The organism is Acinetobacter sp. ANC_7513, assembly GCF_056779915.1.
Window position 1 is genome coordinate 115,344 of the sequence record NZ_JBWYIW010000003.1, and the last position, 57,671, is coordinate 173,014.

General features: G+C 38.6%; 50 protein-coding genes (2 of these 50 cut by a window edge). 24 read left to right on the plus strand and 26 right to left on the minus strand.

Translation table 11 applies throughout. The annotated features are described in order from the left end of the window. The 5 genes from AC1M9B_RS05720 to AC1M9B_RS05740 all read left to right on the plus strand — a co-directional run. Positions 1-238 carry the end of a hypothetical protein gene (locus tag AC1M9B_RS05720; protein WP_035267888.1) on the plus strand. 296 nt of this gene lie to the left of the window's left edge, so 238 of the gene's 534 nt are visible here — the last part of the coding sequence; its start codon lies off the left edge, out of view; its stop codon occupies positions 236-238. A gap of 2 nt (positions 239-240) precedes the next feature. Then, positions 241-1,425, plus strand: coding sequence for an iron-containing alcohol dehydrogenase (locus tag AC1M9B_RS05725; RefSeq protein WP_481591777.1), 1,185 nt, complete (start codon positions 241-243; stop codon positions 1,423-1,425). Between the two features lie 68 nt (positions 1,426-1,493). After that, entirely contained in the window at positions 1,494-1,667 is a 174-nt protein-coding gene (locus tag AC1M9B_RS05730) for a hypothetical protein (RefSeq protein ID WP_481594389.1), read from the plus strand. A gap of 24 nt (positions 1,668-1,691) precedes the next feature. After that, the gene (locus tag AC1M9B_RS05735) at positions 1,692-3,086 is read left to right on the plus strand and encodes an APC family permease (RefSeq protein WP_481608739.1); all 1,395 of its coding nucleotides are present in this window, start codon (positions 1,692-1,694) and stop codon (positions 3,084-3,086) included. Between the two features lie 307 nt (positions 3,087-3,393). Continuing rightward, complete coding sequence (locus AC1M9B_RS05740) at positions 3,394-4,911, plus strand: outer membrane protein transport protein (protein ID WP_092766849.1); 1,518 nt, start codon at positions 3,394-3,396, stop codon at positions 4,909-4,911. A 35-nt stretch (positions 4,912-4,946) separates the two neighbouring features. On the opposite strand, the gene AC1M9B_RS05745 is transcribed toward AC1M9B_RS05740, so the two are convergent. Next, entirely contained in the window at positions 4,947-5,399 is a 453-nt protein-coding gene (locus AC1M9B_RS05745; protein WP_481608740.1) for a hypothetical protein, read from the minus strand. A gap of 167 nt (positions 5,400-5,566) precedes the next feature. Here AC1M9B_RS05745 and AC1M9B_RS05750 point away from each other — a divergent pair, with 167 nt between their 5' ends. Continuing rightward, positions 5,567-6,646 carry a hypothetical protein gene (locus tag AC1M9B_RS05750; RefSeq protein WP_481608741.1) on the plus strand — a complete coding sequence of 360 codons (1,080 nt, stop codon included), beginning with the start codon at positions 5,567-5,569 and terminating at the stop codon, positions 6,644-6,646. A gap of 60 nt (positions 6,647-6,706) precedes the next feature. Here AC1M9B_RS05750 and AC1M9B_RS05755 read toward each other — a convergent pair whose 3' ends face one another. The 4 genes from AC1M9B_RS05755 to cysG form a co-directional block, all read right to left on the minus strand. Further along, a complete protein-coding gene (locus AC1M9B_RS05755) occupies positions 6,707-7,681 on the minus strand; it encodes an isopenicillin N synthase family dioxygenase (RefSeq protein ID WP_035267882.1) in 975 nt (324 codons plus the stop codon). Between the two features lie 108 nt (positions 7,682-7,789). Continuing rightward, positions 7,790-9,124 (minus strand): solute carrier family 23 protein, encoded by a 1,335-nt coding sequence (locus tag AC1M9B_RS05760; protein ID WP_481597327.1) that lies wholly within the window; start codon positions 9,122-9,124, stop codon positions 7,790-7,792. A gap of 449 nt (positions 9,125-9,573) precedes the next feature. Continuing rightward, positions 9,574-10,053, minus strand: a complete 480-nt coding sequence (locus AC1M9B_RS05765) for a tRNA (cytidine(34)-2'-O)-methyltransferase (protein WP_035267879.1) — start codon at positions 10,051-10,053, stop codon at positions 9,574-9,576. Positions 10,054-10,081: 28 nt separating this feature from the next. Then, positions 10,082-11,467 (minus strand): siroheme synthase CysG, encoded by a 1,386-nt coding sequence (gene cysG, locus AC1M9B_RS05770; RefSeq protein WP_481608742.1) that lies wholly within the window; start codon positions 11,465-11,467, stop codon positions 10,082-10,084. A 199-nt stretch (positions 11,468-11,666) separates the two neighbouring features. Between cysG and AC1M9B_RS05775 the strand changes: the two genes are divergently transcribed. The 5 genes from AC1M9B_RS05775 (at position 11,667) to AC1M9B_RS05795 (ending at position 16,679) form a co-directional block, all read left to right on the plus strand. Next, the gene (locus AC1M9B_RS05775) at positions 11,667-12,917 is read left to right on the plus strand and encodes a dienelactone hydrolase family protein (RefSeq protein ID WP_481595838.1); all 1,251 of its coding nucleotides are present in this window, start codon (positions 11,667-11,669) and stop codon (positions 12,915-12,917) included. Between the two features lie 45 nt (positions 12,918-12,962). Next, a complete protein-coding gene (locus tag AC1M9B_RS05780; RefSeq protein ID WP_179997732.1) occupies positions 12,963-13,484 on the plus strand; it encodes a flavin reductase family protein in 522 nt (173 codons plus the stop codon). A gap of 30 nt (positions 13,485-13,514) precedes the next feature. After that, the gene (locus AC1M9B_RS05785; RefSeq protein ID WP_179997731.1) at positions 13,515-14,600 is read left to right on the plus strand and encodes an LLM class flavin-dependent oxidoreductase; all 1,086 of its coding nucleotides are present in this window, start codon (positions 13,515-13,517) and stop codon (positions 14,598-14,600) included. Positions 14,601-14,660: 60 nt separating this feature from the next. Next, a complete protein-coding gene (locus tag AC1M9B_RS05790) occupies positions 14,661-15,503 on the plus strand; it encodes a hypothetical protein (protein ID WP_481608743.1) in 843 nt (280 codons plus the stop codon). 156 nt (positions 15,504-15,659) lie between these two features. Further along, positions 15,660-16,679: an AraC family transcriptional regulator gene (locus tag AC1M9B_RS05795; RefSeq protein ID WP_481590631.1), complete on the plus strand. Its 1,020-nt coding sequence runs from the start codon at positions 15,660-15,662 to the stop codon at positions 16,677-16,679. Between the two features lie 55 nt (positions 16,680-16,734). Here the strand turns inward: AC1M9B_RS05795 and serS are convergent, their stop codons facing one another. The 5 genes from serS to rplU form a co-directional block, all read right to left on the minus strand. Continuing rightward, entirely contained in the window at positions 16,735-18,006 is a 1,272-nt protein-coding gene (gene serS / locus AC1M9B_RS05800; RefSeq protein ID WP_179997729.1) for a serine--tRNA ligase, read from the minus strand. A gap of 112 nt (positions 18,007-18,118) precedes the next feature. Continuing rightward, on the minus strand, positions 18,119-18,904 hold the full coding sequence (locus AC1M9B_RS05805) for an RsiV family protein (RefSeq protein ID WP_481608744.1): 786 nt from the start codon (positions 18,902-18,904) through the stop codon (positions 18,119-18,121). A 110-nt stretch (positions 18,905-19,014) separates the two neighbouring features. Next, positions 19,015-19,713, minus strand: a complete 699-nt coding sequence (gene lolA / locus AC1M9B_RS05810; protein ID WP_035267863.1) for an outer membrane lipoprotein periplasmic chaperone LolA — start codon at positions 19,711-19,713, stop codon at positions 19,015-19,017. A gap of 217 nt (positions 19,714-19,930) precedes the next feature. Beyond that, complete coding sequence (gene rpmA, locus AC1M9B_RS05815) at positions 19,931-20,188, minus strand: 50S ribosomal protein L27 (RefSeq protein ID WP_035267862.1); 258 nt, start codon at positions 20,186-20,188, stop codon at positions 19,931-19,933. 19 nt (positions 20,189-20,207) lie between these two features. Next, a complete protein-coding gene (gene rplU / locus AC1M9B_RS05820) occupies positions 20,208-20,519 on the minus strand; it encodes a 50S ribosomal protein L21 (protein ID WP_035267860.1) in 312 nt (103 codons plus the stop codon). Positions 20,520-20,926: 407 nt separating this feature from the next. On the opposite strand from rplU, the gene sdsA reads away from it, so the two are divergent. The 8 genes from sdsA (at position 20,927) to AC1M9B_RS05860 (ending at position 31,558) form a co-directional block, all read left to right on the plus strand. After that, a complete protein-coding gene (gene sdsA / locus AC1M9B_RS05825; protein ID WP_481608745.1) occupies positions 20,927-21,904 on the plus strand; it encodes an All-trans-nonaprenyl-diphosphate synthase in 978 nt (325 codons plus the stop codon). A 23-nt stretch (positions 21,905-21,927) separates the two neighbouring features. Beyond that, positions 21,928-23,979 (plus strand): site-specific recombinase, encoded by a 2,052-nt coding sequence (locus AC1M9B_RS05830; protein WP_481608746.1) that lies wholly within the window; start codon positions 21,928-21,930, stop codon positions 23,977-23,979. A gap of 163 nt (positions 23,980-24,142) precedes the next feature. Beyond that, positions 24,143-24,778, plus strand: a complete 636-nt coding sequence (locus tag AC1M9B_RS05835; protein WP_035267854.1) for a phosphatase PAP2 family protein — start codon at positions 24,143-24,145, stop codon at positions 24,776-24,778. Continuing rightward, positions 24,778-26,019 (plus strand): efflux RND transporter periplasmic adaptor subunit, encoded by a 1,242-nt coding sequence (locus AC1M9B_RS05840; protein WP_035267853.1) that lies wholly within the window; start codon positions 24,778-24,780, stop codon positions 26,017-26,019. The genes AC1M9B_RS05835 and AC1M9B_RS05840 overlap by 1 nt, the downstream gene beginning before the upstream one ends. A gap of 12 nt (positions 26,020-26,031) precedes the next feature. Then, positions 26,032-29,208 carry an efflux RND transporter permease subunit gene (locus AC1M9B_RS05845; protein WP_481608747.1) on the plus strand — a complete coding sequence of 1,059 codons (3,177 nt, stop codon included), beginning with the start codon at positions 26,032-26,034 and terminating at the stop codon, positions 29,206-29,208. Continuing rightward, positions 29,208-30,659, plus strand: coding sequence for a multidrug efflux RND transporter AdeIJK outer membrane channel subunit AdeK (gene adeK, locus AC1M9B_RS05850; RefSeq protein ID WP_035267849.1), 1,452 nt, complete (start codon positions 29,208-29,210; stop codon positions 30,657-30,659). Before AC1M9B_RS05845 ends, adeK begins: the two co-directional genes overlap by 1 nt. 98 nt (positions 30,660-30,757) lie before the next feature. Then, the gene (locus AC1M9B_RS05855; RefSeq protein WP_092766864.1) at positions 30,758-31,108 is read left to right on the plus strand and encodes a YbjQ family protein; all 351 of its coding nucleotides are present in this window, start codon (positions 30,758-30,760) and stop codon (positions 31,106-31,108) included. A gap of 9 nt (positions 31,109-31,117) precedes the next feature. Next, positions 31,118-31,558: a YbjQ family protein gene (locus AC1M9B_RS05860; protein ID WP_092766865.1), complete on the plus strand. Its 441-nt coding sequence runs from the start codon at positions 31,118-31,120 to the stop codon at positions 31,556-31,558. A gap of 161 nt (positions 31,559-31,719) precedes the next feature. Here AC1M9B_RS05860 and AC1M9B_RS05865 read toward each other — a convergent pair whose 3' ends face one another. Then, positions 31,720-32,526: an SDR family NAD(P)-dependent oxidoreductase gene (locus AC1M9B_RS05865; protein ID WP_481595833.1), complete on the minus strand. Its 807-nt coding sequence runs from the start codon at positions 32,524-32,526 to the stop codon at positions 31,720-31,722. 18 nt (positions 32,527-32,544) lie between these two features. Then, the gene (locus AC1M9B_RS05870; RefSeq protein WP_035266700.1) at positions 32,545-33,225 is read right to left on the minus strand and encodes a hypothetical protein; all 681 of its coding nucleotides are present in this window, start codon (positions 33,223-33,225) and stop codon (positions 32,545-32,547) included. 187 nt (positions 33,226-33,412) lie between these two features. Between AC1M9B_RS05870 and AC1M9B_RS05875 the strand changes: the two genes are divergently transcribed. After that, entirely contained in the window at positions 33,413-36,307 is a 2,895-nt protein-coding gene (locus AC1M9B_RS05875) for a valine--tRNA ligase (protein WP_481608748.1), read from the plus strand. Between the two features lie 58 nt (positions 36,308-36,365). Here the strand turns inward: AC1M9B_RS05875 and AC1M9B_RS05880 are convergent, their stop codons facing one another. The 8 genes from AC1M9B_RS05880 to AC1M9B_RS05915 all read right to left on the minus strand — a co-directional run bounded on the left by AC1M9B_RS05880 (position 36,366) and on the right by AC1M9B_RS05915 (position 45,976). Beyond that, positions 36,366-37,829, minus strand: a complete 1,464-nt coding sequence (locus AC1M9B_RS05880; protein ID WP_481608749.1) for an ATP-dependent nuclease — start codon at positions 37,827-37,829, stop codon at positions 36,366-36,368. Next, a complete protein-coding gene (locus AC1M9B_RS05885) occupies positions 37,826-38,014 on the minus strand; it encodes a hypothetical protein (RefSeq protein ID WP_481608750.1) in 189 nt (62 codons plus the stop codon). Before AC1M9B_RS05885 ends, AC1M9B_RS05880 begins: the two co-directional genes overlap by 4 nt. Positions 38,015-38,187: 173 nt before the next feature. Beyond that, entirely contained in the window at positions 38,188-38,973 is a 786-nt protein-coding gene (locus AC1M9B_RS05890; protein WP_481608751.1) for a DUF262 domain-containing protein, read from the minus strand. Positions 38,974-39,094: 121 nt separating this feature from the next. Further along, positions 39,095-40,120, minus strand: coding sequence for a molecular chaperone DnaJ (locus tag AC1M9B_RS05895; protein ID WP_481608752.1), 1,026 nt, complete (start codon positions 40,118-40,120; stop codon positions 39,095-39,097). A 111-nt stretch (positions 40,121-40,231) separates the two neighbouring features. Continuing rightward, on the minus strand, positions 40,232-40,951 hold the full coding sequence (locus AC1M9B_RS05900) for a carbonic anhydrase (protein ID WP_481608753.1): 720 nt from the start codon (positions 40,949-40,951) through the stop codon (positions 40,232-40,234). 357 nt (positions 40,952-41,308) lie between these two features. Further along, a complete protein-coding gene (locus AC1M9B_RS05905; RefSeq protein WP_481608754.1) occupies positions 41,309-43,030 on the minus strand; it encodes a thiamine pyrophosphate-dependent enzyme in 1,722 nt (573 codons plus the stop codon). Positions 43,031-43,218: 188 nt separating this feature from the next. Then, a complete protein-coding gene (locus AC1M9B_RS05910) occupies positions 43,219-44,256 on the minus strand; it encodes a molecular chaperone DnaJ (protein ID WP_481608755.1) in 1,038 nt (345 codons plus the stop codon). A 58-nt stretch (positions 44,257-44,314) separates the two neighbouring features. Beyond that, positions 44,315-45,976, minus strand: coding sequence for a sensor domain-containing diguanylate cyclase (locus tag AC1M9B_RS05915; protein ID WP_481608756.1), 1,662 nt, complete (start codon positions 45,974-45,976; stop codon positions 44,315-44,317). Positions 45,977-46,284: 308 nt separating this feature from the next. Here AC1M9B_RS05915 and AC1M9B_RS05920 point away from each other — a divergent pair, with 308 nt between their 5' ends. After that, complete coding sequence (locus AC1M9B_RS05920) at positions 46,285-46,962, plus strand: YetF domain-containing protein (protein ID WP_035266694.1); 678 nt, start codon at positions 46,285-46,287, stop codon at positions 46,960-46,962. A gap of 82 nt (positions 46,963-47,044) precedes the next feature. On the opposite strand, the gene AC1M9B_RS05925 is transcribed toward AC1M9B_RS05920, so the two are convergent. Then, on the minus strand, positions 47,045-48,037 hold the full coding sequence (locus tag AC1M9B_RS05925) for an NAD(P)H-quinone oxidoreductase (protein ID WP_481608757.1): 993 nt from the start codon (positions 48,035-48,037) through the stop codon (positions 47,045-47,047). Positions 48,038-48,169: 132 nt separating this feature from the next. On the opposite strand from AC1M9B_RS05925, the gene AC1M9B_RS05930 reads away from it, so the two are divergent. The 3 genes from AC1M9B_RS05930 to AC1M9B_RS05940 all read left to right on the plus strand — a co-directional run bounded on the left by AC1M9B_RS05930 (position 48,170) and on the right by AC1M9B_RS05940 (position 53,744). After that, positions 48,170-48,460, plus strand: coding sequence for a hypothetical protein (locus AC1M9B_RS05930; RefSeq protein WP_481591944.1), 291 nt, complete (start codon positions 48,170-48,172; stop codon positions 48,458-48,460). A 138-nt stretch (positions 48,461-48,598) separates the two neighbouring features. After that, positions 48,599-51,058, plus strand: coding sequence for a glycerophosphodiester phosphodiesterase family protein (locus AC1M9B_RS05935; protein ID WP_481608758.1), 2,460 nt, complete (start codon positions 48,599-48,601; stop codon positions 51,056-51,058). Between the two features lie 265 nt (positions 51,059-51,323). Further along, a complete protein-coding gene (locus AC1M9B_RS05940) occupies positions 51,324-53,744 on the plus strand; it encodes a glycerophosphodiester phosphodiesterase family protein (RefSeq protein WP_481608759.1) in 2,421 nt (806 codons plus the stop codon). Between the two features lie 56 nt (positions 53,745-53,800). On the opposite strand, the gene AC1M9B_RS05945 is transcribed toward AC1M9B_RS05940, so the two are convergent. The 5 genes from AC1M9B_RS05945 to cysD all read right to left on the minus strand — a co-directional run. Further along, positions 53,801-54,676: an SDR family oxidoreductase gene (locus AC1M9B_RS05945; protein ID WP_092766872.1), complete on the minus strand. Its 876-nt coding sequence runs from the start codon at positions 54,674-54,676 to the stop codon at positions 53,801-53,803. Positions 54,677-54,797: 121 nt separating this feature from the next. Further along, positions 54,798-55,046 carry a DUF2798 domain-containing protein gene (locus AC1M9B_RS05950; RefSeq protein ID WP_035266689.1) on the minus strand — a complete coding sequence of 83 codons (249 nt, stop codon included), beginning with the start codon at positions 55,044-55,046 and terminating at the stop codon, positions 54,798-54,800. Between the two features lie 272 nt (positions 55,047-55,318). After that, on the minus strand, positions 55,319-55,519 hold the full coding sequence (locus AC1M9B_RS05955; RefSeq protein WP_481608760.1) for a hypothetical protein: 201 nt from the start codon (positions 55,517-55,519) through the stop codon (positions 55,319-55,321). A 117-nt stretch (positions 55,520-55,636) separates the two neighbouring features. Further along, complete coding sequence (gene cysN, locus AC1M9B_RS05960; RefSeq protein WP_481591941.1) at positions 55,637-57,253, minus strand: sulfate adenylyltransferase subunit CysN; 1,617 nt, start codon at positions 57,251-57,253, stop codon at positions 55,637-55,639. Between the two features lie 125 nt (positions 57,254-57,378). Next, on the minus strand, positions 57,379-57,671 hold the final stretch of the coding sequence (gene cysD, locus AC1M9B_RS05965) for a sulfate adenylyltransferase subunit CysD (protein WP_035266686.1). The gene runs 622 nt beyond the window's last position; the window shows 293 of its 915 coding nt (coding positions 623-915); its start codon lies beyond the right edge, outside the window; it ends in the stop codon at positions 57,379-57,381.

The following is a 57,671-nucleotide window of genomic DNA, read 5'->3' on the forward strand; positions in this document are numbered from 1 at the left end:
CCAAGAAAGTACTGCACAAGCATTTGCAAATGACCGTATGATTGCTGATGGCGATTTAGGTCATGCAATACGTTTAGTGCGTTGTCTGAATAAAATGGAAGCCCTTATTCTTCCAAAATTAGTCGCTGAACTTGCAGTCAAAGAATATCCAGTCAATCTGTCATTAAAAGAAAAATTGACAGGTGCAGCAAATATTTATCTCAAAGTTGCTCAGTCATATATTAAAGGGAGTGCTTAAGCATGGCTAAACCATATTATGAATTTTTCTGTCCAGTTAAAGTGATTGCTGGTAATGCTGCGCTTGAACACATTCCATTTGAGCTAGATTCAATGGGTTCAAAAAAACCACTCATCATCACAGACAAAGGCGTACGTGCCAATGGTCTACTTGAACCAGTGGAAGCTGCTTTTGCAGCGACAGAAGTAAAAATTGGCTCAATTTTTGATGAAGTTCCACCGGACTCAAGTTTAGAAACAGTAAAAGCCGTGACTGAGATGTATCGTAACAATCAATGCGATGCCATCATTGCAATTGGGGGTGGTTCAGTCATCGACACAGCAAAAGCTGCCAATATTCTCGTCTCCGAAGGAGGCGATGATCTGCTGAAATATTCAGGAGCTCACAACCTACCTCGCCCATTAAAGCCTTTTTTTGTTATCCCAACAACATCAGGTACAGGCTCTGAAGTCACGATGGTTGCTGTGGTTTCAGATACAGCGAATAATCAAAAAATGGCATTTGCTTCAAAATATTTAATGCCTAGTGCTGCAATTTTAGATCCACGTATGACTTTAACATTACCTCCACACCTGACAGCAATGACAGGAATGGATGCAATGACACATGCAGTTGAGGCCTATACGTGTTTGGCAGCGAATCCTATCAGTGATGCTTACGCTACTGCTGCAATTAAAAAAATTAGTGAAAACTTGTTTAAAGTTTTGGAAAATCCAAAAGATGCTGATGCCCGTTTAGAACTTGCTCAAGCATCAACCATGGCTGGTATTGCATTCTCAAACGCAATGGTCGGTATTGTTCACTCCCTTGGACACGCTCTAGGTGCAGTTGCTCACTTACCACATGGTTTGTGCATGAACTTATTCCTCCCTTATGTGCTTGATTACAACAAGGATGTGAATGGCGATAAGATTGCTGATCTGTTATTACCGCTTGCAGGTACTGATATCTATGCACAGACACCAGCAAATCAACGTGCAGATAAAGCTATTGCGATTATCAACACAATGCGTGATCGAATTTATGATTTAACTAAACTGCCACGTACATTACGTGAGACAGGCAAAGTTACGCAATCTCAATTAGATGAAGTTGCCGAAAAAGCGTTAAATGACGGATCAATCATTTTCAACCCTAAAGAAGCAACATTAAAAGATTTAAAATCTATCTTAGAAAAAGCTTGGTAAATTTCTCAAAATAAGTAAAGATACGCTTAAAACTAGCCTGATGTTTTTTTAGACATCAGGCTTTTCATTTGTTAGTTGTTTTAACTCATGAGTTCAATACTTTTGGCATAAATCCTGCTAAAAAACTCACACAAACTACTGACAAACTGCACCAATATGGTTTAGATTGGCGCACTTTTGAAAAAACATTAGGGGGGATCGTTCGTCTCAAACGATCCTTAATTGATTTGACTGATCCTTGATCAACGATTAAGAGGATAAAGCCGTTGACTAATATAACTGGGACTCAATCGGCAGCTAAACTGCAAAAAACGCTAGGACTCTGGCACATCATTATTATCGGTTTAGCTTATATTCAGCCAATGACGTTGTTTGATACTTTCGGTTTGGTATCAGAAGAAAGTAATTTCCACGTTCCTACATCATATATTTTCGCACTTGTTGCAATCCTGCTGACTTCATTGAGTTATGGTCATATGATCCGTAGATATCCATCTTCAGGTTCAGCGTATACCTATGCTCAAAAATCTATCCACCCTAACGTTGGTTTTATGGTTGGCTGGTCATCATGGTTAGATTACCTGCTCTCACCTATGGTCAACATCATCCTTGCGGTGATTTATCTTGAGGCTTTATTCCCTGATGTCAATCATTGGGTCTGGGTCATTGTGTTAACAGCATTTATGACAGGTATTAACCTTCGTGGTGCGCGATTTGTTGCAAATTTCAACAGCATAATTGTATTCGTACAATTAATTGTGATCGCTGTATTTACATGGATGGTCTATACCAAGCTCCAAATGGGATATAACGCGGATGGTCCAATCTCTGCTGAACAACGCTACCAACTTTGGAGTTTAGAACCATTTTGGAATGAGTTAACTTCAGTGGGTGCCTTAATCACAGGTGCGACATTACTCTGCTTCTCATTCACAGGATTTGACTCACTCAGTTCTCTCGCTGAAGAAACTAAAGATACTGAGAAAACGCTACCAAAAGCGATTTTCTTAACTGCGTTAATTGCAGGGATTATCTTTATCGTCAGCACTTATTTCATGCAGATCTATTTCCCTAATAATCCGGGATCATACTTCCAGAATATTGCAGAAACTCAACCTGAAATTTTGTTGTTGGTTGGTGGATCTTTGTTCCAGTCTTATGTACTTGCATTTGCCATCATTACTGTTATGGCATCAGGTATTTCTGCACATGCAGGTGTATCACGCCTCATGTATGTTATGGGACGCGATGGTGTCATCAATAAGAAAATTTTTGGTCACATCAGCCCTAAAAACTTCACTCCATCATATAACATCATGATTGTAGGTGCAGTCGCATTAACCGCTGGTTTTATGGATTTAGACTTTGTCATTTCATTAATTAGCTTCGGTGCTTTAACAGCATTTAGCTTTGTGAACTTATCTGTTATCTCACGGTATGCGTTACGCGATGGTCGTACTAAAACAGCGAAAGAAATTATTAATTTCGTTATCGTACCATTACTCGGCTTTATTGCAGTATTTGCATTGTGGCTTGAGGTCGATCAAGCATCGCTTAAATATGGTTTGATTTGGGCGATTGGTGGTATTTTGTATTTAGGTTATAAAACCAAAGGCTTTAAATACCCTGCTCCTCAACATGATGAGTTTAATGATCGTTAAAAATTGATTTTTTAGAAAAGGCGCTTAGGCGCCTTTTTTTATTATGCAAATTGACCAAAATGATCAAACATCAATCAAAATTTCTGATTTAAAAAATAAACTCTACATCCTAATAGGCAGCTTTATTTCAAAATAATGAGACAAATAACACATTTAAACGCAAATACATGAAATTAAATAAAAAATGATTGGCAAAAAATTACATATTTGTCAGGATACTCATTGACCAAAAATTACACGATGTGTATAAAGAGCAAAATATTTGAGTAAAAGCTCTAATAATATTCATTACACAGGGAATGTAATAATGCGTTTGAATACACTTACTGGGGCGATTTTGGTCGCAATGTTTCCAACCGCGGGCGCTTATGCTGCAGCTATGGATCGTTCAGGCCAATCGATGAATGGCTTTTTACAGCCAGGAAACTATGTAGATTTTAGTTATTCAATTTTGGATGCTGATCTTTCAGGAACAATGAGAACTGAACCTTCGGGCCCTGCATCTGCAGGATTAAGAGACCCGAATGGTTGGAATATGCCTACAGCAGATGATATTAACGCAGGTGGGGAAATTGCGGGCTCAAATTTAAGTGATATTGCAGACACGTTCGGATTTGCAAATATTAATTTAAAATTTCAAGTGACTGACAATATTTCATTAGGTTTAATTTATGACCAACCTTTCGGAGCAAAAGCCTCTTATTCAAATTCTGATAAAAAACATTCCAGAGTCAACAGCTCAGGACGATTGCCATTAGGTGACCTTGAATCTGCGACAAAATATGGTGCATTTCACAGTGAGTATGGCAGTACAGAGGCTGAAGTTTCGACAAATAGTTTATCTCTAGTCGTAGGCTTCCAACCTAATGAACACCTTAATTTTTATGCAGGCCCAGTTTATCAAACAGTAAAAGGTGATCTTAGTTTACAAGGAACTGCTTACAGTCTGTTGGGAGGTTATTTATGTAATTCACAGACTAGTGGTGTAGCACTGTGTAGTACTTTTAAGGAAAAAGGTACAGGTTCAAGAGATCTTCTTGGTCGTGATACAAGAAAAGATTATCAAGGCTATAAAGCAAGTATGCCTGAAGAAGGTGCTTTTGGTTGGCTAGCGGGTGCTGCATTTCAAATTCCTGAAATTGCATTAAGAGCTTCATTAACCTACAGATCAAAAATTTCTTATTCAGTTCAAGCTGAAGAAAGTATGCCTGAAGTGATTACAGATACATTACCTATTGTACATCCTGGGTGGCATATTGTAGATAAAATTGGGGCACTTGGTACCGACTACCAATATACAGAAGGTAAAACCTCAGCATCAACTCCACAATCAGTTAACCTAGATTTCCAATCAGGTATCATGGCTGATACATTAGCTTATATCAATTTACGTTGGGTAGATTGGTCTGAGTTCAAAATCCGTCCATACAAATTTGGAGTTTTAACTTCTTCTATTACGGAGGGACAAGGTAAAGGACCTCGTGGTTTCGACTTAATCGCTTATGAAAAAGATCAAATATCTGCAACATTCGGTATTGCAAGAAAATTAAATGAAAAACTCGCATTGACCATTATCGGAGGATGGGACTCTGGTGCAGGTGAATATGTTTCAACTTTAGGTCCATCTGAAGGTTTTTGGAGTGCAGGATTAGGTGGTCAGTACAGCTTTAATAAAAATACATTCATTCAAGCGGGTGCACGATATTTTTGGTTAGGTGATGCAAAAGCTCAATCTGCTAGTTGGTTCGGAACCGATCGCTATGATGCAGATTTTAAAGACAATACAGCTATTGGATATAGCTTTAAAATTGGTTACCGTTTCTAGAGTTTAAAAAGCACGGATTCTTCATCCGTGCTTTTTTAAATTAATCGACAACTAAAACCTAATTTAGTATCAATTTGATTATCTTTGAATCCCAAATACTCAATAAACCTGTTTCGATCATCCACAATTTTCTGTTCATCTATAGACATACGATGGCGATTTTTTTGCGCTAAAGAATATGTTTCATCTACAGAAGCTTGATATATATGACATAATTCAAGCTGTTTCTTACTTTTTAACACCAAATTTTTTCCTGTCCGCTCGAAATCATTTCGTTTTAACGCCGTACTCCAATTTTCCAAATTTTTGAACATTTTTACTTTCATCTGAGCTAATGCTTGATCGATTTCCTGTTGAGTCAATGGATTAATATTATTTAAATCCGCTTGTTCTTTATTTTCATTTTGTGCCATCACTTTAGAGGTCGTCATTCCTGCACAGATGATTACTATAATTCCATAGCTGTATTTTTTAATGTTTTTAATCATACATCCCCGTATCTAATTTATTTCGATAAATTTATGTTCGTATTAGACAACTGATATTTTAAAAAAGCCATTTTAATAATGTAATAGATTGAAATATTAAGGGATTAAGGCATTTTTTTTGCATTATCAATTCACTGATTTAATTATATATTTTTGGTATTGAATTTATGAAAAAAATGTTTCCATTAGGCTGTGCTGGACTAGGCATACAAGCCTCATCATTTGAACATCCAGTATCTCTTAAAGAACCATCAATAATGGAAAAATTCGATCTACTTGCAGAATCGAGCGTGTGGGATTTTATCGATCACATTCCGACTCATCGTGAAATGATTGATGATTACATTAAAGGGAGTCAAAAATACAATATTCCAGTTTATTCAGGTTACGGATGCTATATTTGGGGAGAACATGAAAAAATATTCAAAGAAAATATCGAGCTATCATGTGCCGTAGGCGCCAAATACCACAACATTATGCTTGCAGCAAAAGACAGTAAATTCAACTATCTTAATGATCAACAAGTTGCTGATGCCTATTTATATTTTTATGAGTATGCTCAAAGTAAGGGTATAACCATTACCTTTGAAAATCACGTAGATAATTGGTCTGAAGATTATCGCCGGGTAGAGAAAGTTGCAGCTTTAGTCAATCATCAAGGTATTCCATTTAAAATGGCGATGGACTATAGCCACTGTATTTTCAAAATCGAAAATCCAATCGAATCTTATATCTCTTTTCAACATGACCAAGAAGCGATTAGAAAGCTTGATCCTTTCAACTGCGATAGTTTTGCAGATGATTGGTTAAATCAAAATTTGGTACATTGGGGGCAAATACGTCCTGCGGTTCCAAACGGGCCATTAAATACATGGTCCCAAGAATACAGTCCATGGGAAGGTCACGGTCTTAATCGCCCTGGAAGAGGCATTCAATACCCATTTAGGCAGCCACCAAAAAATGCGTGTCCCCATGATGAATGGCATGCATATAAATTAAGCTGCACCCAAGAGGTCATTCGCAAGATGATTGACCATTATTTGGATCATGAGGATACAAATATTGAAATCATGACCGTGGATAATATTAATTTATGGTCCTATGGTTTGGGTTGGAAATATAATATGTTTGCAGATAGCTGCGACATAGCGCGCTATATTAGACAAATATATGCGGAAAGAGCATCAATTCATTATGCTAAAAAAGGGCTAAGTTCTGAGGACTTTATCAATCAATATCGCTCATAAATCATTAGAATAATTAAAAAAAAGCATTATATAGATAATGCTTTTTTTGTATCGCGAGATTTAAGCTACTGCATTCTCTTCCGCTTTTTTATATGAACGATTATACATTTCTTCTAAATGCTCCCCTACTGTACATGGTGCATATAAAGGTAATTCACCTTCTTTCAATGTTCCTGGAACTGGCTCAATCACAGCGTGATAGTCTGGTTCATAAAAAAATGGAATTGAGTAACGATAAGCACCATTTGAAAAACTATTTTTTACTCGATGTGGATTGGAGTGATATAGACCATTGGTCCATTTTGGAATCATATCACCTAGATTAACTACAAATGTACCTTCAATTGGTGGTGCTGCAACCCACTCTCCGTCAGGCATGCACACTTCTAATCCGCCTATTTGATCTTGTGCCAAAATGGTGACTGACCCCCAATCTGTATGCGCGCCAACGCCATATGTTTCATCATCATCTCTAGGTGTAGGTGGATAACGCAACATACGTAAGGTTCCCATAGGATCTTTACTAGAAGCATCAAAATAGTTCGATGGCAGATTTAACGTTAATGCCAAAAGTTGCATCAGAAAATTTGCCAGTTTATACATTTCATCGATGTACTCCTGACAAATCAATTCACATTGAGGTAATTCTTCAGGCCACTGATTTGGACCATAGTTTTGATATTTAGCGATTGCAAAAGGATGATCTTGAGGATAATTACGACCACAATAAAACCCTTCTTTATAATCTGGCTTGCCGTAAGGGTCTAATTGCTGACCATTTAGTTTATCAAATCCACGGAATCCAAAAAAATTACGTACATCATATTTTTGCTTAACGTCTTCTGGAAGCGCCAATAATTCTTTTGCTAATGCAAACTGTCGCGTCATCATTTCTAAAGGAACTGTATGATTCTTCACATAGAAAAAACCTGAATGCATCGCAGCTTTTCTCAGTTCAGCAACTGCACGTTTAGTCGCCTCACTTTCTGGTTTGTTTATATCTACGCCTGCTAAATCAATTACTGGTATTCCCATTTTTATCCCCTTGTATCAGGTATACATCTTTTACGTTTTCATTATCTTGCTGAAACTTTCGACAATTTAGGATTGACTAAAATTTGTCTTAAAAGCTAAGTCTCAAACTTAAGTTTTTTCTGGTACAACCTCTGCTACTATTTGATTCTGCTTTTGCTTAGCTCGATTAAAAATCAGATTTAGAATAATTCCAGCAAATGTCGCCGTTGTAATGCCGCCGAGATCAAGTCCACCAACCATAATCGAATAGTTCCCTGCGCCCATAATCACAGTCACTGATGCCACAATAATGTTGCCGTTTTGAGTAAAATCGACTTTATTTTCGATCCAGATTTTCGCACCAGCGATTACAATTAAGCCGAAAACAATCATTGAAGTCCCTGTCAAAATTGCGACAGGTAATGTGCTAATGAGTGCTCCAAATTTTGGTGATAATCCCAGAATAATGGCGACAATACCCGCAATTACAAAAACCACTGTAGAGTAAATACGCGTTGCCGCCATGACCCCAATATTCTCTGCATATGTAGTTAATCCAGTTCCTCCTACAGCACCAGACATAGAGGTACATACCCCATCTGCCAAAAATGCTCTCCCCATATAAGGCGTAATATTTTTGCCTGTCATTTCACTTACAACTTTGAAATGCGCAAGATTTTCAGCAATAAGAATAAATGCGATAGGTAGAATCAGCAGAATTGCATTCATTTGAAATTCAGGTTGATATAAAGTTGGTAAACCAAACCATGCCGCATTTGAAACCGAGCTAAAATCGATTGGTTTACCCATTCCCATCATGTTAGCTAAAACAAAATATACAAGATACGAAACTATCAAACCCACCAATAGCAATAATCGTCTCAACATTCCACTTGTAAATACTGCGACACCACCAATACACATTGCGGTCAACAAAGCCATCCATGTATCAAACTCATTACCTGATACGGCTTTAATCGCCCCAGGTGCTAAATTTAATCCAACAATCATAATGATTGCACCAGCAACAACTGGTGGTAAAAGATTCTCCATCCATTGAGAACCCGTTTTCATTACAAGCAAACCCATCAAGGCATAGAAAATGCCACATACCACTATTGCACCTAAGGCAATCCCAATATTTGGATTTAACCCTGAACCGGTATAGCCTGTTACAGCAATCACAGCACCAATAAAAGCAAAACTCCCCCCAAGATAGCTTGGCACTCTCCCACCTGTGATAAGGAAAAATAATATCGTGCCAATACCAGATAACAGGATCGTTAGACTAGGATCAAACCCCATGAGCAGCGGTGCCAACACTGTTGCACCAAACATGGCAAATGTATGTTGAAGTCCAAGTACAATACTTTGTCCTGCAGGCAAGTACTCGTTCATGGCAACGGGAGTTTTTTCAATATCCCCTTGAAAAGGAGTAAATTTGGAAAACCAATTCTCTTTCATCACATACCACCCCATTGGTAATGTGAGCCAATGTCGAACATCTTTAGACATTGGCTGTACAATGATAAATTCATTTCGTTTAAGTACAAATCACAGTTCGTCTATCAAATTTATCGGAACCATATATTCACTTTAACTAAGCAACAAATATACCAATTGGTCGAATTTCTAATATCTCGTTTGGATGACAGCTAGTTTAAGATCAACAAAAATAAAACCTAACACTCTGTTTTATATAAATATTAAATTCATTAACAAATAAAAAATTTGACCATTTTGTATATTTTTTAAACTTTTACTCAAAAAAATTGGATTCCCGAAATATAAAATCAAATCGTATTTAAAATCATTATTTTAATTTTATTCTTAATGAATATTTCATTATATTAGCCAAGTTTTACTAAACTTTTATGCATTAAAAAAGGTCACCTTTCGATGACCTTACTGACTTAAGTTAAATCTTTAAATCCTTGTTGTCGCCATGCTTCATAAACAATCACTGCCGTAGCATTAGATAAATTTAAGCTTCTAGAATTTGGCGCCATGGGCAAACGAATCCAATGTTGCTTTGGGAACATCATACGGACATGTTCAGGTAGTCCACGCGTTTCAGGCCCCATGAGTAAAGCAACTGGCCTATTCAGATTCGAGGTATGTGGTGTTTCGGTACCTTTGGTCGTTAAAGGATAAATCGAATCTTGATCCACACCTTGACTCGCTAGATTTTCCAGACATGCTTCAATATTATCCCATATCTGCATGCGAGCCCATTCATGGTAATCTAATCCAGCACGCTTTAACTTCTTATCATCCAGCTCAAAACCTAGCGGTTTGACCAAATGTAATTGTGCTCCTGTATTTGCACATAAACGGATAATGTTTCCTGTATTTGCAGGAATTTCTGGTTCGTATAAAACAACATGAATCACAATAATTTCTCAACTTTATAGCAGACTTTTACAGTTCGTCTTGCCATTTCAACTGTTCTCTTAATTTCACCACCTCACCAATAATGGTCAAAGTTGGCGCCTGAATTTGATTTTCTAACACTTTCGAAGCGATATCTGCCAAAGTCCCCACAACAACTTTTTGTTCTGGTGTCGTACCTTTAGAAATTAAAGCAACAGGCATGTCTGCTCGTTGACCATGTTGAATAAGCTTTTCACAGATTTTTTCTAATCCAACAAGCCCCATGTACAGTACCAATGTTTGGTGTTCATACACGAGTTCATTCCATGGAAGTTCAGGAGAACCTTCCTTCAAATGTCCAGTCAAGAAGCGAACACTTTGTGCGTAATCACGATGAGTTAAAGGGATACCCGCATATGCTGAACACCCTGATGCTGCGGTAATTCCGGGAACGACCTGAAATGAAATTCCTGCCTCATAGAGTTCTTGAATTTCCTCACCACCTCGCCCAAAAATAAAAGGATCTCCTCCTTTTAAACGGCAGACACGTTTGCCTTCATTCGCATATTTCACGAGTAAAGCATTAATACCTTCTTGTGGAACAGCATGATTTGACCTTGCTTTACCCACATAGATTTTTTCAGCATCCCGGCGGCATAACTCCATAATAGCACCAGAAACTAAACGGTCATAAATCACAACATCTGCTTGTTGCATCAACCTTAAAGCTTTGAGTGTGAGAAGCTCGGGATCACCTGGACCTGCCCCAACTAAATAAACTTCACCTTTGGGTTTGTTCCATTCTATTAAAGACTGATGAATAATTTTTTCTGCTTCAGCCAGATTATTATTAAATACACGCTCTTTGAAAGGTCCAGCATACAGCTCTTCCCAAAAGATACGGCGTTCATCAGGATTTTCAATTTTTTGTTTTACACTTTGTCGCCATTCACCAGAGATTTTAGCTAATGTTCCGATTCCATGCGGGATTACAGTCTCAAGTTGAGTTCTAATCTGTCTGGACAATACTGGGGATGTCCCATTACTCGCAATTGAAATAACAAGTGGAGAGCGATCAACAATTGCAGGGACCATAAATCGGCAATGTGGTGGATCATCAACACTATTCACCAATACATTTAAGTTTTCACATTCTTCAAAAACTTGTTGATTCACTAAAGGCTGATCTGTGGCAGCAATCACTAAACGGTAATCGTTTAATTTTAAATCGTGATCTTCAAAATGAGCTTGAATATATTGACCAGAGCTTTTCTCGACAATTTCTAAAAGTTGCGCCTCAATCTCAGGTGAAATAACCGAAATTTTTGCTCCTGATTTTTGCAGTAACAGTGCTTTGCGATATGCAATATGCCCTCCACCGACAATCAAACAAGGTTGCTGCTGCAATTTTAATGAAATTGGAAAAATATCCACTGAATCGATCCTCATATGCCCACTCTATTTTAGCACCTTCTCCACGACTCAAGCTGCTTAAAAGTAAGCAAGTGGTAGCTTTTTTAACAGATGCATATCGATGAAGGGACCTAAAACGGATAAAACTTGAACTCTATTTGGATAGTCAAAAATCCTGCTGATGCCGATGATAAGTTCAACAGTAAAGGAGATTATCGAGATGGCTGGTTCATATATTGATGTACATTCATCAGCAGGTTCGTTTAAAGCATATCTTTCAGTACCTGAAGCAGGTAAAGGTCCTGGTCTTGTGTTATGTCAGGAAATTTTCGGTGTTAATGAAGTTATGCGTCAAAAGGCAGACTTTTTGGCTGAAGAAGGTTATACCGTTATTGTTCCTGATTTATTTTGGCGTATTCAACCTAATGTAGAACTCGGTTATACCGAAGAAGACTTTCAAAAAGCATATGACTTATATACTCAATTTAATCAAGATCTGGGTATTGAGGATATCAAATCTACAATTGAAACACTCAAATCCCTTGAAACAGTTGATCAAGATGCAGGTACTGGATTGGTCGGATACTGCCTAGGCGGTAAATTGGCATATCTCGCAGCTTGCCGCATTCCAGATTTAAAGTGTTCTGTTTCTTACTACGGTGTAGGAATCGAGCAAAACCTAGAAGAAGCAGTCAACATTCAATCCAAACTGGTTCTTCATTTTGCTGAACAAGATCAATTCTGTGATTCTAACACTCGTGAACAAATCCTACTTGCTCTGCAAAACAACTCAAAAGTCGAAACATATATTTATCCAGATGTCGATCATGCCTTTGCTCGCCCACAGAGTATGCATTATCACAAGCCTAGTGCACTCATGGCACATGAAAGAACCATTACAGCTTTACGCAAAGCAATAGGACCAAATTACGACCTTGCTGCGCTATGGGAAGAGCATGTTCGATTTGAATTTGACACTCGAAATGTTCCAGACACGATGGCAACAATGGTGGCAGAGCCTTATGTCAATCACATTCCAACATTGACAGGTGGCGTCGGCTACAAACAATTAGCTCGCTTCTATCAATACCATTTTGTTCATAACAATCCAAAAGATATGAAACTGACGCCTATTTCACGAACTGTAGGCGCAACTCAAGTCGTTGATGAATTCATTATGAGTTTTACTCATGATGAGGAAATTGATTGGTTAATTCCTGGAATTAAACCGACGGGAAAATATGTAGAGATTCCAATGCTCGGCATTATCAAGTTCCGTGGACCGAAACTATGTCATGAGCATATCTATTGGGATCAGGCAAGTTTACTGGTGCAAATTGGCGTATTAGATCCAACTGGACTACCTGTTGCAGGTGTTGAAACTGCCAAGAAACTTTTAGATGAAACTTTACCCTCAAATGAACTGATGCCAACTTGGCCATCCAGTGAAAATAAACCGATTGGCGAATAAAGGAACTCATTCTGACAATCAGAATTAAGATGAAGGATTATGATCATGTTAAATGAAATGACACCTGTAATACAGTTGGAGCAACGCTCGTTACGCCAACTCTTAGGTCAGTATGCAACTGGGATTACAGTAGTAACTGCATTAGATTCAAATCATAAAAAAATTGGAATGACAGCGAACTCATTTACTTCTGTATCGCTTGATCCACCTTTAATTTTATGGAACATCGCAAAATCTGCGACACATTTCGAAGATTTCAAACAGGCAGAATATTTTGCCATCAATATCTTGAGTGAAGATCAGTATCAAGAGTCTAAGCATTTCTCAAAATCTTCTGATGACAAATTCGAAGGCTTAGATGACGTTGATGAGTATATGGGCATCCCCATTCTAAATAAATCCTTAACCACTTTTGTTTGTCGTCAGTATGAGCTTCATGAAGCTGGGGATCACTACATTATTGTGGGACAAATTGAAGCCTGCCGTAATCAGCTTGGAAATCCATTGGTGTTCCATAACGGGCAATATAAACAAGCAAATCTTCATCAAGCATTTGCTGGTGTATAGCGAATTCACGAAATTTAAGGATTTTTTAAAATGAATCAACATCACTTTTTCAATGATAATCGCTTTCTACTCGGCTCATTTGCTTCTAACTGCTCAGGTGGAATGACCATTTCAACTCTTGAAGATCGATGGAGTGCGAGCTGGGAAAAGAATCTCGAACTTGGAAAAATGCTAGATGAAGCTGGTATCGACTTCATGTTACCGATTGCTCGCTTTACAGGCTATGGCGGTGAAACAGACTTTCAGGGAACAATTTTAGAGACCATGACTTGGGCGGCCGCATTATTGGCTTTAACCAAAGACATTACAGTTTTTGCGACAATTCAGACTGTCCCCAATCATCCAGTTGTAGTTGCCAAGCAGATTGCAACGCTATCTGAGATTAGTCAAGGTCGTATTGGACTCAACATTGTTGCAGGCTGGAATAAACCTGAATATGAAGCACTCGGTCTACATTTACCTGATGATCACGAAACTCGTTATGGTTATGCACAAGACTGGTATGACCTGATTAAAAAAGTATGGACCAGTGAAGAAAAATTTGATTTTGAAAGTAAGTTTTTCAAAACCAAAGGAACTTATGGAAAACCAAAACCACTTGTACATCCGCCTATCTTCAATGCTGCTGGTTCAAAAAATGGACGTGAATTTGCCGTTAATAATGCGGACTTTCTTTTTACACCAGCTTCAGACTTGGGCAGAAGCAAGATTGAAATTGATGAGCTTAAACAAGCAGGTCGCGACGTAAACCGAGAAGTCAATGTGATGACCTTCTCCCATGTCATTTGCAGACCTACACAAGAGGAAGCCAAAGCAGAATGGGATCGTCAATTAAACAATGCTGATACTGTTGCCGTTGACAATCTGATGAGCTTAATGTTTGCACATGCTCAAAGTTTCCCAAAAGAGGTTCAACAATCCATTCGTGATGCAATGAGTGTAGGCCATGGTGGCTTTCCATTAGTCGGTACACCTGAACAAGTCGCGCAAGGTATTTTAGATTTACATGAAGCTGGTTTTAGAGGAACGACTCTTTCATTCCTCGATTATAGCCGCGAATTTCCGTATTTCCGTGATCATGTTTTACCAATTTTGGAAAAGCATAATATTCGTTAATCCACCACTTAAGCCGACCGTTTCACTGTCGGCTTATTTATTTTAAGAGGGAATTTAGCTGTGAATTATATTTTAAAGGGGTTATTCACTGGATCAATCTGCTTTGCATTAGGCACTGCAGTTCAAGCGGCAAATTGGAGTGATACTTCACTGGCTGTCAGTTATGGTCAAGATTTCTCAGAACCATTTAAAGACGGTGATTTTGACAAATATATTTTTAGTCTTGTACACCTAAGCGGCTATAAATATGGCACCAATTTTTTTCAACTCAATATGCATCAATCCTCAGCTGAACCAAATGCAAACAAAGCTTCTGGTCGAGGAGCTCAAGAGGCATATGCAATTTATCGTCATACCTTAGATATCCCAAGTATCACGCAACACAAACCGAATGATTCTAGTTGGTTCAAGACATATGGTTTTACAGTAGGTTTTGACTGGAATACAAAGAATGATGATTATGGTTCAAATCGACAAATGTATGTTGCTGGTCCAAGTGTTACATTAAATACACCAGGCTATCTTAATCTCAGTTTGCTAGGCTATTACGAGAGCAATGATGCTAATGTACTGAGTAAAAAATATACCTATGATCCTTACTTAGCATTTCAAGTGCTTTGGGATTTTCCTATTATGCAATCGAATTGGAATTATCAAGGCATAGGTGTTTGGATGAGTACCAAAGGGAAAGATCCTTTTGGTGAGCCTACCGCCAGTGAAATCTTTGTAGACATGTCTTTAATGTATTCTTTTCTTAAAGATAAATCTGCCAATCAACCAAAATTGAAAGCTGGGATTGCTTATCAATACTGGAAAAATAAATATGGTAATGATGCATCTGGTGTTGCTGGTTCAGGAGCGACCGCGAGTAGCCCTATGTTACGTGTCGCTTACCACTTTTAAATAACATATCAAATTAATCTAATTTAGTACCAAAAGAGTATTTTTATATTCTACTATTTTAGATTAATTTATTTATTTGAGATAAAACAAAAAAAGCAAAATCATGGATTGATTTTTGCATAAGTAATGATAAGCAAGCTAAGGATAGAGGTATTTATGTATAGCCAGCAACACAGGTCTATTTCTACGATTCAATCACATACGCAGAATATTCATGATGCCAACCATTGTCTTGATTTAATCATTGGCCCACATGATTTAGTCGATTTTAATCAATATGAACCATTGGATTTTAGTTTTAATGGATCGCAAATCGGTCGTATGATTATTGGGGATTTAACATATGGTAAAGATGTAATTTTCAAAACGCATACGCATGAAAATATGAACCACTTTTGTATAACGCGCCCTAAAAATGGGCGACCACTATTTAAAAAAGATGGTCAAACTTTTTACGCCTGTTATGATCAAGCATCCATTGTTTCACCTGAAGATAAATTTGAACTAATTATTGACAAAGACTGTGTGCAAACATTCATTTCTTTTTCAAAGACTTTTGTTGAAAAAATACTTTCAGATTTAATCTCTCAGCCAGTTACCGAACCTTTGGTATTTCAAAATGTGATGGATCAAAACAACCCGAAAATTAAAGCATGGTGGGATTTAATTGACAGTATTAAAAATTTCACAAACAATTTTACCAATACTTCATTTTTTCAAGAAATGCGCTCAGATTTTGAATATATTATCGTGAAGTCATTATTATTATCTCAACCCAATAACTATAGTGATTTAATTTATAAAAATACTTTAGATTATCCTGACTTCTTTACTCGCTTGTTAGAATTCATACAAAAAAATATACATCAAAAAATTGAAATTTCAGATTTAGAATATGCATCTGGATTAAGCAAAAAAAAGCTGAATACAATTTTCAAAAAATATTTAAAATGCAGTCCAAATGCTTATATACGCCATTACCGACTTAAATGTATTTATAATGAAATTTCACAGTCTACGCATAAAATTAATATTACTGAAATTGCTTATAAATGGGGTGTTACACATTTAGGTCGTTTTTCACTTGAGTATAAAGATGCATTTGGCGAAAAACCGAGTGAGACCTTAAAAAAAATTATTGAAAGGCAAACAGGCAGTGCTCAACTCATTCATTAAAACACTCAAAAAAAAAAGCTAACTCAATTGAGTTAGCTTTTTTGTGTTTTATCGATTAATCGATAAAACTTTGTCCACCCATATAAGGACGCAAGACTTCAGGAATCTCAATCGAACCATCTTCTCGTTGATAATTTTCCATTACCGCGAGCAAAGTACGACCAACTGCTAAACCTGAACCATTCAAAGTATGAACAAACTCTGTTTTCTTTTGATCAGCACGGTAACGAGCTTTCATACGACGAGCCTGGAAATCCCCCATGTTTGAACACGATGAAATTTCACGATAGGTATTTTGGCTTGGTACCCAAACTTCTAAGTCATAAGTCTTCGTTGCACCAAAGCCCATATCACCACCGCATAAGATGATTTTGCGATATGGCAATCCAAGCGCCTGTAAAATACCCTCAGCATGCCCTGTTAACTCTTCCAATGCTTGCATAGAGTCTTCAGGTTTAACAATTTGAACCATTTCAACTTTGTCAAATTGGTGCTGACGAATCAAACCGCGTGTATCACGACCATAAGAACCAGCTTCACTACGGAAACAAGGTGTATGAGCAGCATATTTTAACGGTAGACGCTCAGGATCAATAATCTCATCACGCACAAAGTTAGTCACAGGTACTTCAGCAGTTGGGATCAAGTAATATTCTTTGTCACCTTGAAGCTTGAACAAATCTTCTTCAAATTTAGGCAACTGACCAGTTCCACGTAATGAATCAGCATTTACTAAATACGGTACATAAGCTTCTGTATAGCCATTTTTCAATGTATGTGTATCTAACATGAACTGCGTTAGTGCACGTTGTAAACGTGCAAGCGGGCCCTTGAGCACACTGAAACGAGTACCTGTTAACTTAGTCGCTGTTTCAAACTCGAGTCCACCCATCCACTCACCAAGATCAGTGTGATCTTTAATTTCAAAGTTGAATTCACGAGGCGTACCCCATTTTAAAATTTCAACGTTGTCATTCTCATCTTTGCCCTCTGGCACTGACTCATGAGGTAGGTTTGGAATAGAAAGTGATTTTGCTTCAATTTCAGCTTGTAGTTCTGTTAACGCAAGCTCAGCGGCTTTAATTTCATCTCCGATCGCGCTCATACGAGCCATGATTTCAGAGGCATCACCACCTGCTTTTTTGATTTGACCAACTTGTTTAGCACCCGAATTACGTTCTGCTTGTAAAGCTTCAGTCTTAGACTGAATTTCTTTACGACGAGCCTCTAAAGATGCCCATTCTTCTACGTTGAGTTGCACGCCACGTTTAGCTAAGGCTAAATTTACAGCCTCTATATTATTTCTAAGTAATTTCGGGTCGATCATGGTTAATCTTTTCAGGGAAAAAAACTGCCTATAGTGTAAGCGCTTCGTTGAAAAAAATACAGTCGAAGCGCTGACAGCTGAAGCTTATTGAATCAAATTAAAATAGAGTCAATTACTCAGCAGCGAGTTTGGGTAGGTTTGGAAGATATTCTGACTGTATCAAACCATTCACACTCACATAAGGTAAAGTGAGTTCAGACATTCCTTCAGCATAGGACGCGAGTTCATACAGCGGATAAACAAAGACGATACCATCAACTCCGTAATAGAAATTGTCACTTAATTCGAGTTTATCTTGTTCAATATTATGATCTGTAAGCCACATACTATTAGCACTATAAAGTGTTTCTAATAGCTTTTTATTTTGACCTTTCACAATTAAATCTTGTAGTGCTATTCTTTTTTTAGTTTTTAAATCGAAATGAACATATTCTTTGTGGTACATCCCATGTGCTGCACCAGCAGGATATACATAGCTCAGATATTCAAAACTCGCTATATTCTGATGTTGACTTAAATAACGTACCACAGTCTGACTCTGACTCAACTTCAGCGGATCCACAGTTCTTGTCTCTGTGTTCTTAGTAGCCGATTGGAATGGTATAGGGTCTGCTTTTTCAATTCTATTTTTAAAATACGTATTAATCCACGGATGATTAGTTTCAACCGTTTGGAATGAATATTCTGTACACCCTGCCTCATCGCATACTTGCTTCTGTTTAGGCTTTAATTCGACGTTCTTCGATTCGATATACCAAGATTCTGATTGTTTTGCTTGCGCAGCAGTCTCATTGCTTTTTTTAGTTTCTGCATCAGATTTAGGCTGACAAGCGCCTAACATGATCATTAATGCACAAATAACACTCAATTTTCCAAACCGATTCATGTGTTTTAGCATATAGCCTCCAATAAAAATGAGTGTTTAACACAGAGACTATAAATTCTAGATGACATGAATTCAGTTGAAATTTGTAGTTAAAAAAAGCAGCGATAAACGCTGCTTTTATATTATTGGTCAATAATGTCTGTGCCTTTAGGCGGTGTAAAGTTAAATGTTGAATCCGGAATACCTGCATTCACTTTCACATTACTAAATTTAACGTGTGTAGTTTGTCCTAATGAATCTTCTAAAATCATTAAGCTTGGCGCTTTATTTGCACCGAAACTAATGGTCAGACTCTGAAAGGCACCATCTTTCTGCTTAGGATATAACGTGTAATAAGTTTTAGCTTTATTTGGCTGTGTTACACGATATGACTGCATAATTTGGTTGGTATTACCAGACAATAATAATGCTGGTGTATTGGCAACTTGCTCATCCATATTTTGACGAATTGCCTGCTGTAGATCTGGGTCATAGATCCAAATCATCTTTCCAGAAGTCACAATTGTTTGTTTTGCTGGTGCTGTAGTTTCCCAATAGAACTTACCTGGACGAGCAACTTTCATCACCCCAGTAAAAGTCTGATTCATATGTTGAGCACTCAAACCTTGTTTTTGTGGTGCTTTACTAGATTTAGTTGCTTTCGTTGTTTGTTCAAAATTTGCCGTTAAACTTTTTATTCCGTTTAATTGACGAACCAAGTTTGCGGTCGCTTGTTGCTCCGAAGCAGCCACTGGCGCTGCGAAAACTTGAGTGCTTGCGACTGGTGCCATCATTGCAGCACTCATTGTAATTGCACCAATCGTTTTACGAAGCATTGTCATGATCCCACCTTTTGTTATTGATCATCATTTGATATGGAGTCATCTTAAACCAAATTTGATCGCTAATAATTGAGAAAATAAGAACTTTTGTATTGTTATTTAGCTAAATTGTTGAAAATACTTCATCATGATGAAGATTCACTTCAGTTCAAAAACTTTCTTTCAGATATAAAAAAACCCACTCAAGAGTGGGTTTTTTGGTTATGCCTGATAAAACTTATACAGTTTCAACAGATACATAACGACGGCCAAATTGACCTTTAACTTCGAATTTGATCACGCCATCAGCGGTAGCAAATAAAGTATGGTCACGACCCATACCAACGTTAGCACCAGCGTGGAACTCTGTACCACGTTGACGAACGATAATGTTACCAGCAGTCACAGCTTGACCACCGAACATTTTAACACCTAACATTTTAGGATTTGAGTCACGACCGTTACGTGTCGAACCACCGGCTTTTTTAGTTGCCATGTCTATTTACTCCTCGTAATTAGCCTGAAATAGCTGTAATTTTCAACTCAGTGAACCATTGACGGTGACCTTGTTGTTTACGATAGTGTTTACGACGACGCATTTTGATGATGCGGATTTTGTCGTGACGACCATGGCTAACTACTTCAGCAGTTACTTTAGCACCAGCAACAACTGGAGCACCAATTTGAATGCTATCACCGTTCACTAACATTAATACGTCATCAAACGTAATAGTAGAACCAGTTTCAGCTTTCAATAATTCAACTTTAAGGGTTTCACCCTCAACAACACGGTGTTGTTTACCACCGCTTTGGATTACTGCGTACATAATGTACTCCAACAGGCCCGTGTCGTCGTGCCGATAAAGGAATATATCGATCTTAAAACGAACGCCACTGGGGGTTATTCAAGGGCAAGGATTTTAAGTGATAATGAAATAAACAACAAGGTCTTTTGTCTAAAAGTTAACTTTCATCCCGAAATATCTATTTCTTACATGAAAATAACAATTTGCTGATTGATTAAACTATATTTATTCACAAAATGAACTACTTCGAATATCAAATAACGTATCAAGTTTTATTGGTATTATGAAGATTAAATCACAAACATGAATAGAAACTGAACAACATTAAGAAAATCATGCATATTCATGTGGCAAAGCGACCAAAACTTTCACTTAAATTGTTACACTAGCTGAGTAACATCTACTGTTTGTATAAGGACTTCATTGTTATGGCCATCGATTTTAAGCAAGACATTCTCGCACCTGTTGCTACAGACTTTGCTGCGATGGACCAACTTATTAATGAAGGAATCAGCTCTAAAGTTGCTTTGGTGATGTCAGTCAGCAAACATGTGGTTGAGGCAGGTGGTAAACGCATGCGTCCTATTATGTGTTTATTGGCTGCTCGCGCTTGCGGTGAAACCAACCTAGAGCATGCCCAAAAGTTAGCTGCAATTATTGAAATGCTGCATACCGCTACACTGGTACATGATGATGTCGTAGATGAGTCTGGGTTACGCCGTGGTCGTCCTACAGCGAATGCAACATGGAATAACCAAACCGCTGTACTTGTTGGAGACTTCCTGATTTCTAGAGCTTTCGATTTGCTCGTAGATTTGAACAATATGGTGTTATTAAAAGACTTCTCAACAGGAACATGTGAAATTGCTGAAGGAGAAGTACTTCAACTGCAATCTCAACATCAACCTGAAACCACTGAAGCGACTTATTTAGATATTATTCACGGCAAAACATCTCGTTTGTTTGAATTGGCGACTGAAGGCGCTGCGATTCTTGCCAATCAACATCAATATCGTGAAGCACTCAGAAAATACGCAGGTCATTTCGGGAATGCATTTCAAATCATAGATGACATACTCGATTACACCTCTGACGCAGAAACACTTGGTAAAAATATTGGCGATGACTTAATGGAAGGTAAGCCAACACTGCCACTGATTGCTGCTCTACAAAAAACTTCTGGAGCAGAGCACGATATTATCCGTCGTAGCATCACTACAGGTGGTACTGAACATTTGGATCAAGTGATTCAGATTGTTCAAAACTCTGGTGCACTAGATTACTGTCGCGAACGTGCTGTTGAAGAAACTACAGCAGCTCGTCAGGCATTGTTACAACTGCCTGAAAGTATTTATCGTCAAGCGCTTGATAATTTGGCGCAATTAGCATTAGATCGAATCCAATAAACTTCAACTAAAAAAATTTGCGTATGCATATAAACTTTAATGATCTTTTTAAACAAATGCAGGAGCAACTTGACCATCATCAAGCTGCTCCAGACGAAAACATACTCATTGAACTCGTTAATCGCATCCGTCCATCAGACAGTTATAACCTAGAAGAAATTAATCAAAAATTTCAGGCGTTGATACAAGCGTTATTAATTACGCCGACTGCTGGCACCACTTTTCAAGCCTATATCGTTCATCTGATCAATCGCTATAAACAAACCACTATTTATGCGGACAGTGGGATTCTTTCTCTAGATGGTTTTTGGAATCAGTTGGGTCAACGAATGGGAGCGCATGTTCTTCCCCTTTTGACCGATGAAACTGATCTAAAAGATTTAGTCTTCCGTGTCTTTCATTTGCGTAGCGATAAATATTGGCTAGAAAATATTGAAGATCAGCAATGGATTCAGTTTTTTCAGATTGTCAATCAAAGTAATGGCAGCTTAGATGCAAAATTTGGCATCAAACGCGACATGATTAAAGCCATTACAGTTTTATCTTACCGTATCAGCGGTATTGGACTTTATCCTGAGTTTATTAATGCACAACCAGAACTGACTGAATATGAGTCACCTTTTTTGGTTCAGAATCGTGAAATCATTGAATTTATTGAGCTATACAAAAAACATTATAGTGAAGCTGATGATCTTACTGAAATGGTCGTACCCGACGCCAACCAGGCTTTGGTGATGATCGAGCAGTGCCGCGATGTCGTTTTGAAGATTCGTCGTGCTACGAAAAGAATTGGGGTGAGTTTAAGTCTCACTTATTTATTGTCTTTGCTTGAGCAATGTTTAGATCGTATTGAACTATTACTGAACTTATTGACTGAAACTGGAAAAGTTCAATACTTAGCACTAGCTGAGTTATGTCAAGATTTAGTTGCGGCTCACTATGAGGAGCGAAGTGTTCGAGAGCTTTTAAAAACAAACAGTGAATTAATCGCATTACAAGTCACTGAAAATGCCAGTAAAACTGGCGAACATTATGTAAGTACCAATAAAGCTGGTTTCTTCAGTATGTACAAATCAGCCGCAGGTGCAGGTGTCATTATCGCTATCATGGCGACCTTGAAGATTCTCACTGCGCGCATCGCCATGGCACCTATCATGCAAGCCTTCGCGTATAGCATGAACTATGCATTAGGTTTCATGTTGATCCATGTACTCCATTTTACGGTTGCAACCAAACAACCTGCTATGACTGCAGCTGCCCTAGCCGCGACAGTTCAACAAAAGAAAGGGTCTCGAACTGCACAAATCGCAGAACTTGCTGCACTGATTATCAATATTATCCGTACGCAGTTTGTCGCTATTCTCGGCAATATTTCCATTGCAATCCCGGTTGCAGCATTGATCACCATGATGTGGCCGTTGATTTTGGGTGAACAATTACTCAATCACAGTAAAGCAACATATTTACTTCATAGTTTAAATCCTTTTACATCCCTCGCAGTACCACATGCAGCTATTGCAGGTGTATGTCTATTTTTATCTGGTTTGATCGCAGGTTACTTCGACAACATGGCAGTGTATCGTAAAGTCGGACCTCGCTTAAAAGCACATCATCGTCTAAAAAACTGGCTAGGTGCTGACAGACTAGAAAAGTTTGCAAACTATATTGAACGTAATTTAGGCGCACTAGCCGGGAATTTCCTGTTCGGAATCATGCTAGGCAGCATGGGGACAATTGGCTTTATTCTTGGTCTGCCTTTAGATATTCGTCATATTGCCTTTGCTTCAGCAAACTTTATGCAGGGCCTATTGAGTATCAATGGCACGCCTGAAATAGGGCTCATTATTGTTTCATTCCTTGGTGTATTATTAATTGGTTTGACCAACTTATTTGTCAGCTTTAGTCTCACTATTATTGTGGCATTACGCGCACGACGTGTTCGTTTTGAACAATGGAAACCTCTGGCAAAATTAGTATTTACTCACTTTGTTACACGACCAATGGACTTTTTCTGGCCCCCAAAACAACCTTTAGAGGTCGAAGATCCAATTTCACCAAAGAAATCTTCTCATTAGATATTTGTGTTATTTTTTGTGCTAAAAATAAGATGCACATTGTAATGAAATTACTATAAATTATGCTTTTACACTGACTTGAAAAAAAGTGTACTGGCGAGTACACTTTGACGCATTCATGCAATAAATGTATGCGACTATAATATAACTCAGGTTATTTTATATGCCTTACTTACTGATTTTAATAGGTTGTTTAGGAATAACGATAAGTAGTATAGGAATCTATATTCCAACGATACAACAGCTCGATCTCACTGCTGTTTCATGGATGAGTCAACACCGCAATCCCCTCATAGATGGAATTGCGGTTTTATTGTCTCATGTTGGCGGTTTACCGATCATGCTGATGTGCGTGGCGATCTGGACCTTACAGCAATGGCGATTAAAACAATATGCTAACTGTCTATTTATCTCACTTGGTCTCGTTGGTGGTGCCTGTCTTGGCTGGTTACTCAAATATGCTTTCGACCGACCTCGTCCAAATGCAATTTATCAAATCGTTGAAACTTATGGAGCCGCATTTCCAAGCGCACATAGTCTCTATGCAGCAGTGATTGCTGGTTTGATGATCATGATCTTTCGAAACCATCATCAAAGTAGAATCATTTTTGTCGCTGCCTGTATATGGTTTGTTGGCATGGGTTTTTCACGGGTTTATCTCGGTGCTCATTACCCGACAGATGTTGTTGCAGGTTGGAGTATTGCGTTGATATGGCTGACTATACTGTGGTTAGTCCTATCACAACGGATAGCAAAGCAAACAATTATTTTTAGAGAAAAATCTAACGAGGTGGAATAATGATGTCGGCAAAGCTTTGGGCCCCTGCCCTCACTGCTTGTGCTCTTGCAACAAGTATTGCACTTGTGGGTTGTAGCAAAGATCCAAAAGATGCAGAGCAAGCCGCTGCACAACAGCAAATGCCGCCAACTGAAGTTGGTGTCATCGTTGCTCAACCACAAAGTGTTGAACAAACTGTCGAGCTTTCGGGTCGAACTTCAGCCTATCAAATTTCTGAAGTACGTCCGCAAGCAAGCGGTGTGATTTTAAAGCGTCTGTTTGCTGAAGGTAGTTTTGTGCGTGAAGGACAACCTCTGTACGAAATTGATGCCAATACCAACCGTGCGAACTTAGACAGTGCAAAAGCAGCCTTAGTTCGTCAAAAAGCCAATCTCAATGCGCTTCAAGTTAAAGCTGACCGTTATCGCCAACTTGTCGGTATCAATGCTGTGTCTAAGCAAGAATTTGATGATCTACAAGCACAAGTTAAATTGGCACAAGCAGATGTTGCAGCTTCAGAAGCAGCGGTGAAAAATGCGCAGATTAACTTAGGTTATTCTACTGTTCGCTCACCAATTTCAGGGCAATCAGGTCGCTCTAGTGTGACTGCAGGTGCATTGGTAACGGCTAATCAACCTGAAGCATTGGTAACAATCCAACAGCTTGATCCAATCTATGTCGATATCAACCAATCAAGTGCTGAGCTTCTTCGTTTACGTCAACAGTTGAGTCAAGGCAGCATCGACCGCAGCAACAATACTAAAGTTCGTTTAAAACTTGAAGATGGCAGCATCTACCCTATTGAAGGTAATCTTGCATTCTCTGATGCAAGTGTAAATCCAGAAACAGGGACAGTTACCCTACGTGCTGTGTTCTCAAATCCGAATCAATTATTATTGCCAGGAATGTTCACTAATGCTCAAATTGTGCAAGGTGTAATTCCTAATGCGATTTTAGTGCCTCAAGCGGCTGTGACCCGTACACCAACAGGTCAAGCGACTGCGATGATCGTGAATGCGAAAGGTGCAGTTGAAGTACGTCCAATTGAGACTGCAGGTGTGCAAGGCAAAGATTGGATTGTGACCAAAGGTCTAAATACAGGTGACAAGGTCATTGTAGATGGTGTGGCGAAAGTTAAACCTGAACAACAAGTTGTAGCTAAACCTTATCAACCTCAAGCTGCAGCACCTCAAGCCGGCAAAGATGGTCAACAAGCAAAGCCAGCAGCTCAATCTGAACAAAAAGCTACTTCAAATGCATAAGGAGTAGACTGAATGGCTCACTTTTTTATCCATCGCCCAATTTTCGCTTGGGTGATTGCATTGGTCATCATGTTGGCGGGTATTTTATCCCTCACCAAGATGCCAATTGCGCAATACCCAACGATTGCACCACCAACGGTATCGATTTCTGCAACATATCCGGGTGCATCTGCTGAAACTGTAGAAAACACAGTAACGCAAATTATTGAACAACAAATGAATGGCTTGGATGGGTTACGTTACATCTCATCTAACAGTGCTGGTAATGGACAAGCTTCCATTACTCTAAACTTTGAACAAGGTATCGATCCTGATATTGCACAGGTACAAGTTCAAAATAAACTTCAATCAGCGACTGCACTTTTGCCTGAAGACGTACAACGTCAAGGTTTAAAAGTTACTAAGTCTGGCGCAAGCTTCTTACAAGTTATTGCGTTTTATTCTGAGTCAGATGCATTAGATGCAAATGACATTAAAGACTATGTAAACTCAAATATCTCTGAACCACTTAGCCGTGTGACTGGTGTGGGTGAAGTGCAAGTATTTGGTGGTTCATATGCTATGCGAATTTGGATGGACCCATCCAAAATGGCCAACCTGCAAGTTACACCGAGTGATATTGCAAATGCATTAAGAACTCAGAATGCGCAAGTGGCGGTAGGTCAGTTAGGTGGTGCACCTTCTGTACAAGGTCAAGTTTTAAATGCGACTGTAACTGCTCAAAGTCTTTTACAAACACCTGAACAATTTTCAAATATTTTCCTTAAGAACTCACCAAATGGTGCACAAGTTCGTTTAGGTGATGTCGCTAAAATTGAATTAGGTGCAGATAATTATGCATTTGACTCTAAATTTAATGGTCAACCTGCAGGTGGTGTAGCGATTCGTTTGGCAACGGGTGCAAACGCATTAGATACAGCCCAAGCGATTGAAGATCGTTTAAAAGAATTACGTCCAAACTACCCAACAGGTATGGTGGACAAACTTGCTTTTGATACAACACCATTTATTGAGCTCTCAATTAAAAGTGTTGTGAAAACCTTAATTGAAGCGATTATCCTCGTATTCTTGGTCATGTTCTTGTTCCTACAAAACTGGCGTGCAACCATTATTCCAACAATGGCTGTTCCAGTGGTTGTATTGGGTACATTTGCCGTGATCAACATATTCGGATTCTCGATCAACACATTAACCATGTTCGCTATGGTTCTCGCCATTGGTCTTCTGGTGGATGATGCGATTGTCGTCGTAGAAAACGTTGAACGTGTGATGGCAGAAGAGCATCTTGAGCCTGTGGAAGCGACTGAAAAGTCGATGGGACAGATCTCTGGTGCATTGATTGGTATTACCTCTGTCTTAACTGCAGTATTCGTACCTATGGCATTCATGGGGGGTACGACAGGTGTAATTTATCGTCAGTTCTCTATCACGCTCGTTACAGCAATGATTCTTTCATTGATTGTTGCATTAACCTTTACCCCTGCATTGTGTGCGACCATGTTGAAAAAACATGATGCCAACAAACCTCAAAGCAATAACATTTTTGCCCGTTTCTTCCGTTGGTTTAACAATGGTTTTGACAAAATTTCGGTGAAATATCAAAACGGCGTAAACCGTTTAACACATGCCAAGCTATTTGCAGGATTGGTCTATGGTGTTGTGATTGCTGTGATGGGCTGGTTATTTGTCAACCTTCCTTCTTCATTCTTACCAGATGAAGACCAAGGTGTGGTGATGACTCTCGTTCAGCTTCCACCGAATGCAACGCTTGAACGAACAGGTAAAACAATTGATCAAATGACAGGCTTCTTCCTCAACAACGAGAAAGAACATGTTGAATCTGTATTTAGTGTTGCTGGTTTCTCGTTCACGGGTATTGGTCAAAATGCGGGTCTTGCCTTCATTAAGTTGAAAGACTGGAAAGACCGTACCTCTCCTGAATCTCAGGTCGGTGCCATTATCCAACGTGGTATGGCACTGAATATGATTGTGAAAGATGCCAGCTATATCATGCCTCTTCAACTTCCAGCAATGCCGGAGTTGGGCGTGAGTGCAGGCTTTAATCTACAGTTAAAAGCAGCTGCAGGTCAAAGTCACGAGCAATTATTAGCAGCACGTAATGCTGTACTCGGCTTAGCTTCTCAAGATCAGCGCTTAACAGGTGTTCGTCCTAATGGACAAGAAGATACGCCTCAATATCGTGTCATCGTCGATCATGCTCAAGCTGGTGCTATGGGAGTCAGCATTGCTGAAATCAATAGTACGATGGGTATGGCATGGGGTGGTACATACATTAATGACTTCATCGATCGTGGTCGTGTGAAAAAAGTGTATGTCCAAGGTGAAGCGAGTTCTCGTATGATGCCTGAAGACTTAGACAAGTGGTATGTCCGCAATAACCAAGGTACGATGGTTCCATTCTCAGCGTTCGCAACAGGCGAATGGACTTATGGTTCACCACGTTTAGAACGTTATAACGGCGTTTCTTCCATGAACATTACAGGTACTCCAGCTCCAGGTGTGAGTTCGGGTGATGCAATGGCCGCGGTTGAAGAAATCATTGCAAAGCTTCCTTCAATGGGCTTACAAGGTTTCGATTACGAATGGACTGGTTTATCTCTCGAAGAACGTGAGTCTGGCGCACAAGCACCATTCCTTTATGCTCTTTCGTTATTGATTGTCTTCCTCTGCTTGGCAGCCTTATATGAAAGTTGGTCTATCCCATTCTCTGTACTCATGGTTGTGCCATTGGGTATTGTTGGTGCACTTGCCTTAACATTCTTGGGAATGATTATTTTGAAAGATCCAAACCTTTCAAATAACATCTACTTCCAAGTGGCGATTATTGCCGTGATTGGTTTGTCCGCGAAGAATGCGATCTTGATTGTAGAATTTGCGAAAGAGCTTCAAGATCAAGGTGAAGAACTCTTCGAAGCAACCTTGCATGCCGCGAAAATGCGTTTGCGTCCAATCATTATGACCACATTGGCTTTCGGTTTTGGTGTTCTTCCTCTAGCTCTCGCTTCTGGCGCAGGTGCAGGAAGTCAACATTCCGTGGGTTATGGTGTACTTGGTGGTGTAATCAGCTCAACACTTTTAGGGATCTTCTTTATTCCAGTGTTCTACGTATGGATCCGAAGTATCTTTAAAACAAAACCAAAACAAAATAAACAGGAGCAAATTTCGTGATGCAAAACGTATGGTCTATTACAGGTCGTAGCATTGCGGTATCTGCAATTGCGCTTGCTTTGACAGCATGTCAAAGCATGCGTGGTCCAGAACCGGTCACTCAAGCCAATATTCCAGGAAGTTATCTTGGCAATGCTTCTGGTCCATCTATTGCGGAGCAAGGTTACAAGGATTTTTTTGTAGATCAACGCTTAATCCAAGTTTTGGATTTAGCCTTGGCAAATAACCGTGATCTTCGTAAAGCGACGCTAAATATCGAATTAGCACGTCAACAATTTCAAATCAGCCAAAACAATCAATTGCCTACGATTGGTGCAAGTGGTGGTGTTTTACGACAAGACACGGTCAATTCGCCAAGCCCAGTAACAACCTATAATGTAGGTTTAGGTTTAACGGCTTATGAAATTGATTTTTGGGGTCGTGTTAGAAGCTTGAAAGACAATGCCCTAGACACTTATCTTTCAACTGCAAGCGCACGTGATGCCACTCAAATTGCCTTGATTAGCCAAACAGCTCAAGCTTGGTTGGCTTACTCATATGCGCAAGCGAATCTTAAGCTCGCTGAACAGACGCTAAAAGCTCAACTTGAATCTTACAATCTCAACAAAAAACGTTTTGATGTGGGAATCGACAGTGAAGTTCCGCTTCGTCAGGCTCAAGTTTCTGTTGAGACGGCACGTGGTGATGTTGCTGAATACAAGACTCAAATTGCACAAGCGGTTAATGCGTTAAACCTCCTTGTAGGTCAACCACTACCTGACAATTTATTGCCTAAAGAGAGAATCACACGTGTGACATCAACCACTGCTTTTGCGGCTGGTTTGCCAAGTGATCTACTCAACAACCGTCCAGATGTTAAAGCGGCTGAATATCAGCTAAGTGCGGCTGGTGCGAATATCGGTGCTGCAAAAGCGCGTTTATTCCCAACCATTAGCCTCACAGGTTCAGCAGGTTATGCATCAACAGACTTAAGTGATTTATTCAAGTCTGGCGCTTTTGTTTGGTCTGTTGGTCCTAGTCTAGATATACCAATCTTTGACTGGGGTACACGTCGTGCCAATATTAAAGTCTCTGAAACACAGCAACAGATCGCATTGTCTGATTATGAAAAATCAATTCAATCTGCGTTCCGTGAAGTGAATGATGCTTTGGCAGTGCGTCAAAATATCGGTGAACGTTTAACTGCACAACGCCGTTTAGTTGATGCGACCAATACAACCTACAAACTCTCAAATGCCCGCTTCCGCGCTGGTATTGACAGTTTCTTAACTGTACTAGATGCGCAACGTACATCGTATAGTGCTGAGCAAGGTTTATTGCTGCTTGAACAAGCGAACCTTAACAACCAAATCGAGCTCTATAAATCACTCGGTGGTGGCTTAAAAACTAATACTACGGATCAAGTGATTTATCAGCCTTCAAGCTCAGATTTAAAATACGACAAGAAGTAATTTTTTGTTTGAATAAAGCTCACTTCGGTGGGCTTTTTTATTGTCCCAAATACTGATATTTTGTCATTAATTATCCTTTTTATAACGACTTCAATCACATGCTGTTAAGTAATTTAGAATCTGTACCTGGTCATCAAATTCAACAACAATTTGACGTGGTATATGGTAGTACCGTCAGAAGTAAACACGTTGGACGTGATTTACTCGCAGGACTTAAGAATATCGTCGGTGGAGAACTTACCGCATACACGGAATTACTTGAAGAGTCTCGTCAAGAAGCAATGAACCGTATGATTGATAAAGCGCGTGGCTTAGGGGCGAATGCGATTGTCGGAATTCGTTTCTCGACTTCCAATATTACCCAAGGTGCTTCCGAATTATTTGTTTATGGCACAGCTGTGTATGTCACACCGAATGCACCTAAAATTCCTGATCCATTCACCTCTTAAGGATTCGTTATGGATGGTATCATTTTTCAGGTGGTTATCTTTCTCATCCTATTTTGTATTGGATTTGGATTTGGTCGCTATAATGAACAAAAGCATCTTAAGCAACTTGATGAACAAGAAGCGCGCTTAGCTTATATCAAGTTAGATAGTCAGCGTTTTAAAACTTCTGAAAACCATGGACAAATGATCAGCAGTAATGTTGTGATTTCGCATGATTATTTTAAGTTTGTACTTGCGCAAATCCAAAATTTCTTTGGTGGACGCTTACGTAGTTATGAAAGTATTGTTGAACGTGCAAGACGTGAAGCTATTGTTAGACTTAAACTTGAAGCTGAAAAAATGGGCGCAACTGAAATCTTAGGGTTAAGACTCAGCACCACAGATTTAGGACTTCAAGGTGGAATGGTTGAAGTATTCGCTTACGGAACTGCTATACAAAAGAGAGACTAAAAGTCTCTCTTTTTCTTTACAGGTATGTAGTAGTCACTAAGCCCTATACTTTATTTGAGGAGTCTTCAAACCCCTTATCGCTCGCATGATCATTGAGATAGAAAACCAGACATAGTTGATAAAATTTTTCTCATCGATACGCGGGTCACGATCATTAAAAATTACTTTACTTTCATTTTTCGGATCATTCGATACAGTATTGCTGGTGATAATCGTGAAATAAAGACGCCTAATTTTTCTTTTGCCCCACCCACGATAATATACTCATCCCCTTTCAATAATGCCTGTACGGTTTGTTTAGCAAATTCCTCTGCTTCTAAACCATTTTCAATAGCCTCATCTTGATAACCTTGGGGCTTTCCTTCACCGTTTAAAGCGTTAAAGGATACATTGGTTTTCACGAATCCCGGGAAAATTACCGAGACACCCACACCATCTTGCGCAACTTCAGCACGTAAGCTATTCGCCCACATATGAATCGCACCTTTGGCTGCCGAATAAGTCGCACGATATTGTGTGCCCAATAACCCAGCTACACTTGAGATAAAGGCAATTCGTCCTGACTTTTGTTGCTGAAAAGTCGGTAAAACCGTTTTGGTTAAAAAAACTTGAGAGAAATAGTCAACTTCCATGATCGCACGTTCAGTTTGCATGGTCGTGTCTTTAATTAATGCACGTTGTGATAGACCTGCATTATTGATTAACCAATCAATACGTCCCTTTTGTTGGAGAACTTGTTCATAAGCATGACGAACTTGTGATTCATCTGTGATATCCGCTTTAATGGAAATATGTCGTTCTGGGTGTGCCAAAGACTGTCTTACCGTTTCCAGCTCTTCAAAACGACGAGCCGTCAATATAACCTGTGCCCCTAAGCTGGCACATTCAGCAGCCAACGCTTTACCAAGACCCGATGATGCACCTGTAATCCACACCACTTTCTGATCAAGCTGTTCCAACTTTGCCATTCCCTTTATCCTTATGGTTTAAGCATTTAATTTTGCTTTTTGCTGTCCTTCATTATCAAGAAAAACCAAAAAATGGTCAAAGTACTTCACGATACTTTGTGCATCATGAATTTTGCTTAAATTTTCAAATCGCTTATACCCTAATCCTGTGGTCAAACTGATCACACCATTTAAGGTTTTATCCACCACCATATTAAATTTCAGCATTTTTTTAGGTTCACGAATTAAGCTCGTAACGCCTTGATCAACCACTTTAGTGAAGGCTTTTAAGCCGGGAGCAACATATTGATTTTGACCTTCACGCATACGTTCTGCACAGCCCAGTAACTCATTCACAATAACTTTTTCAACTGGGTATGAAATATAGTATTTTCCATCTTGTTCATACATCAAACTTTGTACATGATTCACCATAGGCGTTAAGCGATCATTACCAAAAAAAGATACTGACCAAGGCATGTATTTCAAGATTGCATCTTGCACTTGTTTCAATACTTTTGCTGAGTCTTGATCCTTTGCATTAGAATCTTTGACCAGTGTGCCAAAGGCTTGATCAATAATCTCACAAGCAATTTTGGACAGATTATCTCCAAGAATTTTAGCTTGCGCTTCACGATCTCCTGCATTGAGTTTTTGGTGAATGGTTTGATATTGCTGATAAGTTTCAGGTTGTAAGCGCAAAGAAATAGTATAGGTCATGCGATTGTTATCCTTTATTGTCAGGCCGATTCCGCGAGTTGACGCTGGCTTTAGTGTTATTCAAAATCAATTACTGTTCGATTGTGTGGGATTTGAAATGAGAATGCATTTGCTTAACGTGCCTCTCCATGCATTTTTTTTGCTACAATAGATGCAATTTTTTATCTACTTTTGATCTGTTCGAACTATGACTGATTCAGCGCAAAATATTGCTACAACCTACGATCCGACCGAGATCGAGAAAAAATGGTACCAAACTTGGGAAGAACGCGGTTACTTTAAGCCGTCTGAAAAAGGCGAGTCTTTCTGTATCATGATTCCGCCACCAAACGTCACTGGTAGCTTGCACATGGGTCATGGTTTTAACAATGCCATCATGGATGCTTTGACACGTCATAAACGTATGTCTGGCTTCAACACGCTTTGGCAACCGGGTACTGACCACGCAGGTATTGCAACGCAAATGGTTGTAGAGCGTCAGTTAGGTGCACAAGGCGTAAGCCGTCATGACTTGGGGCGTGATAAATTCATCGAAAAAGTATGGGAATGGAAAGAACAATCTGGCGGTAATATTACCCGTCAAATTCGTCGTTTAGGTTCTTCTGTTGATTGGTCACGTGAACGCTTTACCATGGATGAAGGTTTATCAAACGCTGTTAAAGAAGTGTTTGTAAAACTTCACGAAGATGGTTTGATCTACCGTGGTAAACGCCTTGTAAACTGGGATCCTAAATTACAAACTGCCCTTTCTGACCTTGAAGTTGAGTCTGATAAAGAAGAACAAGGTTCATTGTGGCACTTCAAATACTTCTTTGAAGATAAGTCACTTCGCACGCACGATGGTAAAGATCATATCGTTGTGGCAACGACTCGTCCTGAAACATTATTAGGTGATACAGCGGTTGCTGTTGCGCTTGATGATGAACGCTATGCAGCTTTAGTTGGTAAGAACATTATCCTACCGATTACAGGTCGTGCTGTTCCAATCGTTAAAGATGAATATGTTGACAAAGAATTCGGTACAGGCTGTGTAAAAATCACCCCTGCACATGACTTCAATGACTATGAAGTAGGTAAACGTTGCGAATTGCCAATCATCAACATCTTCAACAAAAATGCTGAAGTGTTGGCTGAGTTTGAATACATTGCGAAAGCCGGCGAGCAAATTTCTAAAACCATCCCTGCACCTGCGGACTATGTTGGTTTAGAGCGTTTTGAAGCACGTAAAAAATTAGTAGAACAAGCTGAAAGCGAAGGTTGGTTAGACCAAATTCAACCGTACACGTTGAAACCACCTCGTGGAGACCGTTCAGGTGTAATCGTTGAGCCGTTATTGACGGATCAATGGTATGTGAAGATTGCACCGCTTGCGAAACCTGCAATTGAAGCAGTTCAAGATGGCCGTATCAAGTTCGTACCTGAGCAATACAGCAACATGTACATGGCTTGGATGAACAACATTCAAGATTGGTGTATCTCTCGTCAATTGTGGTGGGGTCACCGTATCCCTGCTTGGTACGATGCGGAAGGTAATGTGTACGTGGGTCGTAACGAAGAAGAAGTTCGTGCGAAAAACGGTATTGCGCCTGAAGTTGAATTGAACCAAGACGAAGATGTATTGGATACATGGTTCTCATCTGGTCTTTGGACATTCTCAACTTTAGGTTGGACTGGCGACGAAGCGAAAGATAAAGAAAACTATTTCTTAAATACCTTCCACCCGACTGATGTGTTGGTAACAGGTTTCGACATCATCTTCTTCTGGGTTGCCCGCATGATCATGATGACCATGCACTTCATGAAAAATGAAGATGGCACACCACAAGTACCGTTTAAAACCGTATATGTACACGGTTTGGTACGTGATGGCGAAGGTCAGAAGATGTCTAAATCTAAAGGTAACGTCCTTGACCCATTAGATTTGATTGACGGTGTTGATTTAGAAACTTTAGTACAAAAACGTACAACAGGTTTGATGAACCCGAAACAAGCAGCGAAGATTGAAAAATCGACGCGTAAAGAATTCCCTGAAGGTATTCAATCTTACGGTACTGATGCGGTTCGTTTCACGTTCTGTGCGCTTGCCAACACGGGTCGTGACATTAAGTTCGACATGAAACGTGTTGAAGGTTACCGTAACTTTGCGAACAAAATCTGGAACGCAACCCGTTTCGTAATGATGAACTGCGAAGAGCAAGTGATTGGTCAAGACGTGCGTCAAGACCTTTGGGAATTGCCTGAACAGTGGATCGTCAGCCGTCTACAAAAAGCGGAACAAGCGGTGCAAACTGCATTCGCGACGTATCGTTTAGACTTGGCTGCACAAGCGATTTATGAGTTCATTTGGAATGAATACTGTGACTGGTATGTTGAATTAACTAAGCCTGTTCTGAATGACGAAAATGTATCGGTTGAGCGTAAAGCTGAAGTACGTCGTGTTCTTCTTTCTGTAATGGAAGCGTCTTTACGTTTGGCTCATCCATTGATGCCTTACTTAACAGAAGAAATTTGGCAAACACTTGCGCCGAAGTTAAACATTTCTGGCGAAACAATTATGCTTGCACAGTACCCAGTTGCTGACCAAGCGTTGATCAATGACCAAGCTGAAGCAGATATGCAATGGCTACAAGGTTTGATTGGTGCTGTACGTAACATCCGTGGTGAGATGGGTCTAGGTAATGCTCGCTTGTTGCCTGTTCTACTTCAGAACACCACTGAAGCTGAAAAAGCGCAAATCGCACGTATTGAACCATTGTTCAAAGCATTGGCAAAAGTTGAAAGCATTACTTTCCTTGCAGATGCTGAACAACCACCATTGTCATCTTCAAGTGTTGTAGGTCATGTGTCTGTATTCGTTCCTATGAAGGGTTTAATTGATCCTAAAGCGGAATTGGGTCGTTTACAAAAAGACTTAGACAAGGTTCAAAAACAGCATGACCAAATTGCAACTAAACTTGCAAATGAAGGTTTTGTGGCGAAAGCACCTGCTGCTGTGGTTGAAGGTGAGAAAGTGAAACTTGCTGAGTTTGCTGATCAGTTAGCGAAAATTAAAGCGAATATGGAGCAAATTGCGGCGCTGTAAGGTGTCGTTAGTTTGATCTAATTTGTAGTATAAAGGGCTGATTATTCAGCCCTTTATTTTATTTAAAAAATGCATCAAACTGAATAATAAATTGACTAACCTGAGATTCCGATGTTTCATCCTTTATCCACATTTTACATAGTTCTGTGAATAAATAGTCAAAATCATAACCTAAAATATTGGCTATATTTCTGAATATCTCGTGATGATCAGCTCCAGTTACTAACTGATAAGCCTTGTCAAAACTTCCTATAGAAATATGCAGGTATTCATCGATGCTTTCTAAATCACATGCATCAATATATTCCATTATAATTTGCTCAGGTGCCATTTCAGTTGGCAAAAATATAGATTTAGTACCAGCCTCTAATAATCTTGGAACTTTTTTTCTTGCATCCCCATCAAATACGCCTATAAATTGAAAATTATTCAGAGCCTTAGGCATTTCATTAAGATGGCTCACTATATGACTGTCATCACCTGAACAATGAAAATAAAAATTTTCCACAGCATTTAAATGCGACTGATTAATTAATTGTTTAAGAAATAATTCAGCCGCCTTATCTTCAAAAAATAAGATTCCTTTCTTTGGAATTGATAAACCCAAAGTTTGTAAAATTTCTAAATTTTTCAGCTCAATAAATTTGTATTCATTTTTTCTTGGAGAGTAAATAAGCTGTTTTAAACTCGTAGCAGGAATTTTTTTTAAAATATGTTCTGAATGTGTACTAATGATACAATTCAAGTTTTTATCAACTATATATTTAACTAAAATATTGATCAATCGACTCTGAACTAAAGGAGATATAAAACTCTCAGGTTCTTCAATAATTAGTAAAATATTTTTACTATCTTTAGAAATATAATCCAACATCCAAAAAAGATAGAGCATTGAAAGCTCACCTAACCCCATAGATCTACTATCATATTGAAGCCCATCACGTTCAACAATAAAAATTGGAAAAATTGGAAAGTTTGGATATTCATCCTCTATATTAAAAACAGAAATTTTTTTATATAAATTATTCGTAATATAGTTAATTTCATCCAGTTTATCAGATGAATAATCCAAACTATTAACTCCTTCAAAAATTTCATTAAAATTTTGTTGTGTCCTGATAAGACTAACTAAGTCAGGAATTAAATAGCATGGATCAAAAATAAAACTTAATATATCTTCGCTTTGATCTTCAGCACCTTGATAGGAAAATTTATAATTTTTTTCAAGATCATTGATTTTATATTTTAAAAAAATATCATTTTTATCAAGTAGATTATCAAAATTAGCTCTATTAGTTTCACCTTCCGAGTTTAACGCATTAAAAATATTTCTTAAAAAATTAGTTTTTCCTACGCCATTTTTCCCAATAATAACATTTAAGCTACCATTAAAACTTAGATCTAAATTATGAAAAATATTTGCACTATTTACACTAATATTATTAATTTTAAGAGGAAAATTTTTCTTGTACAATGTTCTCCAATAGTCAGAAAACCTCGCATCTCTTAAATGGGAACTCATAGCAACTCTCCCCAATTAAGCTTAGATACTAAATTTTCAAAATCTCTTTCATTCACTGAATTATTATTTTCAGCAATATTTTTTTCTAATAGCTTTATATAATCAACTAAATCCGCATCAAATTCCTCATAAAATGTAATACAAAATATCGCCCATAGAGATAAATCTCGTAAGATTACAGACATTGTATCTGCAACACGAGCACTACTTCTATCAATATATACAGAATAAATTAAGGATTCTAATTGGCTATTACATCCAATGCTATCCTTATTACTTTCGAATTTTTCAAAAAAATTTATTAGAGTGTCTACATCGCCATAATGTTCATCATATTTATATATAAATAACAACCAACTTAAGTTGAAGCTTTATTTAATTTTATATTTATCTTTGATTTATTTATAATTTCACAAAAAATTATTAATATTTTTTTAACCAATATAATTAAATCTTGTTCAAATGCTTTTCCATCTCTAAAACGAGTTGTTACGACATTTGCTGTAATTTTTTTCTTTAACGTTTTATATTCTAGAGTGATAAGAAACTTAGATACTATATCATCATAGGCCATCCTAGAGTTTGAGAACCCGATATTATGTGTATTTAGCTCCAAATCGTTTACCATGAAGCTTGATAGTTCTTTAACTTGTTGTCTAGTGTCACCAAAAAATGCATTTCGCTGTTCTGCAGAAGTTAAATTAGTAGGTTGATTAAGTCTATAGAACAATTCACCTGGCTCTTCTATTTTATAATCTGTTAGAGTAAGAATACGAATAGTAAAATCAAGGAAACTTTCTTTGATAGCATTAGGTAAATCTTTCCATTTAAACCCATTCAAATCAAAAATTTTAGAATCAAAAGGTGCCTGTTCTCCATTAATACAGAACTCTTCATTAATAAAATCTCTAATAGCAACTAATCTCTGCTGTCCATCTAGAACCTCTTGATTTTCTCCATTTTTAGGCTGAACAACATGTATTGGAGGTATATGCCATCCTCTTAAAATACTATCAATTAATCGCTGTTTTTTCGCTAAACTCCATACTTCCCCTCTTTGAAAATCAGGTTGTAAATCTAATCTCCCATTTGAAATTTTTCTATATATAGTTGCTATATCTGGATCAGAAGGTGTTATTTGCATAGCTAAAACTCTTAAATTAAATTCTTTATTATTTGATTTTAATAAATAATTTATCTTTTAGCATCTCATTTCTAATCCTTCTTTAAAGAAATAGAATCCTAATTTTTTTCATTTAACACATTTAAAACACCCCATGCCCCAACAACATCTCTAACCCACTCTCTTTCCCCATAAAACTCAGCCTTTGCTTTTCAGCTTTTAGCTGTTGCTTCACCGCAGACACATCCGCATCAATCTGCTTATACAACTGCTCAATATTCAGTTGCCCTTTTGACTTATTCACCGCAATTTTGGCTTTGTCTGACCATACAAGCGAATCAATCAAGGCTTGAATCTGTTCTTTTAAGGCTTGGCTTTGTGCTTCTAAAGCCTGCTGATAAAACTTCACTTGCTCCGAACTTAACCCCCTGTTTGAACCATTCTTACTTTGCTCAACCTCAAGCTGAAGTTTAAGTAAAAAGAACAAATCTTCTTGTTCATAGGCTTCATTGGCACGTTGTAACAGTTCGGTCTTTTCTGCTTTTTTCGATTCATCAGGCTCACGGTCAGGGTGAATAATAGACGCGATTTTTAAATACACGGTTTTGAGTGATTGATTAATCATTTTTTCAGCCTGCGCTTGTTTTTCTTGCTGGCGTTTTAACTTGGCTTGTTCACGTACTTGTTGGAATTGATCACTATTCCAATCATCAAAGTCATCTTGCTTCACGTCATGTTCAAGTACATCTAAAGACTGTTCTGCTTTCTTTTTTGTTTTTTTCTGAGCATATACCTTTGCCTGTGCAAAATAGGCATACAGCTGATCGACTTCATTGAGCTGCTTTTGATTTAGCAAATGTGTGTCTTTCAGTAATTGCGCAAGATTTTGAATTTTATCTTCCACCACTGTGCAATCTGACTTGCTTAGACCATATAAACTTAGGCTATTCCATAGGGTCTGCATTTGTTCATACAAAATGCTGTAAAGCTCTCGATATGCTGGCATCAAAGCCTTTTGACTATAAGCACGAATTTCATCTTTGGCATTTTGCCATGCACGTAATAACTGCTTTTGCTGCTCAATTTCATCAATTAAACGATTCAGTTTATGATGCTGCGGTGAAACTTCAAGTACCGTTTGGGGCGTGGTTTTAAGATCAAAAGACATAAACAAATCAAAAGCAGAAAAAACTATTTTAGCCTTTAATTAGCTACTCCTCCTATAAAGTGCAAAAAAAAAGCAGACCGACGTCTGCCCAAAAAGCACATGCTTTACATCTTAATTTTCCGCAATAATTCGACCATTTAAAGGTTGAACTGGACGATTATTCGGATGTCCCAATAACTTGGCAAAGTCCTCAATCTGCTTGGCTGAGGCTGTTTGAATCTCTTTTAAAATTAGCCAGCGAACACCCTCAGAACATGGTGGCGTAGTGAGTGAACCACTAAAACGATAATAATTCAAATTCTTTGGCAATAAATGATTAACAGACTGGGGCTGTTTTAACACAACAGTTTGCCCTTTTAGCTTCGGTAATGAATTCCATATTCTTGCCAATTGCGGATTCTCTGCACCTTGTGCATACATCATCCCCACGACAGCCAGCTCTCCTTTGGCATTGGCATGTACAAAATGGATTTCTAGCGGATATTGTTTGCCATGGATTTTATTTTCACTTGGGGTATGCAAATGAAACTGCTTGAGTTGAAAACGATCACCATCCAGCATCAACTCTCCGCCTTCTTTAAAGTCGACTTGAACCGTATGACCATTGTTATGAATACGTTGAATCAAAGTTTGATAGCTAAACTGCAATGGTTTCAAATCCGCTTTTACAGAACGCTCAATGTTAATTGGTGACTGATTATGACCAGAACAGGCTGCAAAATTGGGACTCAGTGTGTTCCATTGTTCAGGGTGGTGATAATCCCAATCTGCACCTGCCCATACACTTGAAGAAAGAATAGAAAGTGAAAATACTTGAAAAAAACTTCTCATCATTAAACCTTAATACGCGAACCGTTCATTAATTTATGTGATTTTTACCATTATTATTTTGATCTATTTGATATTCTCATAGATCAAATGATCTCCACATCTTGATCATGACTGAATCAAAAATGGAAAACAGTTATAGAAACTATGAGCAGTTGGAACAATGACGATATTGATCAAAATGATTTTATGAAGAGTTAATGCTTATTTTTTAAGATATTTTTTATTGTAAATTTACTGTATTTTTTATTAAAACTTTACTTAACGGTATAAAAAAGCTTCTTCAAGCCTAGCAGATATAAATATCCCATGAGTACTTGAAGAAACTGTCATAAAAAATGATTAAAGAGACGAACGATTTTATTTTATAAAATTATTCACGATTAGATCTTTTACCTCATCTCCTCGACCAGCTAAAACCGCCTTCATCGCATACAATGAAGTCGCCTTCACTTGCTCAAATTTTGGTTCTGGTGGCATCACCAACTCTACAGGGTTGGTATGAATATCGATTAGTGCAGGACCATCATGAGCTAAAAATTTCTGAATAGCTGCTTCCAAACCATGACCATCTTTTTGAGTCATGCCATAAATCCCGATCGCTTCAGCCACTTTGCCAAAATCAGGGTTCGCTAACTTGGTAAAATTATCCAGTAAGCCATCAACTTTTTGTTCAAGCTCTACAAAATTGAGCGAATGGTTATTAAAGACAACAATTTTGATCGGCAACTTTTCCTGTACGATGGTCATGAGATCACCCAACAGCATACTCAGACCACCATCACCACATAGCGCAATCACCTGACGTTCAGGAAAGGCTTTTTTAATGCCGAGTGCTTGAGGCATCGAGTTTGCCATCGTACCGTGCAGTAAACTACATAGCAATTTACGCTTACCATTGGTATCGATGTGACGAAGCATCCATAGCTTCGATGAGCCTGCATCTCCAGTAAAAAATGCATCATCATCTGCATATTTGTTGAGGAGCGCCACCACATATTGCGGGTGGATCAAACCATCTTTACCTATACGCTCTTCTTTCAAACGAGCTGCATCTGCAACTTTCTTTAAATCTAAGCACTCTTGAATAAAGTGTTGGTTCTGCTTGTTTTCAACTAAAGGGATTAAAGCACGCAGCGTTGGTGCAATATGTCCAACAGCACCAAAATCTATAGGATAGCGACGACCTAAATGAGTAGCATCGACATCGATTTGAATAATCTTCGCGTGTTTAGGATAAAACTGTGGCCACGCAAAGTCCGTTCCAAGCAGTAACAATACCTCACTATGATTAATCGCATGTAAGGCTGCTTTATTGCCATACATACCATTCATCCCCATATTATGAGGATTATCATATTCAATAAAATGTTTTGCACGTGAGGTATGCACAACGGGTGCATTTAATTTTTTCGAAAGTTCAACCACTTCATCGTGAGCATGCTGAGCTCCAATACCCGCATAAATCGTGACTTTTTGATGAGCATTGATGAAGTTTTTAATCTGATCAAGTTCAGCAGGATTAGGCGTAGTTTCAGGCTGCGGATGATGTACCCTGAAATCCAATGATTCCTGAATATATTGACTGCTGATATTGGTTGGCATAATGACCACCGCTACGCCACGTTTATTCAATGCTGCCTGACAGGCCAATGTCATCACATGTCTGACTTGACTGGCTGCTTTGATCTCCTCGCAATATACAGAACAACTTTTATAAATTTCTTTAAAGTCGACATATTGGGGAAAATCTAAATAGCCTGCTTGTTCGGTTGAAAGTTGGCTTGCGATCAAAACCACAGGCGCACCATTACGGTGTGATTCGTACAGACCATTAATAAAATGCAAGCTTCCAGGACCACATGAGCCAGCACATACTGTTAAATTGCCACTCATCAATGAATCTGCACCTGCTGCAAATGCACCTACTTCTTCATGGCGAACATTGATCCATTGAATAGAACTACGCGATAAAGAATCGGTAAAGTGATTAAGCGTATCTCCAACAATGCCGTAACAGTGCTTTACGCCGACTTGTTCCAACACTTCAATCATAATGTCTGAGACTTTTTTACTTTTCATGTTATTCCTAGTTTTAGTTTTTAGAGCATTATCGTTATATTATGGTCAATACATCAAATAAATGCGACAAAATACACATTTTATATAAATTATAATATTAATTTTTTAATAATAGGACAATCAACCATTGAGAAATACGGAATGAGTAGATGTCAGTAACAGCTATTTATAGCTCGTATGTTTTGGATTCAAAGAAGTGAATGTTCAATCAAAAATGCTAACCCGGAAGCTTTTGACATATCCATTAAACGCTGCTTTTCCAATTTGAGTTGTTGTTTTAACGATGAAACATCTTGGTCAATCTGTTGATAGAGCTTTTCAATATTTAAAGCACCTTGAGTTTTTTGTACTTCAATTTTTGCCTTGTTTGACCACACTAAGCTATTAATCAATATCTGGATTTGCTTTTCTAAAGTTAAACTCTGTGCTTGCAATACTTGTTGATAGTACTTCAATTGATCTTGATGAATAGCTTTCTGTATACCGACTTGAAGTTGCTCGACTTCAAGTTGTAACTTCAATAGCGTGAATAAGTCCTCTTGTTCATAAGCTTCATTAACACGTTGTAATAATGCCGTCTTTGCAGCCTTTTTGGATTCATCCGGTTCACGGTCTGGATGAATGATAGATGCAGTTTTGAGATATACTGTTTTCAGGGATTGATTCACTAACTTTTCTGCTTCGGCTTGTTTATCTTGCTGCCGTTTAAGTTTGGCTTGCTGCCTTGCTTGTTGATACTGCGCTTTGTCCCATAACGAATCGTCATCAATCGTTGAATCATTTTGTTCACCATGAGCATCTGGTGCTTGACTAGATTCGAAGTTGTTCTTTTTATCTTGCTTATTTCGTGGTTGAGCAAACACCTGTTCGAAATAAATATGGAATTTTTCAACTGTCTCATGTTGAGTTTCATTGAGCATATTTGATTTGCTCAACATTTGGGTCAAGTTAAAACACTTCTCTTCCACAACCTTTTGAGACGACTTATTTAAATCAATTTGACTTAGGCTATTCCATAGACTTTGTAATTGCTGAAACAGCACTTGATAAACATCACGATAGACAGGAATAAGTTTCTTCTGCGTGTAGGCACGAATTTCTTCTTGGGCGTGTTGCCATGCGGATAATTGTAATTTTTGCTGTTCAATCTGATCAATCAAAACCCGTAGCTTATGATCTTGAACAAGTTGTGCAGAAGAACTGGATTGAATTTCGAATGAAGTCACGTCAGGTGTTTAGTCCAATGAGAGAATACTGAGTTTAACAAAATGTGGATGCTTTATTTTAAGCATCGATCACAGTTTGATTTCGACCATTGGCTTTTGCTTGATAAAGATGTCGATCTGCTCGTTTAAGAATGGCATAAGCATCAGCATCGTTGAGATCAGTCACACTGACACCAATACTGACGGTCAAAGTTTTCTCTGCCAAAATAACAGCTTGTTCCACCAATGTACGAATTTTCTCTGCCAAAACTTGCGCACCCATCAGATGTGTTGCAGGCAATAAAATTACAAATTCTTCACCACCATAACGTGCCACAAAATCGGTTTCACGCGTTGCTTGATCAAGGATTTTTGCTACTTGTTGTAACACTTGATCCCCTTGATCATGACCATATTGATCGTTGACTTGCTTAAAATAATCGACATCCAATATAAGTGCTGCATAGCCAATTTGATTTCTTTTATGTTGACCAAATAAGTATTCAAGTTGTTCGTTTAAAGCACGGCGATTGTGTAAACCTGTTAATGCGTCATGTCGTGACAATCGAATCAACTCAAGATTAGCCAATTCAAGTGCTCGAGTGCGCTCTTGAACCTTACGCTCTAGAGATTGGTTTGCCTCAAGCAATTGTTGTTTCTGTTCCAATAAGGTTTGCGTCATGCTTTGTAGAGAATGTGATAAGCCTTGGATTTCACGGATGCTGCTTTGACTATGAAATGCCGTATGCACGTCTCCCTGTTCGACCGCATAAGCCGATTTAGCTAAAGCCTCAATGGGTCTGCTCAATTTATTGGCAAGTTGATAAATCACATAAAAGATAAACAGCGAGACGAATAAACCAATCAGGAAGATTTTGAACTGCAAATCACGCATATCTGCCAAAGCAATCGCCAAAGGTTGACGAATTACCACATGCCAACCAATATCACTTTTAGCCTCGGACTTCACCGCAATATTTGCGGTTAAGAAATCCTGCCCTTCATTCCAATCATCAATATAATAAAGTGCATCGTTGACTTTAAGTTGAGGTGGCTTGACTCGTCCAATACTTTTAAATGGATACAGCAGTTCACCCTGTTTGTTTAAGATAAAGACTTCTATGCCACGCTGAGATGCTGTTTGAGATAATGCTTTATTGAGAATATGACGTGCCCACTCCCAATCTGCATGTGCAGCTAACACTCCTTTTAATTTTTGAGTATTTGGATCATAGATTGGTGTTGCGAAATCAATAAAACGCATCGGCTCATGAGGATTTAAAGCTTGAATTTTTTTTGCCAATAACACAGCTTCATGCACATCACCTAAGTATGTACCCTGTAAACCTGCCTTAAACCATGGCCGTGAAGAAACGTTTTCACCTTCAAGAATACCATCCGCAGCAATTTGAACATCACCGTTTAAATCTGTTACCCCCATCCAAGCATAATAGACATACGCATTTTTGACTTGTTCCAAGCGTGTACGAACACGTGGATCATCTAGACTTGCTTCTGAAAAGAATGGAGATTGGCTGAGCAGCACCATTTCGCGCTCGCGTTCGGCAAGAGAAGCTGCCAAGGCATTACTGATATTTTTTGCTGCGACATGTAGGGTCTGTCCACTGGCTTTAGCCAAGTGCTGAGATGCGATATTTCCAATATACAGCGATACGCATATCCCAAGGATAATGGTTAATCCAGCAAATATGAACAGAACGCGATTACGGAATGAATCCAAAATACACCTTAACTCTTGGTTAAACACCGAAACATGCAACCATAAGAATATAACAGAATATTACAAATACATAACAAACATTTCGGATCATTGTAATGAATAAAAAATGCCAACCTTATCTCATATATTCAAAATCCTGATTACATTAACAACTGTAATTCCACTCCCTATCTTTTAAACAACATGATTTAATATTCAAGTCACGCACCACATCTACATAAAGTCATAATAATTCGACAATAATTCTGTATTTCTTTTTTTTGGCGCTTGATAGCTTAAGTAGAATCACCTAGAAAATTGAGGAACAAATGGATTTTGCTTCTATCTTTTTTTACGACACCACATGGGTATTTGTTTTCGAAATTTTAATCCGATGTGTGGTGATGTATTTACTCATCATTCTTTTTCTTCGTTTGACTGGCAAGCGAGGGGTTAGACAACTCTCCATCTTTGAAGTTGCCATTATTCTTTGTCTTGGATCAATTGCTGGAGATCCAATGTTTACGGAGGATTTACCCTTAATTCAAGCCGTAGTCGTCATGAGTGTGATCATCTTGCTTTACCGCACCACAACGTGGTTAATGATGAAATATCAGCCTTTCGAAGACTTAGTCGAAGGTAAATCCTGTTACATCGTAAAAGATGGCATGCTCGTCCTTGAAGCATTCAAGCGAGGTAATATGTCGCATGATGAGTTCTTTTCGGAAATGCGTCGTCAATCCGTTGAGCATTTAGGTCAAATTCGAGTCGGCCTATTAGAGTCCGATGGGAATTTCAGTATTTTGTTTTATCCCGATGAGCAAGTTAAATATGGCTTACCAATTTTTCCAGATCAAGCTCAATCAATATACAAGGTAAAACCTAGCGTAATATATGCGTGTACACATTGTGGATTCTGCACTGAACTTCAACAACCACTTCAAGATTGTCCGCGCTGTTCTTGCCAAGATTGGACGCAAGCAATGAACAGTCTAAGAATTGGTTAGCAGATGAATAATCTAAAGTCTGTTGGGACGAAGCAGATTATTCATCCTCAGCGCTGACTCAATCGAACATAGGTGGTTGAGATTAATCCAAGACTTTCACCACAATTTTACCAATGTGATCACCTGCATCCATTGCTAAATGAGCCGCTTGAATCTCATTAAAATTAAAAGTTTTATAGATCATCGGTAGACATTCACCTTTTGCCCATAACGGCGCAACATGTGTCTTTAAATCTTGAGCGATTTTAGCTTTTTCTGCTGTGGTACGTGCACGCATGGTTGAGCCAGTAATGGTTAAACGCTTCATCATGATTTGACCTAATTTTACGCCGTCGGCTTTAGCTCCTCCAAGAAATGCGATATAAACCAAACGTCCATCACGACGTAGTATATTCAAGTTTTGAGCTAAATAAGGCGCTCCAACCATATCTAAGACAATATCTACGCCATTTTCTTCAGTCGCTTGCTGAATAACCTGTTCAAAGTCTTCCGTTTTATAATTAATTGCATGCGTCAAATCTTGAATTGCTTTTACTTTCTCATCTGAGCCAACAGTCGCAAAAGTTTTTAAGCCAAATGCGTTACACAACATCAATGCCGTTGTTCCAATCCCACTGGTTCCGCCATGAATTAAAGCCGTTTCCCCCGCTTTAGCTTTGCCCAGTTGAAAAATATTCGCCCAAACGGTAAAAAATGTTTCTGGAATTGCAGCAGCTTGAATATGACTCACCCCTGCAGGAATATTAATCAGCTGAGATTCAGGCACCACACAGTATTCGGCATAACCACCACCATTGGTGAGTCCACACACTTGATCCCCCACCTGATAGGCGTTTACCTCAGCCCCTACTGCAACGACTTCCCCTGATACCTCTAACCCAGGTACAGGTGTGACCCCTTTAGGCATTGGATATAAACCTTGGCGCTGTAAAATATCAGGACGGTTAATGCCGAAAGCATGTACTTTCACCAAGACTTCATTGTCTTTAGGTTGCGGAATATCAACCGTTTCATAAGCCAACTTCTCAACGCCGCCTGGTTCAGTAATGATCACGTGTTGCATGCTTTGTGCCATAATCAAATCCTTTATTTACAATACTTTTCATTCATTTCAATCAATTTCATCATAGTTGATCGCATTGATAAAGTCCTGTATTACTTATGTATAAGGATGAAAACAAATCATTATTTTGTGGGGGAAAATAATATGCGTTACTTGCTGCAATTTATTTTGCCATGCAGTTTTGCTGCCTTGGTCATCATCTGTTGGACTTTTTTGTTAAGTTTTCCATGGGATTCAGCAGTAATTGCGATGATCTACTTCCAAATTGGGCTGGTGTTGTTATTGCTATACATTGAATACGATGCGAGCAAAGTGGATGGTGCAGCAGGTTGGACTTTTTTATTTTTCTGTTTTTTTGAAATGATATTGTTCGTCGCTTTGGGGATCATTCGTGTCATTATTGGTGGATGGCAAGTTTTAACTCTTTTATATTGAACCTTGCCTCAGACACGAATATTAAAATAACTTAATAATACAAACAAAGCTTCGTATTTTTCTGATTTACAAAGGAATTGTAACCTTAATTTCGTAGATTTTAAGGTCGTCATGGATCGTACACTCGAGAATTTTAAAATGAAAAAGCAGACTCTAGTTGTCACACTATCGCTCATGCTCGGTTTAGCAGGATGCTCTGGGGAAGATCAAGCTAAATCAACCTTACCAAATACTCCTGAGCCAACCATACCAATTCAGCCTGAAGATCCAGAACCATCTCTACCACCGGATCTCGAACCTGAAACACCGATCAATGTTCCACAACCAAAAACATATTTAAATCTGGATTTTACTGAAATTTATTCAATACCTTCTGATTGGAATATCCTGCCTTCAAATCCAGGTAGCATTCAATTTAAAGAAGGTGCCTTACTGATTGATGGTCGCAAAGACTTAATCAAACCCACCACGATCATGTTAAGTTCGGATTTTCAAAAGCTTCGCAACTATAAAATTGAGTTAGAATTTGAATACCTTGAGCGTAATAACGGTACTCGTTGGGGAAGTATTATTTATAGAGCTTCAGATGTGTTTGCTCAACCTGAATATACACCATACTACCAGTTTGCTATTCGTGCAGATGCATCTGCTTATAATGGTCTAGAACTCGCACTTAGACGCTCAAATAACACATGGAATGTCATCAATACATCCAAATTCGAATCAAACATTGCTTTAAATACACCTTATAAGGCTACAGTCGTTGTTCATGATCAACGTGTTCGTCATTACTTGAATGATCAATTGGTTTTTGATGGTGAATTACCCACCAACCTAAACCAAGGTGCCATTGGACTTTCAGCAGCAGGATTGCTGATGAAGGTCAACACAATACGGGTGATTGAACAACTTGATGCTCTCCCTACTCAAGATCGGATCACAGATGTCATTGATCACAAATATCCAGTTGCAATGGCGCCCGCTTTAGCACAACCAGCCGACTCATCAACAAATGATAACGTTCATACCGCCACTTATATTGCGTACCAACTTGATGAACAATTATTTTTAAAAGATTTCGACAATAAGACCTCGATGCATCTCAGAAGTCTTCTTTCTGATCAAACCAAAAGAACACTTCCTCTTCTGCATATCGACTCTGAAAACACACTGGCTGAATTAAGATCTTTGTCTTCAGATTATGATTTTAGTGATGTCACGCTAGTCTCTGATGATCCATATCTATTAAGAAAAGCGCGTGTGGAGATTCCAGAAATCCGTACAGCATTGGATTGGTCTGAAAAGTTCAATTTGATTTCAGATCAAAATAGTGTTGTGAAAATTGCACAGGCAACCAATACATCACTTTCTAAAATTGTGATTTTACCAGCCCATTTGGTTCAATCTCATCTGGTTGCACACTTGCAACGTTTATTGATCACACCTTGGGCAGGTTTTACCCACAATACTTCTGGACAGCCCAGCCCTAAGCTTGATGCCTATCAAGCTGCTGAGATATTAACGACAGGAGTGAATGGCATTTATACGCATCAGCCTGAATTATTTCATTCCATCATGCGCTCAATGGCGCCCAACACCCTACTTCGTAAACCGCTTATTACAGGTCATCGAGGAATCCCGTCTCAAGTTGATGAAAATACGCTTGAAGGTATTCTTAAGGCGATAGAAGTTGGTGCTGATGCCGTGGAATATGATGTCTATCTGACGAAAGATGACCATGTCGTTTTAATGCATGATAAATCGGTTTTACGCACAACAGGTATCGCAAAAAATATTGAGAACATGACGCTCGAAGAGGTTCGTAAACTAAAAACGACCGGGCAGCGACTTGCCGTACCGACGATGGATGAAGTATTGGCTGCAGTAGTTGAAAAATACCCACATGTCACCAATTTTATCGAGATTAAGAGTGCAAAACCCGAAATAATTTCAAAAATTAAAGATTTACTTGATAAACATGATGCATATGGTCAAGTGATTGTCATAAGTTTTGATGGGCAACAAATTCTTCAAATGAAGAACACTCTAAAAGGTGTATCAACGGGTTTATTGGTATATCCACCAAAGGAACAAACTACTTTTCTAAACGTTCGAAGAATTTTGGAAACAACACGACAATTTTCTTCAACATTTAATCCGAATTATAGTGGTTTGAATCAGGACGTCATGTATCTGGCAAGTTTACGTGGTGTAACCTTCTGGCCTTGGACGTTCCGTTTAATAAAAAATGATTTCTATCGTATGTACATTCAAGGTACACATGGGTTGACCACGGATTATGCACAAGATGCATCAAATTTTGTGGTCAAAATTGAAACTCCACGACAAATATCAGCAACTGTTGGTCAACCTTTACAAATCACTGGGCAAAAATTAACGCAATTGGGTCAATCAAGTTACCAAAGCTTCAATACGATGCTCGTACTACCAGGCTCTGCAAAATATAGTCTAAATGGTCAATCTGTGAGTTTCAGTGAACGTGGTACTGCCTATGTCATGCCAAGCTACCAATACACCATAGCACCCAATTTCACCTATACGATCTATGCAAAACCCGTGACTGTGACCATTCAATAAGAAATCCACATTGATATTTGGAGACCAATTCAGTTCGCTGAGTTGGTTTTTTTCCAAAAATCGCATTTTCTCTCATCTTTTCATAAGATTTCAACTGGACTTTTAATGATGTTCACCGCTTAAACACGACAGTATTTAAAACTGATGAATTTCATAAATATTTAATATGTAATATTTTTTTTACTTTATGACAAATCCATAGAATTGTCATTTTACGTACTTAGATTGTGTCTCGCTTAGGGACATACTTTTCGAGTACTTTTTAATGATGAAATTTACAACACTGACGTCAGCAATATTATTAACATTAAGCTTAACAGCTTGCTCCGATGATGATCAAAAAAATGCTGTATCAAATCCAGATCAAACAGAAAATCCTAATCCATCTCCAGAACCTGAAACACCAGAAATTGAAGTTCCTGTACCCAAAATACTTTTTGAAGAAAATTTCAATGCTTTAACTGCTATTCCAAACAATTGGACTCAACTTCGTAGCAATCCAGGGAATATTGAAGTTAAAGATGGAGCACTATTCATCAATGGTACGGCGCACGATACTCAAATGACGACCATTATGTTGCCAAATGAACTACAGCAACATCGTAATTATCGTATTGATATGGATTTTGCGTTCTTAGAAAAGAACAATGGTGGTCGTTGGGGTAGCGTGATTTATCGTGCCGCTGATCAATATGCTGATCCAGCTTTTACTCCATACTATCAATTCGCATTTCGTGTTGATGCAACCGCTGCAAGTGGTCTTGAACTTTCTATGCGTCAACCTAACAACACATGGAATGTTTTACAGAAATCTGCATATAAAGAGAATTTTGAGTTAAATAAAACCTACAAAGCAACAGTCATCGTACATGGCCAACGCGTACGCCATTATATTAATGATGAACTCGTACTCGATAGCACGCTACCTTACAATTTAAATCAGGGTGGCATTGGCATTTCTACAGCTGGCGCTTTGATGCGTGTAGATTCAATTAAAGTGACTGAGCAACTTGAAGCCCTACCAGAGTCTAATCGAGTTACAGATCTAATCGATCAGCAATTGCCAGTCTCTATGGCACCAGCACTCGCTCAGCCTGCTGGCGCAACTACACTGAACTCAGCTCCATTAGCAACTCATGTTGCCTACCAACTGGATGAGCAACTCAATCTTCTTAACCAAGATCAAAAGAAAATTACTCATTTAAAAGATTATTTAAATGATTCAACACGACATCATATTCCGCTATTAACGATCAATTCAGAAAAAACTATTCGTAATCTGAAAACGTTGACAGAAAACTATGATCTCGCTGATATCACCTTGGTGTCGGATCAGCCTGAACTCTTACGTAAAGCTCGTGTTGAAATCCCTGTATTGCGTACAGCACTCGACTATTCAAAACAATCTGGTTTAACCAATAGTAAATCAGATATTGTAAAAATTGCGCATAATACCAATTCTTCTTTATCAAAAATTGTCATTTTACCGCCGCACTTAGTGCAATCAGAAGTCGTATCTCATCTACAACGCTTATTAATTACACCTTGGGCAAGCACACTTCATCCAGATCAAAAAGATGGCATTGATGCATTCAAAGCAGCTGATATTTTAAGCACTGGGATTAATGGGATCTATACACAACAGCCAGATGTTTTCCAAAACATTATGAAGCAGATGGCACCGAATACCCTGTTAAGAAAACCCCTCATCACAGGCCATCGTGGCATTCCAGCTTTAGAGGATGAAAATACTTTAGAAGGAACAATTAAAGCTATTGAGGTGGGTGCTGACGCAGTTGAATATGATGTCTATCTATCGAAAGATGGTCATGTTTTCCTAATGCATGATGGAACATTAACTCGTACCACAGGTGATAATAGAAATACTGAAGATCTCACCTTAGCTGAAATTCGTCAGTTACGTACGATTCCCAATGGTCGCCCAGTTCCAACCATGGATGAGGTTTTGGCTGCAGTCAAAAAATACCCCCATGTGACCAATTTCATCGAAATTAAAAGTGCTAAGCCTGAAATTGTAGCGAAGATTAAAGAGCTTTTAGATAAGCATAATGCCTATGATCAATCGATTGTTATTAGTTTTAATGGTGATCAAATCTTACAGATGAAAAATACCTTACCGGGTGTTTCTACAGGCTTCTTAACGAGTACGCCGAACGCACAAAGCAATATTGTAAACACACGTCGAATATTAGACGCGACTCAAAAATATTCTTCTACATTTAACCCGTCTTTTGCAGGATTAAGCAAAGAGTTAATGTCAATGGCGAGCTTACGTGGCGTAACTTTCTGGCCTTGGACATTCCGTACCAATAAAGATGATTTTAATCGTATGTATGTACAAGGAACACATGGCTTAACCACCGATTATGCTCATGAATCTTCTGATTTAGTCGTCAAGATCAATACTCCAGGTCAAATTACTGCGAAAGTGGGACAGCCTGTTGTTTTTAGTGGAGAAAAAGTTACTCAAATAGGTAAGGCTTCAGCACAAAACTTTAATTCAATGATTGTTCTGCCTGGTTCTGCCAAATATAGTAAAAATGGTCAGTCGATTACGTTTAGTGAAAAAGGCAAAGCCTATGTCATGCCGAGCTATCAATACACGATTGCTCCGAATTATAGCTACACCCTGTACGGTAAACCCGTGACAGTCACGATTCAGTAAGAAACTTTAAATTTACATGCCCAATTGTTAAGTTTAAAGCTTCAATTGGGCATTTCTTATTTTTTTAAATTTTGAATCACTTCGGGTAAAAAAGAACGGTGAAATCCATCATAGGCTTGATTATTCTCAGCCGGACTTAATGGAAATATACGTGTGCCTTGAGAAGCTGCGCCATCAATCCGTATCGTGACACCCGATATAAATTTAGACGCTTCAGACAATAAATAGACGATCGCTGACGACACCTCAGCTTCTGTTCCCATGCGTTGCAAAGGAACTTTCTCCGCCATACTTGGAATCACTTTTTCAGCCATTTCACCAGTATATGTATCCATACCTGATGACAAAATCCATCCAGGTGCTACGGCATTCACACGAACTCCAGATTTGCCCCATTCGACAGCAGCTGTCTTGGTCAGATTATCAACCCCTGCACGGGCTGCCCCTGAATGTCCCATATTCGGCATACCTCCCCACATATCAGCAGTCATGTTGACAATACTTCCACCATGCTTATTCATCCACTGATTGTAAGCTTCGCGCATAAGATAGAATGTAGCGTGTAGATTGTTTCGAATGACAGCATCAAATCCATTGGCTGAGATTTTTTCTAAATGCGCTGGAAATTGTCCGCCTGCATTATTCACCAAGCCATCAATTCGTCCGAATTTTTTAGTTACTTCGCTAATCATGGCTTTCACTTGTGCTTCATCACGATTATCACAAGCGATGCCATAGGCTCTACCACCATCTTCCATGATTTCAGCAACAACTTTATCGAGTTTTTCTTGGGTACGCCCTGTAATAATCACTTGTGCATCCAATGATGCAAGCTCATGAGCTGTACAACGTCCAATACCAGAACCACCTCCTGTCACAATGATGACCTGATTCTGAAATAAGTTTTCCTTGAATACTGAGTTATATGTCATGCCAATCCTTAGGTTGTAATTTTTATCGACTTGCAAAATTATCCCGATTTTTTAACAGTTGCAAGATCATAGAATTTTATAATTGTTGTTTTAAATGCTAATCAAACCTTTCATTCAAGGGCTATGGTATCGTTTTTACAAAACGCATTAAGATTTTTCTTACCACAGGTAAAAATATTAAGATCAATGGAAATGCGATTAACCAAGACATTGCCCACGTCTTTATCCAGACCGCCCAGATCCCATCAAAAAATCCACGATTCATTACAATATTAATTAAAGAAATTGAACCACTCATCAAACATGACAAAATTAACGGCATCAGCCAATTGAGATGTTTGGGGTGAAATTTTGGGAGTGCTTTATTCATTGTAGCGCCTAATCATTTCATCTCATTTAATTTAGCACCAATGCAATCACTATTCCTATATTTTTCAAGTTTCAAGCACACAAAACTAATCCAATATCGTTAAAATTTTGAACCTTGAGGCATGATTTAATAATTTTTCTTAGTAAATGTATATTAAATAGAATGGATTAGTTTCCATCTTAATCAAGACTCATGAGCAATAAAAAAATATTTAACTTTAAACGATGATTTTATTTTTTAGCTTTTCTACTCTACGAAAATGTTTTAAGTTTTTAGTCCAATTTTACCGTTAATCTCAATTCTTTAGATTCGAAGCATTTTTTTTGCAGTTTTTGCATAGCTTCTCTAGGCATAGGCGCTGTCATCATTTGTTGGTATTCTAAACAAGCTTTACTAGGGTGTTTTTGTTGTATCGGAACATTAACACATGCCGTTAAGAGCATCAAAAGCAAATACGCTACTATTTTCATCATATCTCGAATTTATCGTTAATGTTCATTCTATCTTAGCTCATTAGGGCTAGTGTGGTCGTTATTGAATTTTAAATAAAAAAACCCGCCATCAGGCGGGCTTTTTTAAATCAGTCAATCTTAAAGACGAACCAATTCCACAATCTTCTCAGCCAATTCTTCAGCAGCTTCTACTTCAAAACTTGCATCCGTACCTGTTGCAGTATCAGTAATGACCACCACTCCAGTTTCACGTAATAATGCAACTTGCTCAGCAGTTAAACCAGCTTTAGCTATCGCGACAACACCTTGTTGGATCAATAAGCTTTCTAATACTTGTGCATTCACAATTGCAGCATTTGATACAGTTACCGCAGCAGGTTTTTGACCCAAACGCGCCGCACGTGCTTCTGATGTTACAGGCTCATTATGTGCAGTCCACTCAACTGCCTCTTCAACCATACCTGCACCAACTGTAACGTTGCTTAAGCGGTCAATAAAGATAAATGAACCTGTGTAACGGCTATCTTGATAACGGTCAAATACTACTGGTGCATCAAATTCAATCGTTACATTCGCAATCGCATTCAGCTCTAAGTTTTCAACTTGAACTTTTTCAAGCGTATTTACGTTTGTACGGAAGTTAATTGCTGTTACCTTAGCAGGAACAGTTTGCGTACCAATCTTCACGTTATATAACTTACCAATCGCAAGCGGTTGGTCAGCCATCCATACAACAGTCGCTTGAACAGAACGAGAAATTGCCGGTACTTCTTGGTCTGCACGTACAAGTACGTTACCACGAGAAATATCAATCTCGTCGTTTAACGTTAATGTCACTGCTTGACCGGCAACTGCACGTTCTAAGTTACCATCAAAAGTAACGATTTCTTTAACTGTAGATGATTTACCTGATGGCAACGCAGTAATCGTATCTCCAACGTTGATATCACCTAGGGCGATCGTACCGCAGAAACCACGGAAATCGAGGTTAGGACGGTTCACATACTGTACAGGGAAGCGGAAGTCAGCTTTAGCTGAAGTACGATTAATCTCTACAGATTCAAGCGTACCCATCAAAGTTTCGCCTGTGTACCAAGGTGTATTTGGTGATTTGTTTACAACGTTATCACCATTTAACGCAGAAATCGGCGTAAAGATGATGTTAGATGGTTTACGATCGCCAAGTTGTGCAACAAAGCCTGCGTATTCTGTTTGAATTTCATTGAAACGAGTTTCAGAGAATTCAACCAAGTCCATTTTGTTGATCGCAACAATAATGTTCTTAATACCAAGTAAGCTTGCAATATACGTATGACGACGTGTTTGCGTCTGAACACCGTAACGCGCATCAATTAAAATGATCGCAAGATCACACGTAGACGCACCTGTAGCCATGTTACGTGTGTATTGTTCATGCCCCGGAGTGTCGGCAATAATAAACTTACGTTTTTCTGTAGAGAAATAACGGTAAGCTACATCAATCGTAATACCTTGCTCACGCTCTGCTTGTAAACCATCTACAAGTAGCGCTAAGTCAGGTGCATCCCCTGTTGTACCGACTTTTTTAGAGTCACGTGTAACGGCTTGCAATTGATCTTCATAAATCAATTTTGAATCGTAAAGTAAACGACCAATTAAAGTTGATTTACCATCATCTACGTTACCGCAAGTCAAAAAGCGTAATAAGTCTTTATTTTCGTGTTGTTTTAAATAACCCAAGATATCTTGGCTAATCAAATCTGATTGATGAGACATGGCTCATAGCTCCACAAATATGTTGAAATCGGTGTATTTGAATCCCCCTCGTCCCCCCTTTGAAAAAGGAGGATGACTCCTCTCTTTTACAAAGAGAGGAGCAGCACTGCTGCGGCAGAGAGATTCTAGAAGTAACCTTCTTGCTTTTTCTTTTCCATCGAGCCCGCTTCATCATGGTCAATCATTCGACCTTGGCGCTCAGAACTCGTTGCAAGCAACATTTCTTGGATAATTTCTGGCAAGGTGTTAGCAGTCGACTCCACCGCACCTGTCAATGGGTAACACCCCAAAGTACGGAAACGAACCGATTTCATTTGTGGAACTTCACCTTCTTTTAAAGGCATACGCTCATCATCCACCATAATTAATGTACCACTACGCTCAACAACAGGTCGTTCTGCCGCTAAATACAATGGAA

What these genes read in the sequence shown, in the direction of transcription:
- AC1M9B_RS05725 (WP_481591777.1), top strand. Translation starts at nt 241, where the DNA reads ATGGCTAAACCATATTATGAATTTTTCTGTCCAGTTAAAGTGATTGCT.
- AC1M9B_RS05740 (WP_092766849.1), top strand. Translation starts at nt 3,394, where the DNA reads ATGCGTTTGAATACACTTACTGGGGCGATTTTGGTCGCAATGTTTCCA.
- AC1M9B_RS05745 (WP_481608740.1), bottom strand. Translation starts at nt 5,399, where the DNA reads ATGATTAAAAACATTAAAAAATACAGCTATGGAATTATAGTAATCATC.
- AC1M9B_RS05750 (WP_481608741.1), top strand. Translation starts at nt 5,567, where the DNA reads ATGAAAAAAATGTTTCCATTAGGCTGTGCTGGACTAGGCATACAAGCC.
- AC1M9B_RS05755 (WP_035267882.1), bottom strand. Translation starts at nt 7,681, where the DNA reads ATGGGAATACCAGTAATTGATTTAGCAGGCGTAGATATAAACAAACCA.
- AC1M9B_RS05760 (WP_481597327.1), bottom strand. Translation starts at nt 9,124, where the DNA reads ATGAAAGAGAATTGGTTTTCCAAATTTACTCCTTTTCAAGGGGATATT.
- AC1M9B_RS05775 (WP_481595838.1), top strand. Translation starts at nt 11,667, where the DNA reads ATGGCTGGTTCATATATTGATGTACATTCATCAGCAGGTTCGTTTAAA.
- AC1M9B_RS05780 (WP_179997732.1), top strand. Translation starts at nt 12,963, where the DNA reads ATGTTAAATGAAATGACACCTGTAATACAGTTGGAGCAACGCTCGTTA.
- AC1M9B_RS05785 (WP_179997731.1), top strand. Translation starts at nt 13,515, where the DNA reads ATGAATCAACATCACTTTTTCAATGATAATCGCTTTCTACTCGGCTCA.
- AC1M9B_RS05795 (WP_481590631.1), top strand. Translation starts at nt 15,660, where the DNA reads ATGTATAGCCAGCAACACAGGTCTATTTCTACGATTCAATCACATACG.
- serS (WP_179997729.1), bottom strand. Translation starts at nt 18,006, where the DNA reads ATGATCGACCCGAAATTACTTAGAAATAATATAGAGGCTGTAAATTTA.
- AC1M9B_RS05805 (WP_481608744.1), bottom strand. Translation starts at nt 18,904, where the DNA reads ATGCTAAAACACATGAATCGGTTTGGAAAATTGAGTGTTATTTGTGCA.
- lolA (WP_035267863.1), bottom strand. Translation starts at nt 19,713, where the DNA reads ATGACAATGCTTCGTAAAACGATTGGTGCAATTACAATGAGTGCTGCA.
- rpmA (WP_035267862.1), bottom strand. Translation starts at nt 20,188, where the DNA reads ATGGCAACTAAAAAAGCCGGTGGTTCGACACGTAACGGTCGTGACTCA.
- rplU (WP_035267860.1), bottom strand. Translation starts at nt 20,519, where the DNA reads ATGTACGCAGTAATCCAAAGCGGTGGTAAACAACACCGTGTTGTTGAG.
- sdsA (WP_481608745.1), top strand. Translation starts at nt 20,927, where the DNA reads ATGGCCATCGATTTTAAGCAAGACATTCTCGCACCTGTTGCTACAGAC.
- AC1M9B_RS05830 (WP_481608746.1), top strand. Translation starts at nt 21,928, where the DNA reads ATGCATATAAACTTTAATGATCTTTTTAAACAAATGCAGGAGCAACTT.
- AC1M9B_RS05835 (WP_035267854.1), top strand. Translation starts at nt 24,143, where the DNA reads ATGCCTTACTTACTGATTTTAATAGGTTGTTTAGGAATAACGATAAGT.
- AC1M9B_RS05840 (WP_035267853.1), top strand. Translation starts at nt 24,778, where the DNA reads ATGATGTCGGCAAAGCTTTGGGCCCCTGCCCTCACTGCTTGTGCTCTT.
- AC1M9B_RS05845 (WP_481608747.1), top strand. Translation starts at nt 26,032, where the DNA reads ATGGCTCACTTTTTTATCCATCGCCCAATTTTCGCTTGGGTGATTGCA.
- adeK (WP_035267849.1), top strand. Translation starts at nt 29,208, where the DNA reads ATGCAAAACGTATGGTCTATTACAGGTCGTAGCATTGCGGTATCTGCA.
- AC1M9B_RS05855 (WP_092766864.1), top strand. Translation starts at nt 30,758, where the DNA reads ATGCTGTTAAGTAATTTAGAATCTGTACCTGGTCATCAAATTCAACAA.
- AC1M9B_RS05860 (WP_092766865.1), top strand. Translation starts at nt 31,118, where the DNA reads ATGGATGGTATCATTTTTCAGGTGGTTATCTTTCTCATCCTATTTTGT.
- AC1M9B_RS05865 (WP_481595833.1), bottom strand. Translation starts at nt 32,526, where the DNA reads ATGGCAAAGTTGGAACAGCTTGATCAGAAAGTGGTGTGGATTACAGGT.
- AC1M9B_RS05870 (WP_035266700.1), bottom strand. Translation starts at nt 33,225, where the DNA reads ATGACCTATACTATTTCTTTGCGCTTACAACCTGAAACTTATCAGCAA.
- AC1M9B_RS05875 (WP_481608748.1), top strand. Translation starts at nt 33,413, where the DNA reads ATGACTGATTCAGCGCAAAATATTGCTACAACCTACGATCCGACCGAG.
- AC1M9B_RS05880 (WP_481608749.1), bottom strand. Translation starts at nt 37,829, where the DNA reads ATGAGTTCCCATTTAAGAGATGCGAGGTTTTCTGACTATTGGAGAACA.
- AC1M9B_RS05885 (WP_481608750.1), bottom strand. Translation starts at nt 38,014, where the DNA reads ATGTCTGTAATCTTACGAGATTTATCTCTATGGGCGATATTTTGTATT.
- AC1M9B_RS05890 (WP_481608751.1), bottom strand. Translation starts at nt 38,973, where the DNA reads ATGCAAATAACACCTTCTGATCCAGATATAGCAACTATATATAGAAAA.
- AC1M9B_RS05895 (WP_481608752.1), bottom strand. Translation starts at nt 40,120, where the DNA reads ATGTCTTTTGATCTTAAAACCACGCCCCAAACGGTACTTGAAGTTTCA.
- AC1M9B_RS05900 (WP_481608753.1), bottom strand. Translation starts at nt 40,951, where the DNA reads ATGAGAAGTTTTTTTCAAGTATTTTCACTTTCTATTCTTTCTTCAAGT.
- AC1M9B_RS05905 (WP_481608754.1), bottom strand. Translation starts at nt 43,030, where the DNA reads ATGAAAAGTAAAAAAGTCTCAGACATTATGATTGAAGTGTTGGAACAA.
- AC1M9B_RS05920 (WP_035266694.1), top strand. Translation starts at nt 46,285, where the DNA reads ATGGATTTTGCTTCTATCTTTTTTTACGACACCACATGGGTATTTGTT.
- AC1M9B_RS05925 (WP_481608757.1), bottom strand. Translation starts at nt 48,037, where the DNA reads ATGGCACAAAGCATGCAACACGTGATCATTACTGAACCAGGCGGCGTT.
- AC1M9B_RS05930 (WP_481591944.1), top strand. Translation starts at nt 48,170, where the DNA reads ATGCGTTACTTGCTGCAATTTATTTTGCCATGCAGTTTTGCTGCCTTG.
- AC1M9B_RS05935 (WP_481608758.1), top strand. Translation starts at nt 48,599, where the DNA reads ATGAAAAAGCAGACTCTAGTTGTCACACTATCGCTCATGCTCGGTTTA.
- AC1M9B_RS05940 (WP_481608759.1), top strand. Translation starts at nt 51,324, where the DNA reads ATGATGAAATTTACAACACTGACGTCAGCAATATTATTAACATTAAGC.
- AC1M9B_RS05945 (WP_092766872.1), bottom strand. Translation starts at nt 54,676, where the DNA reads ATGACATATAACTCAGTATTCAAGGAAAACTTATTTCAGAATCAGGTC.
- AC1M9B_RS05950 (WP_035266689.1), bottom strand. Translation starts at nt 55,046, where the DNA reads ATGAATAAAGCACTCCCAAAATTTCACCCCAAACATCTCAATTGGCTG.
- AC1M9B_RS05955 (WP_481608760.1), bottom strand. Translation starts at nt 55,519, where the DNA reads ATGATGAAAATAGTAGCGTATTTGCTTTTGATGCTCTTAACGGCATGT.
- cysN (WP_481591941.1), bottom strand. Translation starts at nt 57,253, where the DNA reads ATGTCTCATCAATCAGATTTGATTAGCCAAGATATCTTGGGTTATTTA.